This window comes from Amycolatopsis lurida, assembly GCF_900105055.1.
GTDB lineage: Bacteria > Actinomycetota > Actinomycetes > Mycobacteriales > Pseudonocardiaceae > Amycolatopsis > Amycolatopsis lurida.
Window position 1 is genome coordinate 6489490 of the sequence record NZ_FNTA01000004.1, and the last position, 57091, is coordinate 6546580.

Here is a 57091-nt window from a genome sequence, read left to right on the forward strand (position 1 = left end):
GACACGGGTGGTGAGCATCAGCTACCTCCGGAGGACGGCAGCGGCAAGGTCGGGAGCCCCGGCGGGACACCTTCGCCAGGCGGCGGGAGTTCGACACCCGGCGCCGGGATGACCGAGGCGTAGACGTTCAGGTAGTCACCCTTGATGCCGTCGCGGACGGCGTCGGTGAACGGGAACGTCGGCAGGATCTCCAGCGACTTGGGCAAGGCCTCGCCGGCGTCGGCCAGCCGCTTGAGGATCGGCGCGAGCGCGGTGAGGTCCGCGACGAGATCGGCCCGGCTCTTCTTGATCACGTCGACGCCGACCCCGGAGAGCCGGTCCAGCGCCTGCAGCATCGAGACGAGCTGGGTGCGCTGATCGGCAAGGCTCTGGAGGCCGGGGGTGAGGTCGGTCAGCGCGCCCTCGACCTGCTTCTTCCGGTTCGCCAGTGTGGTCGAGAGCTGGTTGAGCCCGTCGAGGGCGGAGGTGATGTCGGAGCGGTGCGTGTCCAGGTTGGACACCAGTTGCTCCACAGTGGACAAGAAGGAGCGGATCTCCTCCTCGTTGCCGTCCATCACCTTCGACAGCTCCCGGTTGATGGTCTGCAACTGGCCGATCCCGCCGCCGTTGAGCAGCAGGGACAGCGCGCCGAAGATCTCCTCGAACTCCGGGTTGCGGTTCGTGCTCGCGACCGGGATCACCCCGCCGTCGCCCAGCCTTCCCTCGGCCTTCGCCGCGCTCGGGGCGAGTTCGATGAACTTCTCGCCGAGCAGGCTGGACTGGCGCAGCCGCGCGATGGCGTTGGCGGGCAGGTGGACGTCGCCGTTGACCGCCAGGACGGTCTCGGCCGTCCAGCCGTCTTCGCCGAGCTTGATCGTCTCTACCCGGCCGACCGGGACGTCGCCGACCTTCACCGCGGCCTGGGGGACCAGGTCGAGGACGTCGGCGAACTGCACGGTCACCCGGTACGGATGGTCGCCGATGTCGGCGCCGCCGGGGAGCGGCAGGTCGTAGACGCCCTTGAAATCCGAGGAACAGGCGGTGAGCGCGACACAGCACGCGGCGAGCACGGCGATCTTCCGTTTCGCGGCCATCAGCGTCCCCCGGTGTAGGTGGCCCCGGCGACGGGCAACGGGAGCGGGGCGTATTCGAGCATGTCGCCGCGGCTTTGCAGCTTGCCGGTCTTCGGGTCGACTGCTTCGAGCACGTTCGTCACCGCCAGCGGGAGTGTGTCGAGGGTCTCGGCCAGCGCCGCGCGTTTGTCGACCAGCGTCCCGGTGGTCACTGCGAGCTTGTCCACATTGGACTTGATCAGCGCGCGGTTGTCCTTGATGAACTGCTGGATCTCCGCCAGCGCGCCACCGAGGCCGTTGAGCGCGCGGGCGAGTTCGTCCTTGTTCTGCGCGAGCGTCCCGGTCACCGAGGCGAGCTGCTTGTTGACCTCGCTGACGTTCCGGTCGTTGGTCGCCAGCATCGAGGTGAACCGCTGCAGTTCGTCGACGGTGGCGAACAGGTTCTGCGAATTCCCGGACAGGGTCCTGGCGAGGTCGGCGAAGTTGCGCACCGACTCGTTGAACGGCTTGCCGTTGCCCTGGAGGTTCTTCGCGCCGGTGCGCAGCAGCTCGGAAAGCGCGCCGTCGGCGTTCGCGCCCTTGGGGCCGAGCGCCTTGGCGAGCGTGTCGAGGCTGGAGTAGAGCTGGTCGAGTTCCACCGGCGTTCCGGTGCGCTCGACCGGGATCACCGCGCCGTCGTCGAGCCGGTTCCCGGCGCGGGTGAGCTTGGTGAACTGGACATAGCGGTCGGCCACCACGCTCGGCGCCACGACCAGGGCGTTCGTGTCGGCGGCGATCGGCGTCGACCCGTCGACGGTCAGCACGACCTTGACGCGTTCCCCTTCCGGGGCCACCGATTCGACCTGGCCGACGCGGACGCCGAGCACCCGCACGTCCGATCCGCTGTAGACGCCGACGGCGCGCGAGAAGTACACGGTGACACGGTCGAGCCCGCTGCCGGAGAAGATCCACCAGAGCCCGCCCACGACGGCCAGCGCGAGCACGAGCGCGAGGGTGACGAATCTGCTGATCACCGGCCACCTCCCGGGATCGGCGGGGTGCAGGGATCCCGGTTCTCCGGGATGAGCCCGCACAGGTAGCCGTCCACCCAGCGTCCGTTGCCGAGCGAGTTGTTCACCACGCGGAAGTACGGCGCGGCCAGCTCGAGGCTCTTGGCGAGATTGTCGTTCTGCCGCTGCAGGATGTCGGTCACCTCTCCGAGCTGGCTGAGCGCTCCGCCGAGCTGGTCCTTGTTGTCCTTCACCAGTCCCGAAAGCTGGGTGGCGAGTTCCTGCGAGCCGGTCAGCAGGTCGTGGATCGCCTGCCGCCGCTTGTCCAGTTCGGTCAGCAGCAGGTTGCCGTCCGCGAGGAGTTTGGCGAAGTCGTCGTTCGAGTTCGCGAGCGTCGTGGTGAGGCCGTGCGCGTTGGACAGCAGGCTGGCGAGCTCGTTGTCCCTGGAGGACACGGTCTTCGACAGCGACGTCAGCCCTTCGAGCGCCTTCTTGATATGCGCGGGCGAGTTCTTGAACGTGTCGCTGAGCGTGGTGAAGCTCTCCGCGAGCTGATCGGTGTCGATGGCGCCCGCGGTGTCCGCCAGCCCGTTGAACGCCTCGGTGACGTCGTACGGCGTCACGGTCCTGGTGCGCGGAATGAGCTGCTTCGGGTTCTGCACCGTCTCGCCGGTCGGGCGCAGGGCGAGGAACTTCCGGCCCAGCAGGGTCTTGATCTTGATCTCGGCGGCGGTCCGGTCGCCGATCCAGGCGTCTTTGACCCGGAAGCTCACCACCACGTGGTCTTCGGCGAGCCGGACGTCGCTCACCTCGCCGACCTTGATGCCGGCGATACGGACTTCGTCGTCCTCCTGCAACCCGGCCGCTTCGGAGAATTCGGCCTGGTAGGTGGTTCCGGAGCCGATGATCGGCAGGTTCTCGTAGTTGAGCGTCGCGGTCAGCAGCGCGGCCGCGACGGCGCTGCCGACGACCCCGACGACGATCGGGTTCCGCTCCTTGAAGGGTTTCACGACGTGCACCTCTCCGCCGTCGCCGGGACCCCGCGCGGAGGTTGGGTCTGCAGGACGGACGAGCACAGGTAGAAGTTCATCCACGATCCGTAGGAGCCGATCCGCCCCAGGTCGTTCAGCTTCCCCGGGAGCACGGTCAGGACGCGGTCGACTTCGGCCTTGCCCTCGTCGGTCGTCAGCTGGCCGGCCAGCAGGCCGAGCCCCTCGATGCTGTCCTTGAGCGGTTTCCTGCCTTGTTCGAGCAGGCCGGCCGTGGCGGTGGTGAGGTCCGCGAGCCCGGAGACGGCTTCCCCGATCTCGGCGCGGTCACCGGCGAGGCCGGACACCAGCTCCTTCAACGTGGAGACCAAAGTGGACAGTGCGTCGCCCTTGCCGTTGATGCTCTTCAGCACCGTGTCCAGGTTCGTGATCACGTCGCCGATCACCTTGTCGCGGCCGGCGAGCGTGGTGGTCAGCGAACCGGTGTGCGCCAGCAGGCTTTCCACCGTGCCGCCTTCGCCCTGCAGCACCTGGACGATCTCGCCGGAGAGCTGGTTGACGTCCTTGGGGGACAACGCCTGGAACAGCGGTTTGAAGCCGTTGAACAGTTCCGTGAGATCGAGCGCGGGCGTCGTGCGCTCCAGCGGGATCTCCGCGCCGGGCTCCAGGAGGTCGCGGGTGCCCTTGCCTCGTTCGAGCGCGATGTAGCGCTGGCCGACCATGTTGCGGTACTTGACCACCGCGGTCACGTCGGCAGGCAGCCTGCGCTGGGAGTCGAGGGAGAACCGGACGCGGGCCAGGCTGTGGTCGGCGATCTCGAGTTCCTCGATCTGGCCGACCCGCACCCCGGAGATCCGGACGTCGTCGCCGACGTTCAGCGACGTCGCGTCGAGGAATTTGGCGCTGTAGGTCTTGGTGTCGCCGAGGCCGGTGTTGGTGATGGACACCGCCAGCAGCACCGTCGCCAGCGTCGTGACGACGACGAAGATCAGCCCTTTGATCAGCGGGCTCACGAAGTTCCTCATCGCAGGGTCACCTCCGTGCCCCGGTAGAGCGGGCCGACGAGCACGCTGCCCCAGGCGGGCACCTGGCCCGCCGGGACCCCGATCGACGGCGCGACCAGCGTGGAGAGCAGTTCCCGTTCCTGCGGCGAGTTCGCCAGGCCGAGGTCGCCCTGCACGCCCGGGAGCGCGGCGGTTCTGTCGCCGGTCGCCACGATCCCTTGGCTCATCAGGCCGTTCGACGGGTAGCAGCGCGGTTCGCCGGTGGCGTCGTAGACCGGATCGTCCTTGCCGGGCACGTATTTGCCCCTGGGCTGAGAGATGGTGATCTCCGCGTGCAGGCCGGGTTCGTCCGTGCCTGCCCCCAGGACGTTGTCCATCTGCGGCTTCAGCTTGGCGAGCGCGTCCAGTGTGCAGGCGAAACTGGGCGAGTACTTCGCGCCGATCTCCAGCGGTGCGCGGCTGTCGGCGGCGAGCGCGATGATGTTGGCGCGGTTGTTGGCGAGGAACGTCGTGACCTGCTGGGAGGACGACGTCACCTGCTGGTACACCGACGCCAGTTCGGCACGTTTCTCCTTGACCGTGTCGAGCGTGACCGCCGAGGCGCTCAGCGCGTCGAGCAGGTCCGGCGCGATGTCGCCGTACAGCTTCGAAACCGTGGCGAGGTCACGGATGTTGTCGTTCAGCTTCGGCAGGTTCGGGTTGAAGTCCTTCAGATAGGCGGCCGCGGTGGCGAGCGTGTCGCCGATCTGGTCGCCCCGGCCTTCCAGCGCGGTGGCGACGGTGGTCAGCGTGGTCGCGAGCTTCTGCGGCTGCACGGCCTTGAGCAGGGGCAGCAGGTTGTCGAAGACCCGCTCCAGTTCGATCGCGTTGGCCGAACGATCCTGGCTGATCACGTCGCCGGGGGCGAGCGACCCCGCGGTCGAACCGTCCGGAATGGACAGTTGCACGTACCGCTCACCGAACAACGTCTTCGGCACGAGCAGCGCGGACACGTTCTTGGGCAGTTTCGAGACCTTGCCGGGCTCCATGGCCAGGTCGATCTCCGCGCCGCCCGGCGTCGCGCGGACGTCACGGATCTCGCCGACCACCACGCCACGCGCCTTGACCTGCCCGCCCTGGCGCAACTGGTTGCCGACGCGGTCCGCCTGCAGCGTCACCGGCACGGAGTCGACGAAATCCTTGCGGTAGATCTTGATCGACAGCAGCACGAGGGCGGACATCACCACGAGGAACAGCACCCCGGCCGTCCTGACCCCGGCTTTGCGCAGCCCGCGCCGGCTCATCCGGCCACCTGCACCGTCGTGGTCGCGCCCCAGATCGCGAGGCTGAGGAAGAAGTCCAGCACGCTGACCGCCACGATCGCCGTCCGCACCCCGCGGCCGACGGCGACGCCGACGCCCGCCGGGCCGCCGCTCGCGCGGAAGCCGTAGTAACAGTGGGCGAGCACGATCACGACACTGAACACCAGCACCTTGCCGAACGACCAGAGCACGTCGCCCGGTGGCAGGAACAGCAGGAAGTAGTGGTCGTAGGTACCCGCGGACTGGCCGTAGAACCAGACGGTGATCTGGCGTGACGCGAGATACGAGGTCAGCAGGCCGATCGCGTACAACGGGATGACCGCGAGGAAACCCGCGATGATCCGGGTGGTCACCAGGTACGGGACGCTGGGGATGCCCATCACTTCCAGCGCGTCGATCTCCTCGGAGATCCGCATGGCGCCCAGCTGCGCGGTGAAACCGCAGCCGACGGTGGCCGACAACGCCAGCCCGGCCACGAGCGGCGCGATCTCGCGGGTGTTGAAGTACGCGGAGACGAACCCGGCGAACGCCGACGTGCCGACCTGGTTGAGCGCCGAATACCCCTGGAGCCCGACGACCGTGCCGGTGAACACGGTCATCCCGATCATCACGCCGATCGTGCCGCCGATGACCGCGAGCGCGCCGCTGCCGAAGCTGACTTCGGCCAGCAGGCGGGTGATCTCGCGGAGATAGCGGCGCACCGCACGCGGCACCCAGGCGAGTGCCTTGAGGAAGAAGAGGATCTGGTCGCCGAGCGTGTCCAGGAATCCGAACCGGCGATCGACGGCTTCGCGGACCCGCGTCGCCCGGGTGCTTGTAGGGGGAGGTGTCGTCGTGACCATCAGCTGCCCTTCGCCGGGACGAGCTGCAGGTAAAGCGTCGTCAGCACGAGGTTCAACAGGAACAGGAGCAGGAACGTGATCACCACGGATTGGTTCACCGCGTCACCGACGCCTTTCGGGCCGCCTTTCGGATTGAGCCCGCGATAAGAGGCGACGATCGCCGCGACGAAACCGAAGATGACCGCCTTGAGCTCACTGATCCAGAGGTCCGGAAGCTGCGCGAGCGCGGAGAAACTGGCCAGATACGCACCCGGTGTCCCATTCTGCATGATGACGTTGAAGAAATAGCCGCCGAGGACGCCGACCACGCTGACCATTCCGTTGAGGAATGCGGCGACCCCCATCGCGGCGAGCACCCTCGGCACGATCAGGCGCTGGATGGGGGAGACCCCGAGCACCTCCATCGCGTCGATCTCCTCGCGGATCGTGCGGGACCCGAGGTCCGCGCACATCGCCGAGCCGCCGGCGCCCGCGATCAGCAACGCGGTCACGATGGGGCTGGCCTGCTGGATGATCGCCAGCACACTGGCCGCGCCGGTGAAGGACTGCGCGCCGATCTGCGCGGTCAGCGAACCGATGTGCAGCGCGATCACCGCGCCGAACGGGATCGCGACCAGCGCCGTCGGCAGGATCGACACACTCGCGATGAACCAGAACTGCTGGATCAGTTCGCGCGCCTGGAAGGGCCGCCGGAAGGTCAGGCGGACGACGTCGAGGCCGAGTGAGTAGAGCCTGCCGGTCTCCCGGATCGCACCCGCGCCGGGGAATGAGGGTGCGTTAGTCCGGACGCCCACGCCGACCCTCCCGTTTTCCGGGCACGGCGAATACACCCCAGCTTGCGCAATTCCTTTGCTCCGAATGGCGGAACGGAATCGTTGAACAGTATCAACGGGGCGTTACCGTGCTGTTTGCTACTGGTCGGTACGCTAATCACGCGCCTGCCTGGTGACAAGAACTTCGGTGTGATCAAGACGTCACGTCCTGGTAACCGGAGAATTCTTGTTCTTTTGTGACAAAGGCGGGCGGGGGTCTTGTCCGTTCTTTCGTGTCCGGTGGCGCGTTGGTCCATTCGGGGCGCGGGGGTGGGTGAGAGACGCCGGGAAATCCGCGAAGGCCTCCTTGAGGGACCCAGAGTCCCTCAAGGAGGCCTTCACGGAACTGCGCCGAAAGCGCGAGAAGCGCCTCAGCGGGCCAGTTCGGACACCAGGTCGTACGACCGCACCCGGTCCGCCTGGTCGTGCACCATGGTCGTGATCATCAGTTCGTTCGCGCCCGTGTCGGCCAGCAGGGTCTCGAGTCCCTTGTGGACCGTCTCGGGTGAACCGATGATGCTGCTCGCGGCGCGGTCCTCGATGAACACACGCTCGATGTCGGTGTACGGGTAGGCCGCGGCCTCTTCCGGCGTCGGCAGCGGGATGGGGCGGCCCTTGCGCAGGCTGAGGAACGTCAGGCCGCTGGGGGCGGCGAGGTACTGGGCCCGCTCGTCGGTCTCGGCGGCCACCACGGAGACGCCGAGCATCACGTACGGCTCGTCGAGGACGTCCGACGGTTTGAACGAATCGCGGTAGAGCGCCACGGCGGGAAGCGTGTTCTCGGCGCTGAAGTGGTGCGCGAACGAGAACGGCAGGCCCAGCTCGCCCGCCATCCGCGCGCTGAAACCGCTCGATCCGAGCAGCCACACCGGCGGCTTGTTGCCTTCGGCGGTCACGGCGTTGACGGCGCGCTGGTCGGAGTGCTCGAAGTAGGCCAGCAGTTCCGCGAACTGCTGCGGGAAGTTCTCCGCGGTGAGCCCGCCGGGGCCGCGCAGCGCGAGCGCGGTCCGCTGGTCGGTGCCCGGGGCACGCCCGATGCCGAGGTCGATCCGGCCGGGGTGGAACGCCTCCAGGGTGCCGAACTGCTCGGCCACCACCAGCGGCGCGTGGTTCGGCAGCATGACCCCGCCGGAGCCGACCCGGATGCGTTCGGTGGCGGCCGCGACCTGGCCGATCATCACGGCGGTCGCGGAGCTCGCGATACCGGGCATGTTGTGGTGCTCGGCGAGCCAGTACCGGTGGTAGCCGAGGGCTTCGGTCCGGCGCGCGAGATCGAGAGTGTTGCGCAGTGAATCCGCGACACCGCCTCCCGCCACGACGGGCGCGAGGTCGAGCACGGACAGCGGGATGTCAGGCAAGGAGGTCACGCGTCGGTACAACGCCTCGGGTCCCCGATCCCTTCCCGTGCCTGTCAATCGATCGAAATTAACCGGCTCGATGTACCCGGTACTCGGCGGAGTTCCCCCGTTTCCACGGTACGGTTGCCCCCTAATGCGAGCTTGGGAAAACCACTGAAAAGAAAGGATTAAAGGTGCCGCGTCCGGAACGACCGCTGGACCCCGGGGATGATCCGTTGCTGGGGTTCGCCGCCGATCTCCGGCGGCTGCGGGAGAAGGCCGGAAATCCGACGTACCGGGAGCTGGGCAGGCGCGCCCACTACTCCGCGGGCACCCTCTCCGAAGCCGCCGGCGGGAAGAAGATGCCCAGCTTGGCGGTCACGTTGGCCTATGTCCGGGCGTGCGACGGCCCCGAGGAGGAGTGGGAGGCGCGATGGCACGACGTGACCGAGCGGACGCGCGCCGGAGTCAATGATTCACCGGTTGCCCCGTCGAATGGGGAATCCGCCCCTTATATCGGTCTGACCGCATTCGGGCCGGATGACGCGAGCCGATTCTTCGGCCGCGAACAACTTGTCGGAAAACTCGTCACGAGGCTTTCGGGCCAACGATTCTTGGCCGTTCTCGGGGCTTCGGGTTCCGGTAAGTCGTCCTTGCTCCGGGCAGGCCTCCTTCCGGCACTGGCCGAGACCTCCATCACGCTCCTGATGACCCCCGGATCGAGGCCGTTGCAGGAGTGCGCCGTCCAGTTCGGCGCCGCCCTCGGGCTCGCGCCCGGCGGGCTGCTCGCGGAGTTCACCGAGCATCCGCGCAACCTCGGCCTCGCCGCCCGCCAGCTGGTCGCCGACCGCGACGGCGACGTCGTGCTGGTCGTCGACCAGTTCGAGGAGGTCTTCACGCTCTGCCAGGACACCGACGAACGGGCGGCCTTCCTGTCGGCGCTGGTCACCGCGACGACCGAGCCGGAGAGCCGGACCCGGGTCGTCCTCGGTATCCGCACCGACTTCTACACCCACTGCGCACGGCATCCCGAGCTGGTCGAGGCCATGCAGGACGCGCAGATCCTCGTCGGCCCGATGAGCACCGAGGAGCTGCGGCAGGCCATCTCGCGGCCGGCGATCGACGCCGGATACCGCGTCGAGAACGCGCTGGTCTCGCGGCTGGTCGCCGACGCGACCGGGCAGCCCGGCGTGCTGCCGCTGCTCTCGCACGCGCTGCTGGAAACCTGGCGCCGCCGTCACGGCAACACCCTCACCCTCACCGGCTACGAGTCCACCGGCGGGATCGAACGCTCGGTCGCGCAGACCTCCGAGCACACCTTCACCGCGCTGACCGAACACCAGCAGCGGCTGGCGAACCAGATCTTCCTGCGGATGACCGCGCTCGGCGAAGGCACCGAGGACACCAAACGCCGCATCACCCGCGACGAGGTGGACGCCGACGACCCGGACGTCGCCGTCGTACTGGACAGGCTGGCGTCTTCGCGGCTGGTCACGCTCGACGACAACGGCATCGAGATCGCGCACGAGGCGCTGATCCGGGGCTGGCCGCGCCTGCGCGAATGGCTCGCCGAGGACCGTGAAGGCCTGCGCGTGCACCGCCAGCTCACCGAGGCGACCGACGCCTGGGAATCCGTCGGCCGCGACGACGGTTGGCTCTACCGCGGCGCGAGGCTGGCCATCGCCAGGGAGTGGGCGGCGGAGCACGACAGCGCGCTATCCCAGCGTGAACGCAGGTTCCTCGACGCGAGCGCCGCGATCGAGAACCACGAGCAGGCCGTCGCCCGGCGCCGCACCCGAAGGCTGCGTCAGCTGGTCGCGCTCCTGGCCGTCCTGCTGGTGCTGGCGACGGCCGCGATGGCGTACGCCGTCCGTGCCGAGCAGACCGCCACCAGCCAGCGCAACAGCGCGCTCGCGCAGAAGGTCGCCGGGCAGGCCATCGAGATGCGGACGACGAATCCGGCCTTGGCCGCCCAGCTCGCGCTGGCGGCGTACCGCGTCGATCCGAGTGTGGACACCCGGGGCAGTGTGCTCGGCATGTTCGAGTCGCCGTACTCGACCCGCGTCCGCGGGCACGGCCACCGCGTCAACGCGGCCGCCCTGCGCGGCGACGGCCAGGTGATGGTCACCGGCAGCTGGGACCACACCGCCAAGCTGTGGGACGTCAGGGATCCTCATCGCCCGAACGAGCTGGCCACGCTCTCCGGGCACACCGAGAACGTCAACTCGGTGTCCTTCAGCGCCGACGGCGCCACGGTCGCGACGGCGGGCTGGGACAAGACCGCGCGACTCTGGAACGTCGCCGATCCGGCGAAACCCGGGCCGGGCGTCCTGGTCGGAGAGCATCCCAGCCGGGTCAACGCGGTGGCGTTCAGCCCGAAGGCGGCGGTGCTGGCCACCTCGGACGGCGACGGCACGGTGCGCTTGTTCGACGTCCGCGATCCCATGAAGCCGGTGCTGGCGGCCGCTCTCCCCGGGCACACCGGCAACGTCAACGGTCTCGCCTACGCCCCCGACGGGCGGACGCTCGTCTCGACCGGCGCCGACAAGACCGCGCGGTTGTGGGACGTCGCCGATCCGCTCAAGGCCAAGCCGCTCGGCGTGGTGAGCGGGCATACGGCCGGGGTCCACTCCGCGACGTTCAGCCCGGACGGCCGGACGCTCGCCACCGCGAGTATCGACCAGACCGCGCGCCTGTGGAACGTCGCCGACCCGATGGCCCCGTCGCCGCTGGGGACGACGGCCGCGCACAAGACCATCGTGCGGTCCGTGGCGTTCAGTCCGGACGGGACGACGCTGGCCACGACCGGTTTCGACCGCGCCGCACGGCTGTGGGACGTGACCGATCCGGCGAAACCGCGCGAGAAACCCGCGCTCGTCGGGCATACCGCGGCCGTGGTCTGGGCGGTGTTCTCCCCGGACGGCCGCACACTCGTGACCGCGAGCGACGACCAGACGGTGCGGATGTGGGATCTGCCGGGTCCCGCGATCAGCGGTCCGGCGAGGTCGGCCTGCCGGGCGGTCTTCAGCTCCGACGGGAAGCTGCTGGCCACCGGCAGCCAGGACGGCGCGGTGCGCCTGGTCGACGTCTCCGACACCCGGAACCCGCGTGAGGTGGGCAAGGTCGCGGGCTTCGGCCAGGGCGTCTGCGGTCTCGCGTTCAGTCCGGACGGGCGGACGCTCGCCGCCGGCTCCTGGGACCACACCATGCGGCTGATCGACGTCACCGATCCGCGCAAGCCGGTCGACGCGGGCGTCTTCTACCGCCCGGAGGACGAAATCGATCCGGTCGCGTTCAGCCCGGACGGCCGGACGCTCGCGACCGCGGGCAGCGGGCACACCGTGAAGCTGTGGGACGTCGCCGACATCCGGCGGCCGGTCGAACTCGCGACCCTCACCGGGCACGAGGACGACGTCCATTCGCTCGCGTTCGGCCCCGACGGCCGCACCCTGCTCACCGGCGGGTGGGACCACACCGCCCGGTTGTGGGACGTCTCGATGGCGAAGACGCCGAAGCCGCTGTCGGTGCTGAAGGGGCATTCCGACACGGTCTTCTCGGTCGCCTACAGCCCGGACGGCAAACTCGCCGCGACCGGCAGCGCCGATCGCACCGGCCGGCTGTGGGACGTGACCGATCCGGCGGCCCCGCGGGAGAAGGCGCTCCTGGCCGGGCACACCGACAACGTCATCTCGGTCGCCTTCAGCGGGGAGGGGAAGACTCTCGCGACCGGCAGCTACGACCGGTCCGTGCGACTATGGGACGTCTCCGATCCGGGATCGGTCCGCGAATCGGCGAACCTGACCGACGACGTCGACCGGGTCAACGCCGTGGCGTTCGCCCCGGACGGCCACACCCTCGCGGGCTCGGTCGCGGACGGCAGCGTGAGGTTGTGGGAGACCAGTCCCGAACGGGCGGCCGAACGCATCTGCGCGACGGTGTACCCGCGGATCACGGCCGGCGAGTGGGAACAACACCTGCCGGGGCTCGATTACCGGCCTCCGTGCCCGTGACCACGGCCGATTCGTTGTTCGGCGTTGTTGTTCGGTGAGATCGCCGTGACACCGAACAACGAAGAGGCGCTAGAAATACCCCTGGACGTGCGATGCGTCCCCACATCGTTCACTCACCGGGGGTCTGAAGGGCTCCTTCAGGGCATTCACCAGTGTCCTGAAGGAGCCCTTCAGCTTTTCGCGCTTCTTGTGTTCCGCGCCCGATCACGCGAGTTACGCCTCCAATCACGCGAGTCGCGCCCCCAAGCACGCGAGTGACGTCCCCAACCACGTGAGTCGCGCCCCGAATCACGCGTGTCGTCCATCCAGTCACGCGTGTCGTCCGTTCGATCACGCGTGTCGTCCATCCCGCACCGCCGAACTCGCGTGATCAGGCACGTAACTCGCGTGCTTGGGGGCGTAACTCGCGTGATCGGATGGACGACACGTGGAGTTGCCCCCGTGATGCGGACACCTTGATTCCAGACGCTGGTCTGGAGGGAGGATGTCCTGGTGTCTCGTAGGTCGAAGTATCCGGAGCAGTTCCGTCGTGACGCGATCGAGCTGGTCAACACGAGTGACAGGCCGTTGCGTCAGATCGCTCGTGAGCTGGGTGTCAATCACGAGACCCTGCGGTCGTGGGTGAACACCGCGAAACAGGCCGGGGAAGTCGGGCCGGTGGAGGATCCGGCGGTCGCCGATGAGGTGCAGCGGTTGCGGAAGCAGGTTGCTGAGCTGCAGAAAGAGAAGGAGATCCTGCGTAAAGCAGCCGCTTATTTTGCCAAAGAGATGGATCGATGATCTACCGCTACCGGTTCATCTCCGAGCATCGCGCCGAGTTCGGCGTGAAGCGGTTGTGCCAGGTCCTGGGTCTGCGCCGGCAGGGTTTCCACGAGTGGGCCGCCGCCGAGGCGGCCCGGGAGGCCGCGGCGGAACAGGAGCGGGAGCTGATAGCGGTGATCGCCTCGATCCACACGCAGCACCGGGGCGCCTATGGGCAGCCCCGGATCACCGCGGAGCTGCGCCGCCGCGGACACGTGGTGAACCACAAACGAGTCGAGCGGCTGATGCGGGAGCAGGGCCTGGCCGGGATCACCCGCCGCAAACGCCGGAGCCTGACCAAACCCGCCGCTGCTGCGGTGACACCGGTGGCGGACGTGATCCGCCGTGATTTCACCGCCGAGCATCCTGGTCGTCGGTTCGTCGGGGACATCACCTACCTGCCCACGTTCCAGGGCTGGCTTTACCTGGCCACGGTGATCGACCTGCACAACCGCGAGATCGTCGGGCACGCGATGGGCGATCACCTGCGCGCCGACCTGGTCTGCGACGCGATCACCCTGGCCACCGCACGCGGCCTGATCCACCCCGACGCGGTCTTCCACTCCGACCGCGGCGTCCAATACACCTCGGCCCAGTTCCGCGCCGCGCTCACCGAACACCGGATCCGGCCCTCGATCGGACGGACCGGATCCTGCTACGACAACGCCGTCGCCGAAGCGTTCTTCGCCACCCTCAAAACCGAGATCGGCACCACCATCTGGCCCACCCGCCACCAGGCACGACACGACCTATACCGCTACCTCCACTACTACAACCACAACCGTCTACATTCGACACTCGGCCACCGCACACCCCACGAAACCCGAACCAACTACAGTCACCAACAAGCCGCGTGAAAACCCCGTGTCCGCCATCCGGGGGCAACTCCACACGCGTGATCAGATGGACGACACGCGTGATCAGGCGGCCGGGATCCAGTCCGGGTTCGAAGCGAGCACGGTCAGCTGCTGGGTCGCGCGGGTCAGCGCGACGTACAGCACCCGGCGTCCGGTGGTCGACTCCGTGATGAGGTCGTTCGGCTCCACCAGGACGACGGCGTCGTACTCGAGGCCCTTGGAGTCGAGACTGCCGACGACCTTGAGCCGCTCGTCCGAGAGCCCGTCGAGCCAGCCTTCGACCTCGGGCACCCGGTCCATGGCGGTGATCACGCCGACGGTGCCTTCGACGACACCCAGCATTTCCTTCACCGCGGCCTGCGTCGCCGCTTCCAGCCCGGCGGCCTCGACGGGCCGGACCTCCGGCGTGACGCCGGTCTGCCGCACCGCGCGCGGAAGCTCGTCGGCTTCCGCGTGCCCGGCGACGACCTTCGCGGCCAGGTCGAAGATCTCGGCCGAGTTCCGGTAGTTGGTGCGCAGCGTGAACCGGCGGCGGGTCGTCTTGAGCCCGAAGGCCTGGTCCCGCGCCATCGCGGCCTCGGCCGGATCCGGCCACGAGCTCTGCACCGGGTCGCCGACCACGGTCCAGCTCGCGTACTTGCCGCGCCGCCCGACCATCCGCCACTGCATCGGCGAGAGGTCCTGTGACTCGTCGACGACCACGTGCGAGTACTCGTCGTAGTGCTCGGGCCGGGTCGGGGCGCCGCCGCGCTCCGGGTTGACCTCGACGCTCTGACGGGTCCGGCGGCTCTTCGGCGGCGGGCCGATCAGGACGCGCAGCTCGTCGAGGAGCGCGATGTCCGCGATGGTCCAGCCGCGCGAGCGATCGGCGAAATCGGCCGCGAGCATGCTGATCTCGCCGCGGTTGAGCAGGCCCTTCGCCGCGGACGCGAGCCGCTTCTCGGTGCCGAGCCAGCGCAGGATCTGCGCCGGGTACAGGATCGGCCACCAGACCACCAGGAACCGGTGGAACTCGATGCGCTCCCCGAGTTCGGTGATCAGCTCGGCCTTGTCGATCTGACGGCCGTCGTCCTTCGCGTGCTGCTCGGCCTTCGCGGCGAGCGCGTCGAGCAGCAGTTCGGCGGCGCGGATCCGTGATCGGTTCGGCGGCCCGCCCGCGGTGTGCACCTTGCGGCGCACCTTGTCGAGCTCGCGCGCGTTGAGTCGCAGCACCTCGCCGCGGTAGACGATCTTCATGTCCTCGGGCGCGTCTTCCGGGGTGTCCCGCAGCGCGCGCAGCAGGATCTTGCGCATCCGCAGCGATCCCTTGATCGCCGCCAGCGGCGCCGGGTCCTGACGGGTCGCTTCGAGACCGTCGAGGACCTCGCCGAGCGCGCGGAGTTCGACGTTCGTCTCACCCATCGACGGCAGCACCCGCGAGATGTAGCTGGTGAACACCCCGGACGGGCCGATCACCAGCACGCCCGCGCCGCCGAGCTGGCGGCGGTGGCGGTAGAGCAGGTACGCCGCGCGGTGCAGCGCGACCGCGGTCTTGCCGGTGCCGGGGCCGCCGGTGATCTCCGTGACCCCGCGCCACGGCGCCCGGATGACCTCGTCCTGCTCCTTCTGGATGGTGGCGACGATGTCCCGCATCTTCTCGCCACGCGACCGTCCGAGGGCGGCCATCAGCGCGCCTTCGCCGACGATCTGCATGCCGTCGGGGACCGCGTCGGCGATCAGGACGTCGTCGTCGACGTCGAGCACGGTCTGGCCCGAGCACCGGATCACCCGGCGCCGGACGACGTCCATCGGCTCCTCGGCCGTCGCCTGGTAGAACGCCGCGGCCGCGGGCGCGCGCCAGTCGGTGACGAGGTTGTCGAACTCGGCGTCGCGGATGCCGAGACGGCCCACGTAGATGTGGTCGTTGTCGAGGTGGTCGAGCCTGCCGAACACCAGCCCCTCGTACTCCGCGTCGAGGGTCTGGAGGGTCTGATTGGCGTGGTACACCATCATGTCCCGCTCGAACAGCATGGACGCCTGCTCGAAAATGGCTTCCCGCCCGGCGCCATGGCCGATCTCATAGCCCTTGGTACGCATGGCCTCAGCCTGGGCTCGCAATTCGGCGAGCCGGGTGTAGACGGTGTCCACATGGGCTTGCTCGATGGCGATCTCGGCCCGTCTGACCCGAGGTTCGGACACGCAACGCTCCTAAACGCTTCTATCGCCTCCGAGGGCGAAGGACGACTCTACGCGAGCTGGGCGGCGGCTTCACCAAGTCCCGGCCAACGTCACGATGGAGGGCGTTGAGGCACGATGCACCCATGACCAGGATCGTGGCGGGGACCGCGGGCGGCAGGCGGCTGAAGGTCCCGCCGAAGGGCACGAGGCCCACGTCGGAACGCGTGCGCGAGGCGCTGTTCAACGCGCTGGAGGTCGCCGGCGAGCTGCAGGGGGCCCAGGTCCTCGACCTTTACGCCGGTTCGGGCGCGCTCGGGCTGGAGGCTTTGTCCCGTGGCGCGTCCGGCGCGCTGTTCGTCGAGTCGGACCGGCGCGCGGTCGAAGTGCTCAAGGGGAACGTCGCCGCGCTGGGGCTCGGCGGCGCGGTCCGGGCCGGGGCCGTCGAGTCCGTCGTGGCCGCTCCGGCGCCGGAAACGTTCGACATCGTCCTCGCCGATCCGCCCTACGCTGTGGATTCCACCCGTCTGGGTGAGGTCATGGCCGCGCTCGCGGCAGGCCGATGGGTCACGGACGGCGCGCTGGTGGTGATCGAGCGGGCCGCGCGGGACGGCGAGCCGGACTGGCCGCCGGGCTTCGAGCCGATGCGGACGAAGCGCTACGGCGACACCGCGCTCTACTGGGCCGAATATCAGGTGTGACGCAGAGCGCGCAGAACGCGCAGGAGGTTCCTCGCCTTGGTAGCGTCCGCGCCATGCGGCGTGCGGTCTGTCCCGGGTCCTACGACCCGGCCACCAATGGACATCTCGACATCATCGAGCGGGCGGCCAAGCTGTTCGACGAGGTCGTCGTCGCGGTGGGGGTGAACAAGAGCAAGAAGGGCCTGTTCACCACCGAGGAGCGGATGGACATGCTTCGCGAGATCACCGCGAAGCTGCCGAACGTGCGCGTGGACTCGTGGCAAGGACTCCTGGTCGACTACTGCCGCGAGAACGACATCATCGCGGTCGCGAAGGGCCTGCGGTCGGTCAGCGACTTCGACTACGAGCTCCAGATGGCGCAGATGAACCGCGAGCTGACCGGGCTCGAAACGCTGCTGATGGCCAACAACCCGGCGTACGGGTTCGTGTCGAGCTCGCTGGTCAAAGAGGTCACCGCGCTCGGCGGCGACATCGAGCACCTGGTGCCGCCGGTAGTGTTCAAACGCCTCTCGGAGAAGTACTCCGAACGAGGTTGACCCGAACGGCCGAAGCCGTTGGTCGGACGCTGGTGGGCGGCGATGAAGAGTTCATCTCGACGCCTTCTGGTGAATACACGATCGGGTTACGGTCCGAAAATGACCAACAAACGATCGCGGATCGCCGCCGCGCTGCTCGTTCTGCTAGTCACCTTCTTCGGTGGGCTGAGTGCCGCGCAAGCCACGGCCGCCCCCGTCTCGATCCAGCAGAACCCGTGCGGGGATCTCACCGGGTTCAAGCACGTGTCGCTGTCGTCGCTGCCCGCCGAGGCCACGACGACCTACAACCTCATCCAGAAGGGTGGCCCGTTCCCGTATCCGGACAAGGACGGCACGGTCTTCTCGAACCGGGAGAACATCCTCCCGAAGTGCGCGTCGGGCTACTACCGCGAGTACACGGTCCCGACGCCGGGCTCGCCCGATCGCGGTGCGCGCCGCATCGTCACCGGTAACGCCGGCGAGCACTTCTACACCGCCGACCACTACAAGACCTTCTCCGTGATCGACGCCGACGGCGCCCCGGCACCGTCCTGCGGCGACACCTCGAAGCTCGCGAAGGTCGGCTACTCGACGCTGTCCTCCGCGGCGAAGTCCGTGGTGGACAAGGCCCGCGGCGGTGCGACCGGCACGGTCTACGAGAACCGCGAAGGTGTGCTGCCGTCGTGCGCCGCCGGTTACTACCAGCTGTTCCCGGTGGGCACGAGCGACCGCGTGATCTCCGGCAAGGGCGGCGAGATCGTCTACACGCCGGACCGCTACGCGACCTTCAAGCTGGTGAACCTCGCCGGCTGATCCGTCCGTGCAACATTTCGTGCCTCCTCATCCGTGAGATACATCGGGAACACGGACGAGGAGGCACGATGCGGTCTGGGGACGATGCGAGCTTCAGGGAGTTCGCCAGGGACAAGGCGCTACCGCTCCGGCGGACGGCGTATCTGCTCTGCGGCGACTGGCATCTCGCGGAGGATCTGGTCCAAACCGCGCTCGTACGCCTGTACCGGGTCTGGCCGAAGGTCCGCCGGAAAGGGCCCGTAGACAACTACACGAGGCAGATCCTGATGCGCTGCTGGCTCGACGAGCGGCGACGACCATGGCGGAGCAGAGAGAACCGCGACGGCGTCGTCCCCGAAGAGCCCGTGGCCCCGGCCGATGCCGGCATCTCGGATTCGCTGCTTCGCGCCCTCGCCGAAGTTCCCCCGAAACAGCGCGCCGCCGTCGTGCTGCGCTACTGCGCCGATCTCCCGGTCGCGGAGGTCGCCGTCGCGCTGCGCTGTTCGGAAGGGACGGTCAGGAGTCAGGCCGCGCGAGGACTCGACGTCCTCCGCGCGGCCCTTCAGAGACAGCACGACGAGGCTGTCTCCGGGAGGAGCGAGTGATGGACGAACTCGAGAACAGGCTGCGCGGGATCACACTGGCCGAGCCCCCGCTCGGGTTCGACCCGGACGAGGTCGCCGAGACGGCGGCGAAGAAGGCGCGGAACCGGCGGGCTATGGGACTGTCCGGGGCGGCCACGCTGGCGGTGATCGCGGCCGCGGTGGTGTTCGTGGCGCCGGGAGACGATCCTTTGGTGCCACCGGCCGTGCCGACGTCCTCGGTGGCCGTTCCAGCGAAGCCACCGGTATCGCCGAAGGTGAATCTGACGGCTCAGAAAGCGCGGATCACCGGGCATCTGACGGCCACGCTGCCCGCCGTGCTCACCGGGGCCAGAGACATCCAGGTCCGCTCCATCCATCAGTTGCGGACCGAGAACGACTGGGACGTCCTCGTCGCCACGGCCGGGTATCGGGACGCCGGCGGCTTCACCCGCGCCCTCGTCATCACGATCAGCGGTACCGAGGCCGCCAAGCTGGGCTTCTCCCTCGAAGACAGCTGTAAGCCGGGACGAAAGGCCCTCGCCGGGCTCGACGCGGACATCTCCGGCGTGACGAGCGGGGAACCGGTGGACTGCGTGAAGCTGCCCCAAGCCGACGGAAGCACCGTTGTCCTCTCCGGGATCGTCCCGTCACTGCCTCCCGGTGAATTCGAGGCCACGCGCGGAGCGGTCGTGTACCGGGCCGACGGCACGTCCGTGACCGTGACCGACAGCGCGGTCGACGGTGGCTCGCCACTGTCCGACGGCCAGCTGAGCAGACTGGTCACGGATCCCGGGCTCACCCTGCGGTAGGTGGCGCGCGGTACCGGCGGGGACACGCCCGGTACCGCGCGCTTTCACCCCTTACGGCGGCGATGAGGGCAAACTGATCTCAGGGAATGTGGGGATCGCTGTAGCAGTAGGTAGGGAGTGGGCCGTGTACCGGGTTTTCGAGGCGCTCGACGAGCTCGTCACCATCGTGGAGGAAGCCCGCGGCGTGCCGATGACCTCCAGTTGTGTCGTCCCGCGGGGGGACACCCTGGAACTGCTCGACGACATCCGCGACGCGCTGCCGGGCGAGGTGGACGACGCCCAGGACGTCCTGGACAAACGTGATCAGCTGATCCAGACCGCCCGCACCGAAGCGGCGGAGACGATCACCACGGCGAACACCGAGGCCGACCGCACGGTCGCCGACGCGCAGGCCGAGGCCGAGCGCATCCTCGCCGACGCCCGCGCCCGCGCCGAGCAGATGATGAGCGACGCGCACGCCGAGGCCGAGCGCATGGTCGCCGCCGGGCAGGCCGAGTTCCAGAACCTCACCGACCGCTCCCGCGCCGAGTCGGAGCGGATGATCCAGGCCGGCCGCGACGCCTACGAGCGCGCCATCGAGGACGGCCGCGCCGAACAGGCCCGGCTCGTCGCCCAGACCGAGGTCGTCCAGGCCGCGCACGGCGAGGCGGCCCGCATCGTCGACGAGGCGCACGTCGAGGCCGACAAGCAGCGCGGCGACTGCGACGCCTACGTCGACGGGAAGCTGGCCGAGTTCTCGGAACTGCTGGCGACCACGCTGCGGACGGTCGACTCCGGGCGCAACCACCTGCGGTCCCCGGTCAATCTGCCGGGCAACAGCCGGACGTCGCTGTACGACTACCAGTCCTGATCGCTCGAGCACGTCCCGGGAGCGCGGAGAGCAAGGGACCTTTGCTATCACTCCGCAGGTCAGCCCCTGATTTCGCGGGCGCGCCGTAGGCGGCTTCCGATGTTCCCCATGTCGCATTTGGGTCGCTCAGAGTCCCCCATGCGCCGGTCATCCGGCAACGGAGGTGGTGAAGGCCTCCATCGCCACCTTGAGGGTAGGCAAGGTCTTCACGGACTTCACCGACCGCGCCCGAAAGTGAGTGGCGGGGCCTGCGTACCCTGGTGACCGATGTCTGAGAACAAGTCGCCGCAGGCCAGGCCTGCGCAACTGGACGACCGGAGCCCGTGGGTGCTCGACACCCGCGAACTCGGCCGTCACGCCGGCCTGAGCAAGGCCGTCCAACGCTCGATCCCGGTCGAGACCGCGCTCGGTGTGCCCGACGTCATCACCATCGACGCCGGTTCCACCCTCGAACTCGACCTGTTGCTCGAGTCCGTCGTCGAGGGCGTGCTCGTCAGCGGCACGGCGTCCGCCGTCGCGACGGGGCACTGCTCGCGGTGCCTCGACCCGATCACCGAGGACGTCGAGGTCGACCTGACCGAGCTCTTCGCCTACCCCGGTTCCGCGACCGAGGAGACCACCGACGAGGACGAGATCCCCCGCCTGGTGGACGACCGGATCGACCTCGAGCCGACGGTCCGTGACGCGGTGGTGCTGGCGCTGCCGCTGGCCCCGCTGTGCGCCGAGGACTGCCGGGGACTGTGCATCGAATGCGGTGTCAAGTGGGCCGATCTCGAGCCCGGTCACGGGCATGAGAAGATAGACCCTCGGTGGGCCGCGCTGGTCGATCGTTTCGATGACGAAACGGGCGATGACCAGGCCGATGGCCCCGGAAAGCAAGCCTGACGAGCACCAGCTCGTTCCGGAGAAGCAAGTTCGCTCGCGACCGCGGGCAGACCGTCTGAAGGAGATCTACTCGTGGCCGTCCCGAAGCGGAAGATGTCGCGATCCAACACCCGCGCGCGCCGCAGCCAGTGGAAGGCGGCTCCGGTTCAGCTGGTGCCCTGCTCCAACCGCGCCTGCAAGCAGCCGAAGCTCCAGCACATCGCGTGCCCGGCCTGCGGCCAGCACAACGGTCGCCAGGTCGTCGAGCCCGCCTGATCGGCAGCCGACGACATGGGGGGCAAATCTGCCGGTGGACCACCCGCGGACCCCGCACCACTGCTCGAAGCTCTCGGGATCACGATCGAACCCGAGCTGCTGACGCTGTCGCTGACCCACCGTTCTTATGCCTATGAGAACGGTGGGTTGCCGCCGAACGAGCGTTTGGAGTTCCTCGGCGACGCGGTGCTGGGCCTGGTCGTCACCGACCACCTCTACAACACCCATCCCGAACTTGCCGAGGGACAGCTCGCGAAGCTCCGGGCCAGCGTGGTCAACATGCACGCGCTGGCCAGGGTCGCGCGCGGCCTCGGTGAGGGCGGGCTGGGCAAGCACCTGTTGCTGGGCAAGGGCGAAGAGCTCACCGGCGGCCGGGACAAGGCGAGCATCCTCGCCGACGGGCTCGAAGCCGTCATCGGCGCCGCGTACCAGCAGCACGGCATCGACGTCGCGCGCAAGCTCGTGCACCACCTGTTCGACGACCTGCTCGCCGAGGCGCCGCTGCGTGGCGCCGGCCTGGACTGGAAGACCAGCCTCCAGGAGCTGACGGCGTCGGCAGGGCTCGGCGTGCCCGAGTACAAGGTCGAGGACACCGGGCCCGATCACCGCAAGGAGTTCTCCGCCACCGTCCTCGTCGGCGGGCGTGAACTCGGCTATGGCTCGGGAACGACCAAGAAGGAAGCCGAGCAGAAGGCCGCCGAGACGGCCTGGCGACAGCTTTCGGCCGAGCTCGACGTGGACCAGCCGCCGAAGACGACCTGAGTCCTCTTCGACGGGACGGTTCGTTGACACCCGAGCAGGCGAATGAATAACGCCATCGCAGTCCGCCGCCACTGACGCGACCGTTCAGGTCGTTGTCGAGGGTCGGCGGATGCGTGCTTTTTGCCTTGCCGGTACCGATTCCTGGCCGTCCTCACCACTCACGAGTGCCGGTGGGAGAATCGACGGTATGCCCGAACTCCCCGAGGTCGAGGTGGTCCGTGCCGGGCTCGAGGCGCATGTCTCGGGCCGGACGATCACCGAGGTCGAAGTTCTCCACGCCCGCGCGATCCGCCGCCACGAACTCGGTGCCGAGGACTTCAGCGGACGGCTTTCCGGGGTGAAGATCACCGCCGCCCGCCGCCGCGGCAAGTATCTGTGGCTGGAGCTCTCCGACGGTCAGGCCATGCTCGCGCATCTCGGCATGAGCGGCCAGATGCTCGTCCAGCCCGATGACGCACCCGACGAGAAGCACCTTCGCGTGCGCTTCCGCTTCGCCGACAACGGACCGGAGTTGCGCTTCGTCGACCAGCGGACCTTCGGCGGGCTGGCACTCGCGGAACTCACGGAGGTCGACGGGATGGCGTTGCCGGGCACCATCGCGCATATCGCCCGAGACCCGATGGATCCGCGGTTCGACCTCGACCAGGCCGTCCGCGCGCTGCGGTCGAGGCGGACCGAGCTCAAACGCGCCCTGCTCGACCAGACCCTCGTCTCCGGGATCGGCAACATCTACGCCGATGAAGCGCTCTGGCGGTCCAAGCTCCACTGGGCCCGTCCGACCGACCGGCTCACGACGGCCCACGGCCGCGCCGTGCTCACCGCCGCCAGCGACGTGATGGCCGAGGCGCTGGTCGCCGGCGGGACGTCGTTCGATGCGCTCTACGTCAACATCAACGGCGAGTCCGGCTACTTCGACAGGTCGCTCGACGCCTACGGCCAGGAAGGGCTGCCCTGCGGCCGGTGCGGGACGGCCATCCGGCGCGACCCCTTCATGAACCGTTCGTCGTTCTCCTGCCCGCGGTGCCAGCCGAAGCCGCGCGTGAGGTGAAAACTGTCGTGTACGCCGTGGGCACCGCGTCAACTAGCATGAACGCGCACGACATGTAGGGAGTGGGATGGTGGCCGCGACCGAGCCCGGTAAGACGACGCTCGCCGAGAAGATCGACAAGCTGTTCCAGATCGTGCTGAGACCCGATCGCGAGCCGTACAGCCACGAGGAGGTCGCCAAGGCCTGCCGCGAGGCGACCGGCGAAAGCTTCTCGACGACGTACCTGTGGCAGTTGCGCACGGGGCGCCGGGACAATCCGACGAAACGCCACCTCGAGGCGCTCGCGCAGTTCTTCGGCGTCTCGCCCGCGTACTTCTTCGACGACGAGCAGAGCGCCAAGATCGCCGAGGAACTCGCGCTCCTCGGCGCCCTTCGCGACGCTGGTGTCCGCGACGTCGCTCTGCGGGCCGTAACACTTTCCCCCGACGGACTCGACACCATCAGCGACATGATCGACGCGATCGCCCGCAGGGAATCCGGACGGGGCGGCCCGAAGAAGGAGTCGTGAGTGGACCGTCGTCGTAAGGAGTTGTGGCGCCGCTGCCGGAGTCTCGCCGACGGCGTCCGCCTTCCCGAACCCTTCGACGCCGAGTGCTTCGTCGCGGAACTGGCGGCCGAACGCGGCCGTCCCATCGAATTGATGCAGGTCAGCGTCCCTTCCAGTGGCCCGTGCGGGCTGCTGATGAGCACGGAGCGCGCGGACTACATTCTCTATCCGACCAACACCACCGCCCTGCACCGGCGGCATATCCTGCTGCACGAGGTCGGCCATCTGCTGTGCGGCCACGTCGGTTCGGACGCCGGGGCCGACGGGATCGTGCTCGACGCCGCCGCGGGAAAGACCCTCATGCCGAACCTGTCGCCCGAACTCGTCCGCCGTGTCCTCGGCCGCACGAGTTACAGCGCCGTCGAGGAGCAGGAGGCCGAATTGCTCGCCAGCCTTCTCGCGCGCCGTGTCGCGCGGACGACGGTGCGCGGCGCCCCGCGTCCCGACGAGAGCGGGAGCGATCTCGCCGGAGGGATGGCCAGGGTCGACGACCTCTTCGGCAGCCGGAAACGGCGCCTGCCGTGACCGAAACCATCGCGTACTTCTGCTGCGTGGTGGCCTTCGCGGGCTTCGGCTACAAGCTGATCCAGGCCCGCCACACCCAGCCGTCGCGGCGGATGTGGTTCCTCAGCGGTTTCGGAATGTGCATCGCGGGCGGCATCATGCTGCTCACCCCGGCCATGGAGAACGCCGTCGGTGTCGAAGAACCCGTCGGCAGCCTCCTGAACCTGGCGGCCGACCTGCTCAAGATCGGCGCGATGGCCTTCGCGGTCGCGTTCGCGCGTTCACTGAAACTGGGGGAGGGCAAGCGGATCGGGTGGCACGCGCGGCTGTCCTGGGCCGTCGTGGCCGCCGAGATCGTGCTCTTCGTCCTCTCCGGCAGCCATCGTGTCGGCGAGCACACGGCCGCCGGGCCGGGCAGGCTCGGCTGGTTCGTCGCGTACAACGTCCTTTTCCTCGTCTACGGTCTGATCAGCCTGCTGACCTTCTCGATCATCTTCGCCCGCTTCGCGCGTCATGCCGATCCCGGTCCGCTTCGCATCGGGTTGTGGCTGCTCGTCGGTGGCGGGGTTTCCGCGCTGGGCTGGACTTTCTGGGACGTCGACGACATCTACATCCTCGCCACCACCGGTGCGGTCGACGCCGGGGAGGACACCTTCTCGGCGATCCTGGCGGCGTTGAGCGTCGGGCTCGCCGGGGCGGGCGCGACGCTCAGTGTGTGGGGACCCGCGCTGGCCACGCCGTTCCGGCTGATCGGCGCGTACCGGACGTACCGCCGGATCGAACCGTTGTGGGCCGCGCTGCGCGAAGCCGTCCCGGGAATCGCGCTGGATCCGGGACCCGGTATGCCGGGCGGCGTCGAATTCGCCTTGTACCGCAGGGTCATCGAGATCCGGGACGGCCATCTCGCGCTACGGCCCTACTTCGATCCGGAGGTCCCGCCGGTCGCGGAAGCCGAAGCACGCAAGGCGAAGATCCCCGAAGCCCGGATCGCCGCGACGATCGAGGCCGCGGCCTTGGCCGCCGCGCTCGTGGCCTTCGAGGCGGGCCGCCGGTACGCCCCCGACGACGTTCCGGCGACCTACCTCGACGAGCCGGACATCGCCACCGAAGCGGCATGGCTGGCAGAGGTCACGCGAGCCTGGCGGCGTTCCCTTGTAGTCGGACGTATCCGGGACCACGCCCGCGAATCCGCAACTCGCGTGCTTTGAGCCGTAACTCGCGTGCTTGAAGGCGTAACTGGTGTATGACGCCTTCAAGCACGCGAGTTACGCGTTCAAGCACGCGAGTTCCGCCTAGACGATCGCGGTGACGGCGGCCGCCGCCGAGACCAGCGCGAGCCAGACCGGCGGGACGACGTCCTTGATCCCGTCGCCCGCCCGCAGATGGGAGACCGCCGCCCCGATGAGCAGGGCCACCAGGCCGATCGCCGCCGCGACTCCGAGCGGCCGCCAGAAGAACCCGGCCACCAGGCCCGCCGCCCCCGCGAGTTCGAGCGCGCCGATTCCCTGGATCGCCTGGACCGAGAAGCCGAGCCTCTCGGTCCGGGAGACCAACGCCGGCTGACGCAGGATCTTCGCCACCCCCAGCGCGGCGAAGATCGCGGCCAGCAGCACCGACAGCACCACATGAGCTACGGCCATAACGGAACTCCTTGGTGTGGAAGGGTTTCAGACCGTGACGCGGCGCATCGTGGCGAATCCGCCGGCCCCCGCGACACAGACCAGCAGGGCGAGCACGCCGGTCACGCCGCCGACGGTCAGTGTGCTGAAGAACGTGCCGAGTTTCGGCCAGGAATCGGTCCAGCTGAGCAGCAGCACCCCGCCCAGCAGCACCAGAACCTGCGCGGCGCCGAACAGGACGACACCCACCACCGCGGCGCGCCGGTAGATCAGGCCGTACCACATGCCGTACACGAACATCAGCGTCAGGAACACGAACGACGTGAGCAGGGTCAGGTACCAGGGGCCGTCGAGCAGCCAGGGCACCCGGAAGTAGTTGAGCCCGAGCCCCCAGCCGCCGGTCGCGTTCTCGATCGCCTGGAACACGACGATCCCCACCGCGTACAGCGCGGACAGCCCGGCGACCAGCAGGATCGTGCCCAGGTAGTACGACCGCCTCGACACGCCCAGCGCGAGCCCGAACGGCAGCGACTTCGTCATGCTCAAGGCGCCGCAGACGAGCATGAACACATACAGCGTGAACAGGCCGCCGGAGTAGTTCTCGTTCGGTGTTTCGGGGAGCAGCGAGAAGATCGCGAGGTTCACCCCGAAGGCGAAGAATGTGATGCCGACCGGGAGGACGACGTATTGGAGGCGGTCCACCAGGTGGTAGCGCGCGACGTTGATCAGGGTGTTCATGCGGACGCCTCCTCTGCGGTCTGTCCGTTGGAGGTGTGCACCATCAGTTGCTGTAGTGACAACGGCTCGAGCTTCAGGTGCAGGGCCTTCGCCTTCGCCTTCGAAGCGGCGTCGATCGCGTCGGCGACGGTGACCGAAGCCCGCGAACCGATCTTGCGGCGATGCAGCACCCGGCGCCCGGTGACGAAGTCGTCCACCGCGAGGGCGGGGCCCGAGACCGTCACGGCCGAGCCGCGCAGTTCGTCGGCCGCCGCGTCGAGGACGACGCGGCCCTTGTCGATCATCACCACGTGCTCCAGCAGATCGGCCACTTCGTCGATCAGGTGCGTGGAGAGCAGGATCGTGCGCGGATGGGTCGAATAGTCGTCGAGCAACCGGTCGTAGAACAGTTGGCGTGCGACGGCGTCGAGGCCCGCGTACGGCTCGTCGAGCAGCGTGAGTTCCGCTCGCGCCGCGAGCCCGATCGTGATGGACAGCGCCGAGCGCATCCCTCGCGAGAGCTTTTTGATCGGGCGCTTCGTCGGCAGGTCGAAATCGCGGAGCAGCGTGTCGGCGAGTTCGGAGTCCCAGTTCGGATAGAACCACGACGCGGCCGAAAGCGCGTGCCGCACCTTGAAATCCGGGAACTGCTGGTCTTCGCGGACGAGCACCAGGCGCTTCAGCACACGCTCGTTCTCGACCGGGTTCTCGCCGAACACGCGGACCGAGCCCGCGCTGGCGAACTCCTGCGCGGTGACGATGCGCAGGAAGGTGCTCTTGCCCGCGCCGTTGCGGCCGAGCAGGCCGGTGATCTTGCCTTCTTCGATGTCGACCGAGACATCGCCGAGCGCGAGATGGTCGCCGTAGCGCCGGGTCAGGCCGGTGGTCGAAATGGTCGGCGTCATGCGGCGGGCCCTCCGTTCCGGTGTCCGTTCCCGCGGATGAGCGAGATCAGGGTTTCGTCGTCGATGCCGAGGCGTCGCGCTTCGCTGAGCATCGGGTCGAGGTATTGCTCGGCGAACCGTTGCCGCCGGTCGGTGAGCAGCTTCTGCCGCGCGCCGGCGGCGACGAACATGCCGATGCCTCGCCGCTTCTCGAGCAGGCCGTCATCGGCGAGCACGTTGATCCCCTTGGCCGCCGTCGCCGGATTGATCCGGTAGAAGGCGGCGAGTTCGTTGGTTGACGGCACGCGTTCCCCCTCGGCCAGGCTTCCCTCGGCGATGTCGTCGGCGATCTGTTCGGCGATCTGCACGAACAGGGGTGTTCCTTCGTCGAGCACGACACCTCCGTCCCCAGTCTTCGTGCACCCGTGCTGGGTGCGGTGGTTCATTACTGGACTAAGTAACCCATGAACCACCCGTGGGACGCAAGTCGCTTCCGCCGTGCGCACTACTGTGCAATGCGTGGTACCTTCTGTTGCGTAAGACTGGGAGGGACGCGACTGTGGAGATCAGTCAGCTACTTAAAGGCGTGCTGGACCTCGCCGTTCTCGCGGTGCTTCGCGGAGAGGACGGCTACGGCTACGACGTGCTTCGAAGACTTCGCATCGCGGGGTTGCAGGAAGTGGGCGACGCTTCGGTGTACGGGACGCTTCGGCGCCTGTACAAGGCAGGCCTGCTGACGTCCTATGTGGTGCCGAGCGAAGAAGGCCCGCACCGCAAGTACTACAGCCTCAACGAGCCGGGTCGCCAGCGGCTCGAAGAGTCGGGGCAGACCTGGCGGACTTTCGCCACGACGATGAACAGCCTGTTGGGAGAGGCAGCATGAGCACGCAGAATCCGACCGCCGTGCGGGTGTATCTGGCGAGGGTCAGGAGCGCGCTCGCCGACCTGCCCGAGAGCGAAGTCGAGGAAATCCTCGAAGACGTCCGGCCCCATCTCGCCGAGATGGAGGCGGAACTGGGGGACAACCCGAAGGTCGACGCCCTGATCGAGCGGCTGGGCAGCCCCGAAAGCTACGCCGCCGAACTGCGGGCGTCCGGTGGTTATCCGCCGCGTCCGGCCGACGCGGGCGACAAGACCACCGTACTGAAGGTGAAGACCGGGATCGGCGGAGCGCGGTTCGCGTTCTGGGGCCTGGTGTTCTCGGTCGGGGGCTTCGCGCTGTTCGGCTTCGCCGCCGCGGTGTGGGTCCGGGTGGAACCGTTGCTGGGCCTGCTTTTCGTCGCGCCCGTGCTCGCGATCAGCGTCGCCTACGTGGTCCGGAAGGGAGTCGCCCCGATCGCGGAACTGCCCGAGGTGGTCAAACTCCGCGAGATCGCGACCTCGTTCCAGAAGGACCGGAACAGCAAGGGGCTGAACTACTTCCGCACGCTCAAACCGGCGTGGTGGGTGCTGTGCGCGGCGGTGCTGGTCGTCTTCGGCCTCCTGCTCGTGCTCCGCGACACCGAAGCCGTGCTGCTCCTGCCGCTGATGCTGCTGGCGGCCGTGGCCGTCGTCTGGGCGGGCCCGAAGCTGAAGGCCGACCGGCGGCTGCTGTGGCTGGCCGTGCCGATCTCGGCGTTCGTCATCGGCAGCATGCTCGGTGGTGCGGGCGCGGCGGTCGACCTGATCGCGAAGCGGTCCTACGGCGGCGGTTCCTACAACAGCGGCTACACGCCGAACTACAACGACAACTACGGCAACCCGCAGTTGATGTACGGAAGCCAGGACGTGGAGAACATCTACGCGTTCGACGCCGAGGGCAAACCGCTGACCGAGATCTACCTCTACGACGAGAACGGCCGCCCGCTCAGCACGACGAGGTACGCCTGTGAGCGGAGCACGGGTGAGAAGCGGAGGATCGGCGACGACAACCGCTATCCGCGTCCGCGTCTCGAACGGGGAGTCCAGGACCACGACGGAAACCTCAACGGTTACAACGGTTACCGCAGCTACTGTCTGGAAAGGACGGACGTGCCGTTCAGCGCGGCGATCCCGAAGATCACCCCGGCGCCGCCTTCCACGACCGCCCAGGCGCCGCCGTCTTCCCAGGCGCCGCCGTCGAACTCCACCCAGCCGACGCGCTAGGTGGCCCGGGTGGAGGCGGACGTCGGGGGCCGCCTCCACCCGATTTCGTGGGTGATTCGGGACGAGTGAGGCGGCACCCTCTCGCTGTCCTCGATAGGGCAAAGGTGGCGGGTTGCGAAAGCCACTTTCGCAACCTTCAACGTTGCGAAAGTGGCTTTCGCAACGTCGGGTGCAGGGTGCGGTAGCGAAGTGCGGTCGGGCCCACGAACCACCGCATGCAGAGGACGAAATGCGGATGCGGGGTCGCCCCGAGGGGACGTACCCTCCGGGGCAACGCGTTGACGGAGACGAGTAGCCAAGGATCACGCGAGCCCAGAGAGCCGCCGGTAGCTGGGAAGGCGGCCTCGCGCCCTTCGGTGAAGACCCTCCCGAGTGCGGGGAGGAACGGCGTCCGCGCCCCATGCCCCGCCGTCCGGCCCTCGTCACGGGCCATCGAGGCCGCCGTTCCCTGGCGGCGGCGAAAGTGCGGTGGTACCGCGAGTTCCCTTCTCGCCCGCACTCCCAAGGGGTCGCGCACATCCGTACAGGAGTTGTGATGATCTCGCGTGTCCTCGCCGCCGACCTGCCCCGGCACGTCGGCGGCCGTGTCCGCATCGCCGGCTGGGTGCATCGCCGGCGCCGCCTGAAAACCGTCACCTTCCTGGTGATCCGGGACCGTTCGGGACTCGCCCAGGTGGTCCTCGCCGAACCTGGTGGCCCACCCGAAGAAACCGTCGTCGAGGTCGAGGGCCTCGTCACCGCCAATCCGCAGGCGCCGGGCGGGCTCGAACTCACGGAGCCGTCCGTCGGGCTGCTTTCCGAGCCCGCCGAACCACCGCCGTTCGACCTCTACCGGCCGTCGGTTCCGGCGGCGTTGCCCACGGTGCTGGACAACGCCGCCGTCGCACTACGGCATCCGCGGCTGAAAGAGGTCTTCGAGGTCGCGGCGGCGAGCGTCGCCGGCTTCAGGTCGGTCCTGGACGGGCTCGGGTTCACGGAGATCCATACGCCCAAGATCGTTTCGTCCGCCACGGAATCCGGTGCGAACGTCTTCGGCATCGACTACTTCGGCAGGCGGGCCTTCCTCGCGCAATCCCCGCAGTTCTCCAAACAAGCATTGGTCGGGGTTTTCGAGCGGGTGTACGAGGTCGGCCCGGTCTTCCGCGCCGAACCGCACGACACCGCGCGGCATCTGGCGCAGTACACCAGCCTCGACGCCGAACTGGGTTTCATCGACGGCCACCACGACGTCATGGCGGTGCTGCGGGAGGCCATCGCCGGGATGGCCGCCGCGGTTCCGCAGGCGGAAGTCGGGGTTCCCGAGGAGATTCCGGAGATCCACTTCGCGGAAGCCCAGGGGCTGATCGCACGGCTCTCGGAAGAGGACCCGCGTGGCGAACCCGACCTCGCGCCCGCGCACGAACGGCTGCTTTCGGAGTGGGCGCTGCGCGAACACGGATCGGAGTTCCTGTTCGTCACCGGCTATCCGATGGTGAAGCGGCCGTTCTACACGCATCCGGACCCGGAGCGTCCCGCGTACTCCAACAGTTTCGACCTGCTCTTCCGTGGGCTGGAACTGGTGACCGGGGGACAGCGACTGCACCGGCACACGGACTACATCGCCGCGCTGGCGGAGCGCGGTGAGCCCGCTGAGCCGTACCGGGACTACCTTGCGGCCTTCGCGCACGGGATGCCGCCGCACGGCGGTTTCGCGCTCGGTCTCGAACGCTGGACGGCCCGGTTGCTCGGGCTGCCCAACGTGCGTCAGGCGACGCTCTTCCCCCGCGACCTGCACCGCCTGACCCCGTAAAACCGCGAGCCGGCACCTCGTGCTGAGGTGCCGGCTCGCGTGGGATGAAGCTCAGTGGTTGAACGCGCTCCTGGCGGCCAGGTCGGCCAGCAGGGCGCGGCCCTTCTCGGCGTTGCGCGGCTGGGCCAGGACGTCGTAACGCCGGGCGACCAGCTGGCTCTGCGAGATGAACCCGCGCTTGTTCTTCGAAGCCGCGTACCCCAGCGCGCCGAACAGCAGGTTGAACCCGATACCGCCAACGAGGCCGACGAGGATCGGCACCAGTCCGGCGCCCGGGTTCAGCAGGCTCAGCACGAGGCCGAGGAACATACCGAACATCGCGCCCGACAGCGCCGAGCTGGTCAGCACCTTGCTCCAGCCCATCCGTCCGGCGATCCGCTCGACCAGGACCGGCTCGACCCCGACGATGGTGACGTCCGTGATCGGGAAATCCGTTCCCGCGAGGTGGTCGACGGCACGCTGCGCTTCGGAGTACGACTCGTACGAGCCGATCGGCCACCCACTGGGCATCGTCGGGAGCTGAGCCCGCCCCTGGGGCTCGGTGAACGTGGTCTGCTGCGTGAATGCCTGTGTCATTCCTTCTCACCTCTCTTGATCCGTACAACGTCCCGGATGCGCGGATCTCCTCCCGGTGCGGCGGGATTCACAGCATCTTCTCAGCCGGGCATCGCAGACAATCCGCCCAGGGATCAACTACGGTGAGCAATGGGTAACCAAGCAGACCATTAGCCGAGTTGACCGCGCTCGGTCGACCCGGTAGGAAGAAGCCGCAAAGGTACCGCATCGAACCTTTAGGTGAGGCTGATGGCGAACAGGCGCGGCATGCTCACGCTGGATCGGCTCCGGGAACTGGTCGAGGACGGCACCGTCGACACGGTGCTGGTGGCGATCACCGACATGCAGGGCAGGCTGCAGGGCAAACGCTGCGCCGCCGAATACTTCCTCAACGAGGTCGTCGAGCACGCCACCGAAGCGTGCAACTACCTGCTCGCGGTCGACGTGGACATGAACACCGTCGACGGCTACGCGATGTCGTCCTGGGAAACCGGCTACGGCGACTTCGTCATGCGCCCGGACTTCGGCACGCTGCGCCTGCTCCCGTGGCAGGAGGGCACCGCACTCGTTCTCGCCGACCTCGAACGGGTGGAAGGCGGCGCCGTGGCCCCGTCGCCCCGCCAGATCCTGCGCGGTCAGCTCGACCGGCTCGCCGCACGCGGTCTCGCCGCGTACGTCGGGACCGAACTGGAGTTCATCGTCTTCGACGACACCTTCGAGTCGGCATGGGACAAGCGGTACCAGGACCTGCGCCCGGCCAATCAGTACAACGTCGACTACTCGATGCTCGGCACCGCGCGGATCGAGCCGCTGCTGCGCCGTATCCGCAACGACATGGGCGGTGCGGGCCTGTACGTCGAGTCCGCCAAGGGCGAGTGCAACCCCGGCCAGCATGAGATCGCGTTCCGCTACGCCGACGCGCTGACCACCTGCGACAACCACAGCGTCTACAAGACCGGCTCCAAGGAGATCGCCGCGCAGGAGGGCAAGAGCCTCACGTTCATGGCGAAGTACAACGAACGCGAGGGCAACTCGTGCCACATCCACATCAGCCTGCGCTCCGCCGAGGGCGAACCCGTCCTGGCGGGTGACGGCCCCGGCGGGTTCTCGCCGCTGATGGAGCACTTCCTCGCCGGTCAGCTCGCCGGGCTGCGTGAGCTGACCTACTTCTTCGCGCCGAACATCAACTCCTACAAGCGGTTCGTCCCCGGCAGCTTCGCGCCGACGGCCGTCGCGTGGGGCACCGACAACCGCACCTGCGCGCTCCGCGTCGTCGGGCACGGAGACTCGCTGCGCACCGAGAACCGGGTCCCCGGCGGCGACGTGAACCCGTACCTGGCGGTGGCCGCGCTGATCGCGGCCGGGTTGCACGGCATCGAGAACGAACTGGAGCTGGAGCCGGAGTTCCAGGGCAACGCCTACGGTTCCGGCAAGCCGACCGTGCCGGCGACCCTGCGGGAAGCCGCGGCGCTGCTGGACGGGAGCGAGCTCGCGAGGTCCGCCTTCGGGGACGAGGTCGTCGATCATTACCTGAACGCGGCGAAGGTCGAACTGACCGCGTACGACGCCGCCGTCACCGACTGGGAGAGGATCCGTGGCTTCGAACGGCTCTGAGCCCCTGATCGGGCTCACCTCCTATCTGGAGCCCGCGAAGTTCCTCGTCTGGGAGACCGAAGCCGCGCTGCTGCACCGGGTCTACGTCGACGGGGTCGTCGCGGCGGGCGGCGTCCCGGTCCTGCTGCCGCCGGTGAGCGGGGCCCACGATCGGCTGATGTCGGCCGTGGACGCTCTCGTGCTGGTCGGCGGCGCCGACGTCGACCCGGCACGCTACGGCCAGGGGCAGCACGCGACGACGTACACGAGGCCGAACCGGGACGCCTTCGAGTTCGGCCTGTTGCGGTCCGCTTTGGACAGTGGAAAACCGGTGCTGGGCGTGTGCCGCGGGCTGCAGGTGCTCAGCGTCGCGCTGGGTGGCACGCTCGCGCAGCACCTGCCGGACACTTTGAACAGTGGGGATCACCAGCCCGCGCCGGGGGTCTTCGGCACCACTACGGTGACGCTGGCCGAGGGCAGCCGCGTCGCGTCGATCCTCGGCGCCGAGACCAAGGTGCCGTGCTACCACCATCAGGCGATCGACAGGCTCGGTGATGGGCTGGTCCCGGTCGGCTGGGCCGCCGACGGGACCATCGAGGCGGCCGAACTGCCCGGCGACGGGTTCGTCCTCGGCGTCCAGTGGCATCCCGAACAGAATCCCGACGACATCAGGCTTTTCGAGGCACTCGTAGAAGCAGCTAAGGAGCGCGCATGACCACGTTCGAGGTGATCAACCCCGCCACCGAAGAGGTGGTGAGGTCGGTCGAACTGACCTCGGCCGAGGAGACCGACGCGGCGATCGCCCGCGCGCACGCGGCGTTCCCCGCCTGGCGCGCGGTGGCCCCCGGCGACCGGGCGCGGCTGCTGCGCCGGTTCGCCGACGCCGTCGACGCCGACATCGAGAACCTCGCCCGGCTGGAGGTCGCCAACGCCGGCCACACGATCGGCAACGCGCGCTGGGAGGCGGGCAACGTCCGCGACGTGCTGACGTACTACTCGGCTTCGCCCGAACGGCTGAGCGGCAACCAGATCCCGGTGCCCGGTGGCGTGAACATGACGTTCCACGAGCCGCTCGGCGTGGTCGGGGTGATCGTGCCGTGGAACTTCCCGATGCCCATCGCGGGCTGGGGGTTCGCGCCCGCGCTCGCCGCCGGGAACACCGTCGTGCTCAAACCCGCCGAGCTCACGCCGCTGACCGCGATCCGCCTCGGCGAACTCGCCCGTGAGGCGGGGATCCCCGAAGACGTCTTCCAGGTGCTTCCCGGCAAGGGCTCCGTGGTGGGGCAGCGCTTCGTGGACCACCCGGCGGTGCGGAAGGTGGTGTTCACCGGCTCCACCGAGGTCGGCAAGCGGATCATGGCGGGCTGCGCCGCGCAGGTGAAGCGGGTGACTCTGGAGCTCGGCGGCAAGAACGCGAACATCGTCTTCGCCGACGCCGACCTGGAGAAGGCCGCGGCCACCGCGCCGTACGGCGTGTTCGACAACGCCGGGCAGGACTGCTGCGCGCGGTCGCTGATCCTGGTGCAGTCGAGCGTGTACGAGAAGTTCATGGAACTGCTGGAACCCGCGGTGAACGGCGTCGTCGTGGGGGATCCGCGGCTGGAAGTGACCGAGATGGGCCCGCTGATCTCGGCGGGGCACCACGCGAAGGTCTCGTCCTATGTGGACGATTCCGCGCCGGTCGCCTTCCGCGGCAACGCGCCCGTCGGCCCCGGATACTGGTTCGCGCCGACCGTCGTCACCCCGTCCGACCTGCGGCATCCGCTGGCGTCGGACGAGATCTTCGGTCCGGTCGTCGCCGTGGTCCCGTTCGACGGCGAGGCGGACGCGGTGACCATGGCCAACCAGACCGAGTACGGCCTGTCCGGCTCGATCTGGACCCGCGACGTCGGCCGCGCCTTCCGCGTCGCGCGCGGCGTCGAGGCCGGGAACCTGTCGGTCAACTCGCATTCGTCCGTCCGGTACTGGACGCCGTTCGGCGGATTCAAGCAGTCGGGACTGGGCCGGGAACTCGGCCCTGACGCCGTCGACGCTTTCACCGAGACCAAAAACGTCTTCATCAGCACGGAGGAATAGCAATGGTTCAGCGTTTCGAGGGCCGGGTCGCGGTCATCACCGGCGGCAGCAGCGGCATCGGTCTCGCCACCGCGCGGCGGCTGGCGAGCGAGGGCGCGAAGGTCGTCATCGGTGACATCTCCGCCGAGGCGGGCAAGGCCGCGGCCGACGAGGTCGGCGGGCTGTTCGTGCAGGCCGACGTCACCGACGCCGAGCAGGTCGAGGCCCTGTTCCAGACCACTGTGGACACCTTCGGCTCGGTCGACGTCGCGTTCAACAACGCGGGCATCTCCCCGCCCGAGGACGACTCGATCCTCACGACGGGCATCGACGCGTGGGAGAAGGTGCAAAAGGTCAACCTGACCTCGGTGTACCTGTGCTGCAAGGCCGCGCTGCCGCATATGCAACGGCAGGGCAAGGGCTCGATCGTCAACACGGCGTCGTTCGTCGCGGTGATGGGCGCGGCGACGTCGCAGATCTCCTACACCGCGTCCAAGGGCGGAGTGCTGGCGATGAGCCGGGAACTGGGCGTGCAGTTCGCGCGGGAGAACATCCGGGTGAACGCGCTGTGCCCGGGTCCGGTGAACACGCCGCTGCTGAAGGAACTGTTCGCGAAGGACCCCGAGCGGGCGGCGCGGCGGCTGGTGCACGTGCCGGTCGGGCGGTTCGCGGAGCCGGAGGAGATCGCGGCGGCCGTCGCGTTCCTGGCGAGCGACGACGCCTCGTTCATCACGGCTTCGCAGTTCCTGGTGGACGGCGGGATCTCGGGCGCCTACGTCACCCCGCTCTGATCTGCTCTGAAGTACATGAAGGCCCCCTTCCTTGCGCCTAGGTACAGGAAGGGGGCCTTCATGTACTCGGGCGGGCCGTCGCGCTCGGTCCGGGAGCCGAAGGACGCTTTCCCCGCGTCCCATGGGTGAAGGGCCCTTTCGCCCCGGCGCCCGTCCCGGTGGCTGGGGTGGCGGTCCGCTGATCTGCGCGAACATGATGATGCGCATGTGCGCGAAGATGTGCGGTCTCGCCTCCCAGGTGATGATGGAGAACGCGTAACTCGCGTGATCAGAGCCGTCACTCGCGTGCTTGAAGGCGTAACTCACGAGTTACGGCTCCGAGCACGCTAGTGACGTGCTCGGCTGGAAGTAGACGCGCGTCGAACAGGCCAGGTACGGTGTGCGCACAACTTCAGACAGGGCCGTCGAGCTGGAGCGGGAGAGCCCCCACGAACGTGGTGGGGCACCGAAGGAGCAAACTCCCCGGAATCTCTCAGGTACCCACTACCGCTTCACGCGAGGCCACTCTGGAAAGCAGGCGCGCAAGTGCGTCTCACCCAAGGTGAAAGCCACCCTCAACGGTGGTGAAACTCTCAGGTGCCATGACAGAGGGGGAGTTCCCAGCGCACCGGTCTATCCGGCGCCTGACCCAAGGAGCTCCCTTGACCAGTACGTCCTTCGACGACCGGCACATCGGCCCCTCGGAGTCCGAGCAGGCCAAGATGCTCGCCGAGGTCGGCTACGGCAGTCTCGATGCCCTGGTGCAGGCCGCCGTGCCGTCCGCGATCCGGGTCACCCGCGACCTCGAACTTCCCCCCGCCGCGTCCGAAGAGGACGCCATCGCCGAGCTTCGCGCGCTCGCCGCGCTCAACAAGCCGATGACCCAGATGATCGGCCTCGGCTTCCACGACACGGTCACCCCGGCGGTCATCCGCCGCAACGTGCTGGAGAACCCGGCCTGGTACACGGCGTACACGCCGTATCAGCCGGAGATCTCGCAGGGCCGTCTCGAAGCCCTCCTCAACTTCCAGACCATGGTCTCCGAGCTGGCCGGGCTCGCCACCGCGAACGCCTCCCTGCTCGACGAGTCCACCGCGGTCGCCGAGGCCGTCATGCTGATGCGCCGCGCGTCCAAGGCGAAGTCGAACAAGGTCGTCCTCGACGCCGAGTGCCTGCCGCAGACCATCGCCGTCGTCCGCACCCGCGCCGAGGCGATGGGCGTCGAGGTCGAGGTCCGTGACCTGCTCACCGGCCTGCCGGAGGAGTTCTTCGGCGTCGTCGTCCAGTACCCGGGCGCTTCCGGTGTGCTGCGCGGCGCGGGCTTCTACTCCGCCATCTCCGAGACCGCGAAGGCCGCCGGCGCGCTGTACACCGTCGCCGCCGACCTGCTCGCCCTCACCCTCATCACCGCGCCGGGTGAGTTCGGCGCCGACATCGCCGCCGGTTCCACCCAGCGCTTCGGCGTCCCGCTCGGTTACGGCGGCCCGCACGCCGGGTACATGGCCGTCCGCGCCGGGCTCGAGCGGTCGCTGCCGGGCCGCCTGGTCGGAGTCTCGGTCGACGCCGACGGCAACCCCGCGTACCGCCTCGCCCTGCAGACGCGTGAGCAGCACATCCGCCGTGAGAAGGCGACCTCCAACATCTGCACCGCGCAGGTGCTGCCCGCCGTACTCGCCGCGATGTACGCGGTCTACCACGGTCCGGACGGTCTCAAGCGCATCGCGACCCGCGTCCACGGACTCGCCGCGGGCCTGGCGGACGCCCTCCGCGCGGCGGGTGTCGAGGTCGTCCACGAGGGCTTCTTCGACACCGTCCTCGCCCGCATGCCCGGGCAGGCCGAAGCGGTCGTCGCGGTCGCGCGCGAGAACGGGATCAACCTCGGCCCGGTCGACGCCGACCACGTCCGCGTCGCCGTCGACGAGGTCACCACGCCCGCGATCATCGCCAAGGTGCTCAACGCGTTCGGTATCGACACCCCCGCCGCCGATGCCAGCGCGCTGCCCGCCGGCCTCGGCCGCGAGAGCGACTACCTGACTCATGAGGTCTTCCACTCGCACCGCTCCGAGACCGCGATGCTGCGCTACCTGCGCAGCCTGTCCGACCTCGACTACGCGCTCGACCGCGGCATGATCCCGCTCGGCTCCTGCACGATGAAGCTCAACGCCACCACCGAGATGGAGCCGATCAGCTGGCGGGAGTTCGCGGGGATCCACCCGTTCGCCCCCGCCGACCAGGCCGAGGGCTACCACACGCTGGTCGAGCAGCTGTCCGGCTGGCTGGCCGAGGTCACCGGCTACGACAAGGTGTCGCTGCAGCCGAACGCGGGCAGCCAGGGAGAGCTCGCCGGCCTACTCGCGATCCGCGCGTACCACCACGCGAACGGGCAGAAGGAGCGCGAGGTCTGCCTGATCCCGTCGTCCGCCCACGGCACGAACGCCGCCTCCGCGGTCATGGCCGGGATGCGCGTCGTCGTGGTGAAGTGCACCGCCGAGGGCAACGTCGACCTCGACGACCTGCGCGCCAAGGTCGAGGCCCACCGCGACACGCTGTCCGCGATCATGGTCACGTACCCGTCCACGCACGGCGTGTACGAGCACGGCATCGACGAGCTGGCCAAGATCGTCCACGACGCGGGCGGCCAGGTCTACGTGGACGGCGCGAACCTCAACGCCCTGCTGGGGCTCGCCAAGCCGGGTGAGTTCGGCGGCGACGTCTCGCACCTGAACCTGCACAAGACCTTCTGCATCCCGCACGGTGGCGGTGGCCCCGGCGTCGGCCCGGTCGCGGTCCGCGCGCACCTCGCGCCGTACCTGCCGAACCACCCGATGCTGGAGAAGGCCGGTCCCGAAACCGGTGTCGGCCCGATCAGCGCCGCACCGTACGGCTCGGCATCGATCCTGCCGATCTCCTGGGCGTACGTCCGCATGATGGGCGCGGGCGGGCTCACCGCCGCGACGCAGGTCGCCGTTCTCGCGGCGAACTACGTGGCCAAGCGGCTCAACCAGCACTATCCGGTGCTCTACACCGGCCAGGACGGCCTGGTCGCGCACGAGTGCATCCTCGACCTGCGCGGGCTCACCAAGGAGACCGGCGTCAGCGTCGACGACGTCGCGAAGCGCCTGATCGACTACGGTTTCCACGCCCCGACCATGTCGTTCCCGGTCGCGGGCACGCTGATGGTCGAGCCGACCGAATCCGAGGACCTCGGCGAGATCGACCGCTTCATCGCCGCGATGATCGCCATCCGCGCGGAGATCGACGCCGTCGCGCAGGGCAAGTGGGCCGCGGACAACAGCCCGCTGCGCAACGCCCCGCACACCGCCGAGACCCTCGTCGGCGAGTGGGACCTGCCGTACGACCGCGAACTGGCGGTGTACCCCGCCGGAGTGAATCGCAAGGCCAAGTACTGGCCTCCGGTGCGCCGCATCGACGGAGCGCGCGGGGACCGTAACCTCGTCTGCTCCTGCCCGCCGCTCAACGCCTACGAGAACTGAGGCACTTGATGTCGAAAGAGACGTCCCTGCACGGAGTCCACAAAGGACTGGGTGCGCTGTTCACCGATTTCGCGGGCTGGTCGATGCCGATCCGCTATTCCAGCGAGCTGGCGGAGCACAAGGCGGTCCGCGAGGCCGCGGGCCTGTTCGACCTCTCCCACATGGCCGAGATCGAGGTGACCGGCCCGCAGGCCGCCGACACCCTCGACTTCGCGCTGGTCGGCAACCTGTCGGGCGTCAAGCCGGGCCGGGCGCGCTACACGATGATCTGCGACGAGAACGGCGGCGTGCTGGACGACCTGGTCGTCTACCGCCTCGCCGACGAGAAGTTCCTGGTCGTGGCCAACGCGGGCAACGCCGACGTGGTCGCGGCGGCGCTGGCCGAGCGGGTCTCCGGGTTCGACGCGGTCGTCGAGAACAAGTCCGAGGACGTCGCGCTGATCGCCGTCCAGGGCCCGAAGGCCGTCGAGATCCTCGGCGCCGTCACCGACGCCGACCTGGGTGCGCTCAAGTACTACGCGAGCGTTCCGGCCGTCGTGAAGGGGCACGACGTCCTGCTCGCCCGCACCGGCTACACCGGCGAGGACGGTTTCGAGCTGTACGTCCCGGCCGGTGAGGCTCCCGCCGTCTGGCGCATCCTGACCGACGCGGGCGAGCCGCACGGCCTGCTCCCGGCCGGCCTCGCCTGCCGCGACACCCTCCGTCTCGAAGCGGGAATGCCGTTGTACGGCAACGAACTCAGCCTTCAGCTGAGCCCGTTCGAAGCCGGTCTCGGCCGGGTGGTCAAGTTCGAGAAGCCGGGCGACTTCGTCGGCAAGGCCGCGCTCGAAGAGCTGTCCAAGAAGGACGTTCCCCGCGTGCGTGTCGGGCTCAAGGGCTCCGGCCGCCGCGCCCCGCGCCATGGCTACACCGTCCTGGCGGGCGAGACCGAGATCGGCGAGGTCACCAGTGGTGCCCTTTCGCCGACGCTGGGTTACCCGATCGCCATGGCCTATGTGGACCGGGAGCACTCCGAGCCCGGCACCGAGCTTTCCGTCGACATCCGGGGCCGTATCGAGCCCGTCGAGGTCGTCGCCCTGCCCTTCTACTCCCGCGCCTGAAAGGCCACTGAACCATCATGAGCATCCCCCAGGACCTGAAGTACACGAAGGAACACGAGTGGCTGAGCGTCGACGACGGCGTCGCCACCGTGGGCATCACCGCCTTCGCCGCCGAGTCGCTCGGTGACATCGTGTTCGTCCAGCTTCCCTCGGTCGGCGACACCGTCACCGCGGGCGAGGTGTTCGGCGAGGTCGAGTCGACCAAATCGGTCAGCGAGCTCTACGCACCGGTGGACGGCGAGGTCGTCGAGGTGAACGAGGCCACAACGGACACCCCCGAGCTCATCAACTCGGACCCGTACGCCGAAGGATGGCTCCTGAAGGTGCGTCTGTCCGGCGACGTGCCCGCCCTGCTCGACGCCCAGGCGTACGCCGTCTTGACCCAGGAGAACTGACATGTTCAACGCTGCCCTGTCCGATGTGGACCCTGAGGTCGCCGCGGCCGTCGCCGCCGAACTCGACCGGCAGCAGTCGACCCTGGAGATGATCGCCTCGGAGAACTTCGCCCCGGTGGGCGTGCTCGAGGCGCAGGGTTCGGTGCTGACCAACAAGTACGCCGAGGGCTACCCCGGCCGCCGCTACTACGGCGGTTGCGAGCACGTCGACGTCATCGAGCAGCTGGCGATCGACCGCGCGAAGGCCCTGTTCGGCGCCGAGCACGCCAACGTCCAGCCGCATTCGGGCGCGCAGGCCAACGCCGCCGCCATGGTCGCGGTGCTCAACCCCGGCGACACCATCCTCGGTCTCGACCTCGCCCACGGCGGGCACCTGACCCACGGGATGAAGATCAACTTCTCCGGCAAGCTGTACAACGTCGTCGCCTATCACGTCGACAAGGAGACGGGGATCGTCGACGTCGAGGAGATCGAGCGCCTCGCCAAGGAGCACAAGCCGAAGCTGATCATCGCCGGGTGGTCGGCGTACCCGCGTCAGCTCGACTTCGCCGAGTTCCGCCGCATCGCCGACGAGGTCGGCGCGAAGGTCATGGTCGACATGGCGCACTTCGCCGGTCTCGTCGCCGCGGGCCTGCACCCGAGCCCGGTGCCGTACGCGGACATCGTCACCACGACCACGCACAAGACCCTCGGTGGCCCGCGCGGCGGCATCATCCTGTGCCGTCAGGAACTCGCCAAGAAGATCAACTCGGCGGTGTTCCCCGGCCAGCAGGGCGGTCCGCTGGAGCACGTCATCGCCGCCAAGGCCGTCGCGCTCAAGATCGCCGCGAGCGAGGAGTTCCGCGAGCGTCAGCAGCGCGTGCTCGAAGGCGCGAAGATCCTGGCCGACCGCCTTTCGCGCACCGACTGCACCGAAGCCGGTGTCCGCGTGCTGACCGGCGGGACCGACGTGCATCTGGTGCTCGTCGATCTGGTCAACTCCACTTTGGACGGTCAACAGGCCGAGGACCGGCTGCACTCGGTCGGTATCACGGTCAACCGCAACGCCGTCCCGTTCGACCCGCGGCCGCCGATGGTCACCTCCGGCCTGCGGATCGGCACCCCGGCGCTGGCGACCCGCGGCTTCGGCGCCGAGGACTTCGCCGAGGTGGCCGACGTCATCGCCGAGGCGCTGCGTCCGGACTTCGACGAGGCCCTGCGCCAGTCGCTGTCCGCCCGGGTCGAACTCCTGGCCAAGAAGCACCCGCTGTACGCGGACCTCAACCGATGAGCGCGCTCCCCGAGGGGCGCAAACTTCTCCGGCTCGAGGTCCGCAACGCGCAGACCCCGATCGAGAAGAAGCCGCCGTGGATCAAGACCCGCGCGCGGATGGGTCCGGAGTTCACCGAGCTCAAGGGACTGGTCAAGCGTGAAGGCCTCCACACCGTGTGTGAGGAGGCCGGTTGTCCCAACATCTACGAGTGCTGGGAAGACCGCGAGGCGACGTTCCTGATCGGTGGTGACCAATGCACGCGGCGCTGTGACTTCTGCCAGATCGACACCGGCAAGCCGGCGGCGCTGGATCGCACCGAGCCGCGCAAGGTGGCGGAGTCGGTGCAGGCCATGGGCTTGCGCTACTCGACGGTGACCGGTGTCGCGCGTGACGACCTGGAAGACGGCGGCGCGTGGTTGTACGCGGAGACCGTGCGCCAGATCCACGCGCTGAACCCGGGAACCGGTGTCGAGCTGCTGATCCCGGACTTCAACGCGGATCCGGACCAGCTGGCCGAGGTGTTCGGGTCGCGGCCTGAGGTGCTGGCGCACAACGTGGAGACGGTGCCGCGGATTTTCAAGCGGATCCGGCCGGGTTTCCGGTACGCGCGGTCGCTGGAGGTCATCACGAAGGCTCGTGAGGCCGGTCTGGTGACGAAGTCGAACCTGATCCTGGGAATGGGCGAGACGCCGGAGGAGGTGGCTCCGGCGATGAAGGACCTGGTCGACGCGGGCTGCGAGATCCTCACCATCACCCAGTACCTGCGGCCGTCGCCGAGGCATCATCCGGTGGACCGGTGGGTCAAACCGGAGGAGTTCGTCGAGCATTCGAAGGCCGCCGAAGCGATGGGCTTCGCTGGTGTGATGGCCGGGCCGCTCGTACGCTCGTCTTATCGGGCCGGGCGTCTGTTCGCGCAGACGAAGGCTCACCGCGGCGAAGCGCTGTCGGAGAACTTGGCCCATCTAGCCGCCGAAGGGCCCGCGGCCCAAGAAGCCAGCTCACTGCTGGCCAGATAGGAAGGAGGGCAGATCAATGGCGATCAGCGTCTTCGACCTGTTTTCGATCGGCATCGGCCCCTCCAGCTCCCATACGGTGGGCCCGATGCGCGCCGCGCTGACCTTTGTGGACGGTCTGGCCGCCGACGGCGACCTGACGGCCACGACGCGGGTCCAGAGCGAGCTTTTCGGTTCGCTGGGCGCGACCGGGTTCGGGCACGGCAGCGACAAGGCCGTGCTGCTCGGGCTGTCGGGGGAGCGTCCGGAGGAGATCGACACCGACACCGTGCCGGGCAAGATCGCGGAGATCCGCGAATCCTGCCGGTTGAAGGTGCGTGGTGAGCACGAGATCGTGTTCACCGAGGACACCGACCTCACCATGCACCGGCGGAAGTCGTTGCCGGCGCATCCGAACGGCATGATCTTCCGCGCGTTCGACGCCGACGGGAAGGTGCTGCGCGAGCGGACCTACTACTCCGTCGGCGGCGGGTTCGTGCGGGACGAGTCCTACGAGACCGACACTGTCGTCGTCGAGGACTCGACTCGGCTGGAGTTCCCGTTCCGTACCGGCGCGGATCTGCTGAAGCACTGCGAGGACACCGGGCTGCCGATCAGCGAGATCATGCTGCGCAACGAGCTTTCGTGGCGCACGCGTGAGGAAGTCCGCGAGGGCCTGCTGGAGATCTGGCAGGTCATGGCGGAATGCGTGCGCAACGGGTGCGAGCACGAGGGCGTCCTGCCGGGCGGGCTGAAGGTGCCGCGCCGTGCGAAGGCGTTGCACGAAAAGCTGCTCGCCGAGGACGGCGTCGGCGACCCGCTGTACGCGATGGACTGGGTGAGCCTGTACGCGCTGGCGGTCAACGAGGAGAACGCCGCGGGCGGTCGTGTCGTGACCGCGCCGACCAACGGCGCCGCGGGGATCATCCCGGCCGTTCTGCACTACTACCAGCGGTTCATCCGGGGCTCGTCGGACGACGGCATCGTGACGTTCATGCTCACCGCGGGCGCGATCGGCTCGATCCTCAAGCAGACGGGCTCGATCTCTGGTGCCGAGGTCGGCTGTCAGGGTGAGGTCGGTTCGGCCAGCGCCATGGCCGCCGCCGGGCTCACGGAGGTCCTCGGTGGCTCGCCCGCTCAGGTGGAGAACGCCGCCGAGATCGGTGTCGAACACCACCTGGGGCTGACCTGCGACCCGGTCGGCGGGCTCGTGCAGATCCCGTGCATCGAGCGCAACGCCGTCGGCGCGTCGAAGGCGATCCACGCCGCGCGGATGGCGATGCGCGGCGACGGTTCGCACGTCGTGACGCTGGACAAGGCGATCAAGACGATGCGCGAGACCGGCGCCGACATGAGTGTGAAGTACAAGGAAACCGCGCGCGGCGGCCTCGCCGTGAACGTCATCGAGTGCTGACCCGTCCCGCAATTCGTCACCTGGTTGCGATAGATGCGTACGCAAGTACCGCAACCCGGTGCCGAATTGCGGGCGGCCTAAACTCGAAGGGTGGAGTCGAGCACGGTCGCGAACGCGGGTGACGCGCTGTTCCGCCCGGTGCGCGCGGGCAACGCCTTCGAGGAGACCGTCGAAAGGCTGCTCCAGACGATCAAGCTGGGTGTGGTGGGCGCGGGCGAGCGGCTGCCCTCGGAGCGTGAGCTCGCCGAGCGGCTCGGGGTCAGCCGGGTGACGCTGCGCGAGGCCATCCGCGCGCTGTCCGACGCGGGTTACGTCGAGTCGCGGCGCGGGCGGTACGGCGGCACGTTCGTCAACGACGTCCTGCCCGACCCGCCCGCCGCCGAAGGGCGGAAGGTCGACAACGCCGCCCTGGAGGACGCACTCGGCCTGCGGCACGTCCTGGAGACCGGCGCCGCCGAGATGGCGGCGTCCCGTTCGCTCAGCCCGGCCGACCGGCAGCATCTGACCAGCACGCTCGCCGAGGCGGCCGCGGCCGACGTCGGCGACTACCGGCGCAAGGATTCGCGGCTGCACCTGGCGATCGCCGAGGTCACCGCGTCCGGCTCACTGACCACGGCGATGGCCGACGCGCGGATGCGGGTCAACCAGCTGCTCGACATGATCCCGCTGCTCGAACCGAACCTGGAGCACTCCAACGCCCAGCATGAGGCCATCGTCGACGCGATCCTCGCCGGAGACGCCGAGGCGGCCCGCAGAGCGATGGCGGAGCACGTCGAAGGGACGGCTTCACTGCTCCGCGCCTTTCTCGCCTGACTGCCTCTTCCGCAATTCGGCACCTGGTTGCGGTAGTCCGCGATACGAACCACCGCAACCAGGTGCCGAATTGCGGAGGGGCCGCGACTCGATTCGGTGATTTTCCCACAACCTTTTCACTCGTTCGGGCGTCTAACCTGGCGTGGAGAACCCGGATGAGGCCGTCGCACCCGAGTCGGAGACCACGGCCGTACCCGAACCGAAAGGGAAGAAGCGCAGGTGGCGCAAGATCGCCGCTTGGACGCTCGGCCTGCTGATCGGCATCCCCGTCGTCGCGTTCGGGCTCGCGTACGTCCTGCTCGACGTCCGCAGCCCGCAAGAGGTCCTCGCCGACCTCGACAAGACCGTCGTCCTGCAGAACGCCGACGGTTCCGAACTGCTCAAGGTGGTCCCGCCCGGCGGCGACCGGTTGTTCGTGCCGTACGACGCCGTCCCCGCGAAACTGCGCGACGCGATCGTCGCGACCGAGGACCCGACCTTCTGGGACAACGAGGGCTTCGACCTCACCGGGCTCGGCCGCGCGCTGGTGACCGGCGTCGGCGGCGGTTCGGGGATCACGCAGCAGTACATCAAGAAATCCACCGGCAACGAGGACGCCACCCTCACGCGCAAGTTCTCCGAGCTGGTGCTCGCCACGAAGATCACCCAGCAGCAGACCAAGAAGGAGATCTTCGCGAGCTACGTCAACATCATCTCGTTCGGCCGCGGCACCTACGGCCCGGCGTCGGCGATGAACGCCTACTTCGGCCGCAAGCTCGACGACTCGATGACCTGGAGCGAGGCGGCGTTCCTCGCGGGCATGATCCAGTCGCCGTCGGTGCACGACCCGTACGCCTCCAGCCACGAGCACGCGATGAAACGCTGGTCGTACGTGGTGAACAAGCTCGTCTCGCGCGGCTACGTCAATCAGGCCGAGGCGGTCGCCATGACTTATCCGGAGGACGCGATCCAGGCGCCGTCGGAGACCCGGGCCGGTCGCGTGACCTACGAGCAGTACCACATCAAACAGCGGGTCCTCGCGGAACTGGAACAGGTCGGCTACCCGCTCGACCGGCTCCGCGGCGGCGCGATGAAGGTCGAGACGACCATCGATCCGCGAGCGCAGGCCGAAGCCGAGAAGACGGTCAAGGAGCGGTTGCGGGGACAGCCGGAGCACTTCCGGGCGTCGCTGGTCGCCGTCGAACCCGGGACCGGCGCCATCCGCGCCTACAACGGCGGTGGCTGGAGCGTGCACGACTACGCCGGCACCCCGTACGGCACCGGCTCCGCCTTCCAGCCGTTCATCCTCGCCGCCGGCCTCGAACGGGGCATCGGCGTGGACGAACCGCTCAAGGCGCCCGCGGCGGTCGACTTCCTCGGCGAGACCTTCGAGTTCCAGGACCACTGCGGCGAAGCCGCGAAGTGCACGCTGCGCGAGGCGATGGGGCGGGGCGCCCGGGGCCCGTTCGTCGACCTGGCGAAGAAACTCGGCGCGGAAGCGGTCCGCGAAGGTGCCCGTGCGGCCGGGATCCCCGAGACCGTCGACGGCGCGGTGACGTTGCGGGAGAAGGACGGTTTCCTGATCGGCCCGGGGATCGCGGTCGGCCGGTATCCCTTGCGCCCCAGTGACATGGCCGGCGCCTACGCGACCTTCGCCGCCGACGGCCTGCGCGCGACCCCGCATCTGGTGTCGAAGATCCGGGACGAGAACGGCGAAATCGTGTGGGAACGGCCGTCGGATCGGACACCCGCGTTCAAGGGCGACGAGGCGCTGAGCCGCCGGATCGCGGGCACGATGAACCAGGTGCTGGCCACCGGCCTGAAGGACCGCCCGGCGGCGCTGAAGACCGGCGACTTCCAGTACAACGAGACGGACGACAACGCCGGCGGCTGGGCGGTCGGGTACACGCCGCAGCTCGCGACCGCGGTCTGGGTCGGCTCCGACGAGCCGCGCCGGCTGCGGGACGCCGCCGGGGAGAAACTGACCGGGCGGACGATCCCGGCCGAGATGTGGCAGCGCTTCATGAACGGTGTGCATCAGGGGATGCCGGTGCGGTGGCCGGAGGGCTCCGGCCCGCGGCCCGCGACGACGGCGCCGCGGTGAGGCATCGGTCCAGCTGGTCGTGAGTGGTAAGTCGCGTTCTAACGACACTTACCACTCACGACCCAGCCGGCCGAGCGGTTCCGTCAGGGCTTCACGAGCACGACGGTGAGCCCGTCATAGCCCTTGCTGCCGACCGTCTGGATGGCCGTCGCGTCGACGCGGGGTTCGGCGGCGATCATCTCGTGCAGCCGCCTGATCCCTTGGATGTTCGGGTCTTCGCTGGCCGCGTCGGTCACCGCGCCACCTCGGACGACGTTGTCGACCACGATCACGCCGCCGGGCCGGACGAGTTTCAGCGACGCCTCGAAGTAGGCCGGGTTGTTGACCTTGTCGGCGTCGATGAACGCCAGATCGATCGGACCCTCGACCGACGGCAGCAGGTCGAGCGCCTTGCCGACGCGGACGTCGACCAGCCCGCCGAGCCCGGCCGCTTCGATGTTGCCGCGCGCGACCTCGGCGTGCTTCGGGTCGAATTCGAGGGTGACGAGCCTGCCCTGCGGCGGCAGGGCGCGGGCGAGCCAGATCGTGCTGTACCCGCCGAGTGTGCCGATCTCCAGAATGGAACGGGCGCCGATCATCCTCGCCATCAGGTTGAGCAGTTTGCCCTGATTCGGCGCGACGGCGATCGACGGCAGCCCGGCCTCGTCCGACGCCTGCCGCGCGCCTTCGAGGGCGAGATCGGACGGGATGAGCACCCCGGACAAGTAGTCGTCCACTTCGGACCACAGTTGCTGTGTCATGGCACCTCCGCCGCCAACCTACTCCGAGATGATCACGCGGCGCGGCGCCCGGCCTTCGGGATCACCAGCGGCGTCCCGGTTTCGGGGCACGGCATCACCCGGCAGGGCAGCTCGAAGATCTTTTCGACATTGGCCGCGGTCACCACCTCTTCGGGCGAGCCCGTCGCTAGGACCTCTCCGCCGCGCATCGCGATCATGTGCGTCGCGTAGCGGGCGGCGTGGTTGAGGTCGTGCAGCACCGCGACCAGTGTCCGGCCCTGTTCCCGGTGCAGTTGCGCGCACAGGTCGAGGATGTCCATCTGGTGCGCGATGTCCAGGTAGGTCGTCGGCTCGTCGAGCAACAGGAGATCGGTCTCCTGCGCGAGCGCCATCGCCATCCACACGCGCTGCCGCTGACCGCCCGACAGTTCGTCGACCAGCCGCTCGGCCAGGTCGTCGACCCCGGTGGCGCGCATGGACTCCGCGACCACGGTGGCGTCCTCGCGCGACCACTGGCGCAGCAGGCGCTGGTGCGGGTACCGGCCGCGCGCGACGAGGTCCGCGACGGTGATGCCGTCGGGCGCGATCGAGCTCTGCGGAAGCAGGCCGAGCCGCCGGGCGACCTCCTTGGCGGGGAAGGAGCTGATCACCTGTCCGTCGAGGAACACCGAACCCTGGCGGGGTTTGAGCATCCGCGCGAGCGCGCGCAGCAGCGTCGTCTTGCCGCAGGCGTTCGGGCCGACGATGACGGTGAACGACCGGTCGGGGATGACCACCCCGAGGTCTTCGGCCACGGTCCGGCCGTCGTAGGCGAGCGTCAGCGCGTCCGCGTGCAGGCGGGACGTCGTGCTCTGCGCGGTGAGGGTTTCCACGGTCTCCACGCAGGTTAGGCTAACCTAGGAGTCCGCCGTTGTGGTGGTCCGTAGGTCGCAGTCGGCTCACGACGCTCGTCGATGGCATCATCCGCAGTGCACTATCGCAGTGCAATCCCACGAGCGGTCTCGGTGCGATCGAAGGAACCTGTATGGAGGACTACCGGATAGTCGCGGACGAGATCTCCGCCGACGTCGAGGCGGGAAGGCTTCGTCCTGGCGACCGGCTGCCCCCGCAGCGGCGGTTCGCCCGCGAACGCGGGATCGCCAACTCGACCGCCGCCAGGGTCTACGGCGAACTCGTCCGGAGAGGTGTCGTGGTCGGCGAGGTCGGCCGGGGCACGTTCGTCCGCGCCGGAAGGCCGCCGCTGGAGACCGCGCTCGCCGAACCCGGTGGCGCGACGGTCGACCTCGAGCTCAACTTCGCCGTCCTCCCCGAACAGTCGGCGCTGGTCGGGAAGGCGCTGGAGCCGTTGCTGCGCGACGACGTCCTGACGGCGGCGCTGCGGCCGGGAAGCGTCTCCGGCTCGAAGCAGGCGCGTGACGCCGTCGCCGGGCTGCTCGCGAAGGACGGCTGGACGCCGGAAATCCTCTTCGCCGGAAGCGGCCGTCAGGCCATCGCGGCCGCCATCGCCGCCTTCGTGCCGATGGGGGAACGCCTGGCCGTCGAAGCCGTCACCTATCCCGTGGTCAAGGCGCTCGCCGGACGGCTCGGTGTCCAGCTGGTGCCCATCGAGACCGACGACAGAGGTCTCATTCCCGAGGCGCTCGAAGCCGCGTCCGTCCGCGCGCTGTACGTCCAGCCGACGCTGCACAACCCGCTCGGGTCCACAATGGACGAAGCGCGGCGCGTCGAGCTGGCCGAAACGGTGCGCCGGATGGACATCCCGGTGATCGAGGACGGTATCTACACCTTCCTCCGGCCCGAGGTCCGCCCGTTCGCGGCGTACGCGCCGGAACGCACGGTGTTCACCGACAGCATGTCCAAACGGCTCGCCCCGGGGCTGACCACCGGATTCCTCGCCGTCCCGGCGGAATCGAAGGAACGGCTGGCCGCGGCCGTGCGCTCGGGCGGCTGGGTCGCGCCCCGGTTCGCCGTCGAAGCCGCCACCCGGTGGATCACCGGCGGGACCCTGGAAACCGTCGAACGGGCGAAACGGCTCGACGCCGCGGAACGCCAGCGGGTGACGGCGGCGCGGCTGGCCGGGTTCACCCTGCGTGCCGATCCGCAGGCGTACCACTGCTGGTGGGAACTCCCCGAACACTGGCGCGCGGAGACCTTCGTCGCCGCGGCCGCGCGGCGCGGGATCGCGGTCACCCCGGCGGCCGCGTTCGCCGTCGTCCCCGGCCACGCGCCGAACGCGGTCCGCCTCGCCGTCTCGTCGCCCCCGCTCGAAACCCTCGCGGCCGCTTTGGACGTCCTCGCCGGCCTCGCTTCCGGCCGCCCCGAGGACGCCGGCATCGACTGACCGTCAGGGGCGCGGTGCCCACTTGCCGATGAAGCTGCCGCAGGTGACGGTCTGCCCGGTGAGCCGCGACCGCAACGCGTTCTCCAGCCCCAGGTAGTCGAAGATCGGCGCGTCCCCGGCGACCTCGGCGGGCACCGGGCCGCCCTTGGCCAGCACGGGCATGCTCACGGTCTGGAACAGCACCAGGTAGTCGCCTTCGCGGTTGAGTTCGTCGGCCGTGGAGAGCATGCGTTCCGGAGCGTCGGCGACGATCTCCAACGGCAGCGGCCATTCCAGCGGGAACGGGTTGCGCAGGCCGAAGGCGGGATAGGCGAACGGGTTGTCCGGCAGGACGGCCGTGCGGCCCGCGGGGAACCTCGTGACACAGTCCTGGATCTGGGAGATGTAGGTGAAGGTGCCCGGGTTGGTCCGGATCCCGCGCATCGACGGCGTCACCTCGCCGAGGTCGCCGGTCAGCTTCTCGTGCGCCATGTCGAGGTACGCCGCCTCGTCGTGGTGCGCGACCACGGCCCAGCCCGACGCCAGGACCGCGACCAGGCCCATCGCCGTGGCACCGGCCAGCCCGACCCGGCGCGGCGGCTCCGGCAGGGGCGGCAGCGCGTCCGACAGCAGCAGGATCGCCGTCAGCGCCAGTGTTCCGGTGAACAGCGTCGGCGTGTCGTTCCCCCAGGACAGGCTGGTCATGAAGCCGGTCGCGAAGACCAGAGCGCCCATTCTCGGGAAGCGCCGCGTCGCGACCCAGTTCACCAGGAGCGCGACACCGAGGATCCACCAGAGGACGTCCGCCCAGCGCGACGCGCCGGTGAAGTGCCCGTCGACGACGGTGCCCACCACGATCGCCACGCCGGCCAGGAGCAACAGCCGAGCGAGGACCGCCCCGGCGAAACCCGTGCGGTCGCGGAAGATCCCGAGCAGGGCAAGGAACACTCCGGCGATCGCGAAGAAGGTCAAGCCCCGCACCGGTGGCCGCATCAGGGACGCGGGATCTTCCAGCCACAGCCCGAGAAGGCGCTGGCCGTACGCGGGCAGGCCACCGGTGAGCTGCTCGGCCATCGCGCCGAGCCCGCCGTCGAGGGTGACGATTCCGATGTAGAACACCAGGAAAGCGCCGAGCGCCAGCAGGTCCCAGGCCCGCCGCGCCCACCAGTGGCCGGTGCGGAACGCGCCTTCCCTGAGCGACGGGTGCAGCAGCAGCCAGCACAGCGCGATCAGCGGCACCGGCGCGAAACTCTGCTTGACGAACACCGCGGTGCCCAGCAGCGCCAGGCCGAGCCGCCGCGGCCACGCCTTGCCGTTGCGAAGTCCCGAATCCAGTGCCCAGGCACCGCAGGCGGTCAGGAAGATCCCGTCGATCGTGTGCCAGGCCATCAGCGGGAAGGCGTTGAGGTTCAGCAGTGACGCGGCCGCCGTCAGCCCGGTGAGCCCCGGACCCCAGTCACGGACGCGGCGCCGGGTGACCAGTACGGCGAACGCGATGGTCGCCAGGATGATCTCCAGCATGCTGAGCACGCTGGAGACGAAGAACAGTGGCCCCGGCAGCGCGAAGTCGACGATGTGCAGGTACGCCGAACCCAGCGGCCGCGCGGAGATGATGTCGGAATGCGGGACCTCTCCGTGCAGTACCCGCCATGCCTGGGCGAGGATGAATCCCTGGTCCGACGGGTGGAAACCGAAGCGCCCCACCCGGAGCTCGGTGGTGACGGCGAGCGCGAGCACCCAAAACGCGTGCAGGGAAAGCCGCAGCACTGTCCTGGACGGACGTACCACCGCTGTGTCCGGTCCGGTCGACAGCGGGGGACTGGCGACGTCCACACTGCCCCTTCCCGCCTCGTCCTGCCTCGGCCCGTGCCCGCCGACCCCCCGGCGTATCGGAAACCGATGGTAGCGGCCGGGCGCGTCCCCCGATCGAGCCCCGGCGGCGGGACGTCAGGGACGACGGCGCCAGACCAGCCGGGTGACCGCGCCCGCCACCGAGGCGAGCGGAGCCTTCCGGGGCAGGCCACGGGATTCCGGCGCGGACTCGGGCATGGCGCGGTAGACGAGATGGGCGAAGAATCGTGCCGTCTTGGGTGCGACGAGCGTCACGAGTTCGGCGGCGGTGCCTTCGGGCAGATTCAGGATCTCGGGCCGTTTCTCGAGTGCCTTCACCACCAGCGCGGCGGCGCGTTCGGGGGAGCTCGACGGCATGCCTCGGTAGGAGCCGGTCGGGGCGATCATGTCGGTGCGCACCAGCGGCATCCGGACCGAGGTGAAGGTGACGCCGTCGGAAAGCGTTTCCCGTCCCGCGGTCAGGCCGAACTCCTCCAGCGCGGCCTTCGAGGCCAGGTAAGCGGAAAACCTCGGTGTGTCCGTTTGCAGCCCTTGGGTGGTCACGTTGACGACGTGCCCGAATCCGCGCGCGGTCATCGACGGCAGCAAGCCGAGCGTCAGCCGCACGGGACCGAAGTAGTTGATCGCCATCGTGCGCTCGAAGTCGTGGAACCGTTCGGTGGACAGCGAAAGCGACCGCCGGATCGACCGGCCCGCGTTGTTGACCAGCATGTCGACGGCGCCGTGCGCGGCGAGCACGTCCTTGACCAGAGCGTCGACGGCGCCACCGTCGGTGAGGTCACACGGATACGCCGACGCCTTCCCGCCCGCCGCGACGATCTGCTCGCGGACTTGTTCGAGTTCGTCGGCGCGCCTGGCCACGAGGATCACTTCGCCGCCCTTCGCGGCGACGGCCAGCGCGGACGCGCGACCGATGCCCGAGGACGCGCCGGTGATCAGCACCTTGCGGCCGTCGAGGGGTTCCGGACCCGGACGGCGGCGACCGCGGTCGGGATCGAGGTGCTCCAGCCAGTACCGGTAGAGCGGGCCGGCGTACTCCTTCAGCGGGGGCAAGGTGATCCCGCTGCCTTCGAGGGCGGCCGTGGTCGCGCTCGTGTCGAAGTCGACCTCCATGCTCAGATGTGGCAGGACTTCGAGCGGGATGCCGAGTTCGGCCAGCACCGCCGCGCGGGCCGAACGCCCGCCGGGGACGCGATCGAATCCGGCGGCCGCGGATTTCACCAGCCGGGTTCCGGCGCGCTTCAGCGCTCCGGACGGTCCGGGAGGCAGGACCGCGGAGATCTTCGGCCCGCCCGCGGCCCGCGCGAAGGCGTTGTAGACCTCGTGAAGCGGCTGTGGCCGGGGCGACGCGAGGTGGTACGTGCTGCCGGAGGGCGCGTCGACGTGCATGAGGTGCTCCATCGCTTCGACGACGTAGTCGACCGGAACGATGTTCGTGGCGCCCAGATCCGGGGCGGCCAGCGGGACGCGGCGGGGCAACGCGGCGAGCCGTGAGATGGCCGGGAGGAAGTAGTACGGACCGTCGACCTTGTCCATCTCGCCGGTGCGCGAATCCCCGGCCACGGCGGACGGCCGGTACACGCGGAACGGCGTTTTCCCGTGCTGTCGCACGAGTTTCTCCGCTTCGAACTTCGTCGCGTGGTACGGCGACGCGAAGCTTTGGCCGAGGTCGAAATCGGCTTCGGTGAACCGCCCGGCGTACTGCCCGGCGACCGCGATCGACGAGACGTGGTGGAAGAGCCCGGCCTTCGCGGCGGCCGCGAACTCCAGGACGTTGCGGGTGCCGTCGACGTTGGCCGCGCGGTTGGCCGCTTCGTCCGCGGTGAGGTCGTAGATCGCGCCGAGATGCACGACGTGGTCAAGGGGCGCCGGCTGGGCGGGATCGATGCCCAGCAACGGTTCGGTCAGGTCGCCGGTGACGGGAACGAGCTTCTCGTGGCTCGGGAGCTTCCCGCGTGAGGTCTCCCTCACGAGAACATGGACGGCTACGGTCTCAGGTCGCCGTAGTAGGCGCGCGACCAGGCGTTTTCCCAGAAAACCCGTCGCGCCCGTCACGAAGTAGGTGGTCATGGCCGGCTCCTTCCGAACGGAGCCGACTCTACCTACTCAGAAGTAGGAACGGTAGTTGTCATTCACTGTGGTCCGGATGTTCGGCCACCGCGACCACGGCGTCGCGGAGCGCGGCGCGCAGGCGCCCCACGTCCAGCGGCCCGAGTACGGCGGCCTCTCCGGGCGGGGCCACGAGCACGATCTTGTCGCTGCTCACGAACACCGTCACGTCCCTGCGCCTGCCCGCGAGATCCCGGCAGCCGACCGACCATTCGTCCCGGGGTGCCAACGTCCTCATCCTCCCGTATCCCATGATCTCCCTTTCTCGTCCGAGGCTGGGACGAGGCGGTTCTGGGGCCGTGACGCGGGTTACCCGACATTCCTACTGATGGGTTAACCGGCCCTTCATTCTGTGATCGGACACAGTGTGATCGACTTCCGCCTTCACCGAGCCGGACGAGGAGGAACCGGAGTAGCGTCCGGGGGAGGACTGCTTGGGAGGTCATCGATGTCCGAACCCAGGAAGATCGTCATCATCGGAGCCGGCCTCGCCGGAGCGTCGGCGGCCGGGGCGCTGCGAGAACGCGGCTACGCGGGGGAAATCCTGCTGCTCGGCACGGACACGCATCGCCCGTACGAATTACCGCCCTTGTCCAAAGGGCTGCTGGTGGGCAAGACCGATGAACCCGACTGGGTGCACGACGAGGGTTTCTACGCGGAGAAGGACATCGCGTTCAAGAGCGGTGCGACCGCGACCAAGGTCGAACTCGGTGCCCGGCTCGTGCACGACGACGCGGGCGGTGAACACCGGTTCGACCGGCTCGTGCTCGCGACCGGCTCGCGGCCGCGTGCGCTGCAGGTGCCTGGCGGGGGCCTGCCCGGACTGCGCACCCTGCGCACCCTCGACGACGCGTTGGCGCTGCGTTCGGCGTTCAAGGACGCCGGGCGGGTGGTGATCGTCGGCGCGGGCTGGATCGGGACCGAGGCCGCGGCGGCCGCCAGGGAACACGGCGCCGAGGTGACCGTGGTCGACCAGGTCGGCTCACCGCTGCTCGCGGTACTGGGAGAGCAGGTGTCCGGAGTTTTCAAGGACCTGCACGCCGAGCACGGCGTCAACTGGCGTCTGGGTGAAGGCGTCGCGGGATTCACCGGCGGCCCGGACGGGGTGACGGGCGTTCGCCTGCGGAGTGGTGATGAGCTCGCCGCGGACGTCGTGCTGGTGGCCGTCGGCGCCGCGCCCCGGGGCGACCTCGCGCACGCCGCCGGGCTGGAACTGTCCGACGACGGCGGTGTCTGCGCCGACGCCGGCCTGCGGACGGCGGCGCCCGACGTCTACGCCATCGGCGACATCGCCGCGCATTTCCATCCCCGCTACGGAAAACGGGTCCGCGTCGAGCACTGGTCGAACGCGAAGTGGCAGGGCGAGCACGTCGCCGGGAACCTGGTCGGCGAGAACGAGCCGTACCTGCGGAGCCCTTACTTCTTCTCGGACCAGTACGACCTGGGCTGCGAATACCGGGGTCTCGCCGACCCCGAAAGCGACGAGCTCGTGGTGCGGGGCGACCTCGCGTCGCGCGACTTCACGGCGTTCTGGCTGCGGGACGGTCAGGTGACCGCCGCGATGAACGTCAACCAGTGGGACGACGGGGACGCCTTGAAGGCCCTGGTCGAGGGACGCGCGGCGGTGACGGCGGAGCAGTTGAAGACCGCTGAACTCAAGGGACTCGTGAGTGGTTAGGACGGTTAGAACCGTCCTGACCACTCACGAGTACCTACGCCTGCGAGAGCGCCAGGGCTTCCGGTGCCGTTGCCGTGGCGGGCCGCGTCATGGTCCCGAAGGCCAGCAGAGCGAGAACGCCGAAGGCCGCCATCACGATCCCCATCGGGACCGCGGTGCCCGCGCCGCCCAGCCCGACCAGCGGCGTCGCCAGCCCGCCGACGACGAACTGCAGCACGCCCAGCAGCGCCGACGCAGAACCGGCGGACCGCGCCTGCTCGGCGAGAGCCAGCGAACTCGCGTTCGGCGCGACCATGCCGATGCTCGACACCAGGATGAACAGCGGGATCAGCAGCCCGATCAGGCCGAGGTCCAGTACCGCCGCG

At 68.8% G+C, this 57091-nt stretch carries 55 protein-coding genes and 1 riboswitch (2 of these 56 running past the window's edge); of the genes, 34 read left to right on the forward strand and 21 right to left on the reverse strand.

The genetic code is table 11. The features are described 5' to 3' along the window. The 9 genes from BLW75_RS35775 to BLW75_RS35815 form a co-directional block, all read right to left on the reverse strand. Positions 1-18, reverse strand: the beginning of a protein-coding gene (locus tag BLW75_RS35775) for an MCE family protein (RefSeq protein WP_034320439.1). The gene continues 1176 nt to the left of window position 1, outside the view; the window shows 18 of its 1194 coding nt (coding positions 1-18); its start codon is at positions 16-18; the stop codon falls past the left edge of the window. Next, the gene (locus BLW75_RS35780; RefSeq protein ID WP_034320442.1) at positions 18-1073 is read right to left on the reverse strand and encodes an MCE family protein; all 1056 of its coding nucleotides are present in this window, start codon (positions 1071-1073) and stop codon (positions 18-20) included. Before BLW75_RS35780 ends, BLW75_RS35775 begins: the two co-directional genes overlap by 1 nt. Next, positions 1073-2065 (reverse strand): MCE family protein, encoded by a 993-nt coding sequence (locus BLW75_RS35785; RefSeq protein WP_034320445.1) that lies wholly within the window; start codon positions 2063-2065, stop codon positions 1073-1075. Before BLW75_RS35785 ends, BLW75_RS35780 begins: the two co-directional genes overlap by 1 nt. Beyond that, positions 2062-3051 (reverse strand): MCE family protein, encoded by a 990-nt coding sequence (locus BLW75_RS35790; protein ID WP_034320487.1) that lies wholly within the window; start codon positions 3049-3051, stop codon positions 2062-2064. Before BLW75_RS35790 ends, BLW75_RS35785 begins: the two co-directional genes overlap by 4 nt. Continuing rightward, positions 3048-4055 carry an MCE family protein gene (locus BLW75_RS35795; RefSeq protein WP_034320447.1) on the reverse strand — a complete coding sequence of 336 codons (1008 nt, stop codon included), beginning with the start codon at positions 4053-4055 and terminating at the stop codon, positions 3048-3050. The genes BLW75_RS35790 and BLW75_RS35795 overlap by 4 nt, the downstream gene beginning before the upstream one ends. Then, positions 4052-5317, reverse strand: coding sequence for an MCE family protein (locus BLW75_RS35800; RefSeq protein ID WP_034320449.1), 1266 nt, complete (start codon positions 5315-5317; stop codon positions 4052-4054). The genes BLW75_RS35795 and BLW75_RS35800 overlap by 4 nt, the downstream gene beginning before the upstream one ends. After that, entirely contained in the window at positions 5314-6177 is an 864-nt protein-coding gene (locus BLW75_RS35805; RefSeq protein ID WP_034320451.1) for an MlaE family ABC transporter permease, read from the reverse strand. Before BLW75_RS35805 ends, BLW75_RS35800 begins: the two co-directional genes overlap by 4 nt. Then, a complete protein-coding gene (locus BLW75_RS35810) occupies positions 6177-6971 on the reverse strand; it encodes an MlaE family ABC transporter permease (protein ID WP_034320454.1) in 795 nt (264 codons plus the stop codon). The genes BLW75_RS35805 and BLW75_RS35810 overlap by 1 nt, the downstream gene beginning before the upstream one ends. Positions 6972-7360: 389 nt before the next feature. Beyond that, positions 7361-8356, reverse strand: coding sequence for an LLM class flavin-dependent oxidoreductase (locus BLW75_RS35815; protein WP_198935819.1), 996 nt, complete (start codon positions 8354-8356; stop codon positions 7361-7363). Positions 8357-8520: 164 nt separating this feature from the next. Here BLW75_RS35815 and BLW75_RS35820 point away from each other — a divergent pair, with 164 nt between their 5' ends. The 3 genes from BLW75_RS35820 (at position 8521) to BLW75_RS35830 (ending at position 13994) form a co-directional block, all read left to right on the forward strand. Further along, on the forward strand, positions 8521-12336 hold the full coding sequence (locus tag BLW75_RS35820) for an nSTAND1 domain-containing NTPase (protein WP_449500957.1): 3816 nt from the start codon (positions 8521-8523) through the stop codon (positions 12334-12336). 492 nt (positions 12337-12828) lie between these two features. Continuing rightward, positions 12829-13116 (forward strand): transposase, encoded by a 288-nt coding sequence (locus BLW75_RS35825; protein WP_167373559.1) that lies wholly within the window; start codon positions 12829-12831, stop codon positions 13114-13116. After that, complete coding sequence (locus tag BLW75_RS35830; protein ID WP_091599097.1) at positions 13113-13994, forward strand: IS3 family transposase; 882 nt, start codon at positions 13113-13115, stop codon at positions 13992-13994. The genes BLW75_RS35825 and BLW75_RS35830 overlap by 4 nt, the downstream gene beginning before the upstream one ends. Before the next feature lie 63 nt (positions 13995-14057). Here the strand turns inward: BLW75_RS35830 and BLW75_RS35835 are convergent, their stop codons facing one another. Next, positions 14058-16172: a HelD family protein gene (locus BLW75_RS35835; RefSeq protein ID WP_034323504.1), complete on the reverse strand. Its 2115-nt coding sequence runs from the start codon at positions 16170-16172 to the stop codon at positions 14058-14060. Positions 16173-16294: 122 nt separating this feature from the next. Here BLW75_RS35835 and rsmD point away from each other — a divergent pair, with 122 nt between their 5' ends. The 13 genes from rsmD (at position 16295) to BLW75_RS35900 (ending at position 25608) form a co-directional block, all read left to right on the forward strand. Further along, complete coding sequence (rsmD, locus tag BLW75_RS35840; protein ID WP_034323500.1) at positions 16295-16849, forward strand: 16S rRNA (guanine(966)-N(2))-methyltransferase RsmD; 555 nt, start codon at positions 16295-16297, stop codon at positions 16847-16849. A gap of 53 nt (positions 16850-16902) precedes the next feature. Continuing rightward, positions 16903-17385 (forward strand): pantetheine-phosphate adenylyltransferase, encoded by a 483-nt coding sequence (coaD, locus tag BLW75_RS35845; RefSeq protein ID WP_034323497.1) that lies wholly within the window; start codon positions 16903-16905, stop codon positions 17383-17385. Between the two features lie 99 nt (positions 17386-17484). Then, the gene (locus BLW75_RS35850; protein WP_034323494.1) at positions 17485-18177 is read left to right on the forward strand and encodes a ribonuclease domain-containing protein; all 693 of its coding nucleotides are present in this window, start codon (positions 17485-17487) and stop codon (positions 18175-18177) included. Between the two features lie 68 nt (positions 18178-18245). After that, entirely contained in the window at positions 18246-18761 is a 516-nt protein-coding gene (locus BLW75_RS35855) for a SigE family RNA polymerase sigma factor (protein WP_034323492.1), read from the forward strand. Then, entirely contained in the window at positions 18761-19549 is a 789-nt protein-coding gene (locus BLW75_RS35860; RefSeq protein WP_034323490.1) for a hypothetical protein, read from the forward strand. The genes BLW75_RS35855 and BLW75_RS35860 overlap by 1 nt, the downstream gene beginning before the upstream one ends. Before the next feature lie 124 nt (positions 19550-19673). Next, complete coding sequence (locus BLW75_RS35865; protein WP_034323487.1) at positions 19674-20399, forward strand: DivIVA domain-containing protein; 726 nt, start codon at positions 19674-19676, stop codon at positions 20397-20399. A 267-nt stretch (positions 20400-20666) separates the two neighbouring features. Further along, the gene (locus tag BLW75_RS35870; RefSeq protein ID WP_034323485.1) at positions 20667-21284 is read left to right on the forward strand and encodes a YceD family protein; all 618 of its coding nucleotides are present in this window, start codon (positions 20667-20669) and stop codon (positions 21282-21284) included. Between the two features lie 72 nt (positions 21285-21356). Further along, entirely contained in the window at positions 21357-21539 is a 183-nt protein-coding gene (gene rpmF / locus BLW75_RS35875; RefSeq protein ID WP_005160412.1) for a 50S ribosomal protein L32, read from the forward strand. Positions 21540-21554: 15 nt separating this feature from the next. Then, positions 21555-22301, forward strand: coding sequence for a ribonuclease III (rnc, locus tag BLW75_RS35880; protein ID WP_034323482.1), 747 nt, complete (start codon positions 21555-21557; stop codon positions 22299-22301). A gap of 187 nt (positions 22302-22488) precedes the next feature. Further along, positions 22489-23349: a bifunctional DNA-formamidopyrimidine glycosylase/DNA-(apurinic or apyrimidinic site) lyase gene (mutM, locus tag BLW75_RS35885; RefSeq protein WP_034323479.1), complete on the forward strand. Its 861-nt coding sequence runs from the start codon at positions 22489-22491 to the stop codon at positions 23347-23349. A 67-nt stretch (positions 23350-23416) separates the two neighbouring features. Next, positions 23417-23857, forward strand: coding sequence for a helix-turn-helix domain-containing protein (locus tag BLW75_RS35890; RefSeq protein WP_034323476.1), 441 nt, complete (start codon positions 23417-23419; stop codon positions 23855-23857). Continuing rightward, positions 23858-24421, forward strand: a complete 564-nt coding sequence (locus tag BLW75_RS35895) for a hypothetical protein (protein WP_034323473.1) — start codon at positions 23858-23860, stop codon at positions 24419-24421. Then, on the forward strand, positions 24418-25608 hold the full coding sequence (locus BLW75_RS35900; RefSeq protein WP_034323470.1) for an MAB_1171c family putative transporter: 1191 nt from the start codon (positions 24418-24420) through the stop codon (positions 25606-25608). Before BLW75_RS35895 ends, BLW75_RS35900 begins: the two co-directional genes overlap by 4 nt. Before the next feature lie 84 nt (positions 25609-25692). On the opposite strand, the gene BLW75_RS35905 is transcribed toward BLW75_RS35900, so the two are convergent. The 4 genes from BLW75_RS35905 to BLW75_RS35920 are packed head-to-tail and all read right to left on the reverse strand — an operon-like array spanning position 25693 to position 28015. Next, the gene (locus BLW75_RS35905; protein WP_034323468.1) at positions 25693-26040 is read right to left on the reverse strand and encodes a DoxX family protein; all 348 of its coding nucleotides are present in this window, start codon (positions 26038-26040) and stop codon (positions 25693-25695) included. 27 nt (positions 26041-26067) lie between these two features. Further along, the gene (locus BLW75_RS35910) at positions 26068-26757 is read right to left on the reverse strand and encodes a hypothetical protein (RefSeq protein WP_034323465.1); all 690 of its coding nucleotides are present in this window, start codon (positions 26755-26757) and stop codon (positions 26068-26070) included. Then, complete coding sequence (locus BLW75_RS35915; RefSeq protein ID WP_034323463.1) at positions 26754-27641, reverse strand: ABC transporter ATP-binding protein; 888 nt, start codon at positions 27639-27641, stop codon at positions 26754-26756. Before BLW75_RS35915 ends, BLW75_RS35910 begins: the two co-directional genes overlap by 4 nt. Then, entirely contained in the window at positions 27638-28015 is a 378-nt protein-coding gene (locus tag BLW75_RS35920; RefSeq protein ID WP_034323460.1) for a GntR family transcriptional regulator, read from the reverse strand. Before BLW75_RS35920 ends, BLW75_RS35915 begins: the two co-directional genes overlap by 4 nt. A gap of 164 nt (positions 28016-28179) precedes the next feature. Here BLW75_RS35920 and BLW75_RS35925 point away from each other — a divergent pair, with 164 nt between their 5' ends. The 3 genes from BLW75_RS35925 to aspS all read left to right on the forward strand — a co-directional run bounded on the left by BLW75_RS35925 (position 28180) and on the right by aspS (position 31533). Beyond that, positions 28180-28503, forward strand: coding sequence for a PadR family transcriptional regulator (locus BLW75_RS35925; protein WP_034323457.1), 324 nt, complete (start codon positions 28180-28182; stop codon positions 28501-28503). Then, complete coding sequence (locus BLW75_RS35930) at positions 28500-29744, forward strand: DUF1700 domain-containing protein (RefSeq protein ID WP_034323450.1); 1245 nt, start codon at positions 28500-28502, stop codon at positions 29742-29744. Before BLW75_RS35925 ends, BLW75_RS35930 begins: the two co-directional genes overlap by 4 nt. Positions 29745-30279: 535 nt before the next feature. After that, a complete protein-coding gene (gene aspS, locus BLW75_RS35935; RefSeq protein ID WP_034323447.1) occupies positions 30280-31533 on the forward strand; it encodes an aspartate--tRNA(Asn) ligase in 1254 nt (417 codons plus the stop codon). Between the two features lie 51 nt (positions 31534-31584). Here the strand turns inward: aspS and BLW75_RS35940 are convergent, their stop codons facing one another. Then, positions 31585-32109, reverse strand: a complete 525-nt coding sequence (locus tag BLW75_RS35940; protein WP_034323444.1) for a YflT domain-containing protein — start codon at positions 32107-32109, stop codon at positions 31585-31587. A 228-nt stretch (positions 32110-32337) separates the two neighbouring features. Here BLW75_RS35940 and BLW75_RS35945 point away from each other — a divergent pair, with 228 nt between their 5' ends. The 13 genes from BLW75_RS35945 (at position 32338) to BLW75_RS36000 (ending at position 48049) form a co-directional block, all read left to right on the forward strand. Further along, positions 32338-33702 carry a glutamine synthetase family protein gene (locus BLW75_RS35945; RefSeq protein ID WP_198935857.1) on the forward strand — a complete coding sequence of 455 codons (1365 nt, stop codon included), beginning with the start codon at positions 32338-32340 and terminating at the stop codon, positions 33700-33702. Further along, positions 33683-34396: a gamma-glutamyl-gamma-aminobutyrate hydrolase family protein gene (locus BLW75_RS35950; RefSeq protein WP_034323442.1), complete on the forward strand. Its 714-nt coding sequence runs from the start codon at positions 33683-33685 to the stop codon at positions 34394-34396. The genes BLW75_RS35945 and BLW75_RS35950 overlap by 20 nt, the downstream gene beginning before the upstream one ends. Next, complete coding sequence (locus tag BLW75_RS35955) at positions 34393-35757, forward strand: aldehyde dehydrogenase family protein (protein ID WP_034323439.1); 1365 nt, start codon at positions 34393-34395, stop codon at positions 35755-35757. The genes BLW75_RS35950 and BLW75_RS35955 overlap by 4 nt, the downstream gene beginning before the upstream one ends. Positions 35758-35759: 2 nt before the next feature. Beyond that, a complete protein-coding gene (locus tag BLW75_RS35960; protein ID WP_034323437.1) occupies positions 35760-36527 on the forward strand; it encodes a 3-oxoacyl-ACP reductase in 768 nt (255 codons plus the stop codon). A 121-nt stretch (positions 36528-36648) separates the two neighbouring features. Beyond that, positions 36649-36786: a hypothetical protein gene (locus tag BLW75_RS43040; RefSeq protein ID WP_158005443.1), complete on the forward strand. Its 138-nt coding sequence runs from the start codon at positions 36649-36651 to the stop codon at positions 36784-36786. A gap of 146 nt (positions 36787-36932) precedes the next feature. After that, positions 36933-37026, forward strand: a riboswitch (glycine riboswitch). A 142-nt stretch (positions 37027-37168) separates the two neighbouring features. Further along, positions 37169-40000: an aminomethyl-transferring glycine dehydrogenase gene (gcvP, locus tag BLW75_RS35965; RefSeq protein WP_034323434.1), complete on the forward strand. Its 2832-nt coding sequence runs from the start codon at positions 37169-37171 to the stop codon at positions 39998-40000. An 8-nt stretch (positions 40001-40008) separates the two neighbouring features. Then, positions 40009-41100 carry a glycine cleavage system aminomethyltransferase GcvT gene (gene gcvT, locus BLW75_RS35970; RefSeq protein ID WP_034323432.1) on the forward strand — a complete coding sequence of 364 codons (1092 nt, stop codon included), beginning with the start codon at positions 40009-40011 and terminating at the stop codon, positions 41098-41100. A gap of 17 nt (positions 41101-41117) precedes the next feature. Then, positions 41118-41495 (forward strand): glycine cleavage system protein GcvH, encoded by a 378-nt coding sequence (gcvH, locus tag BLW75_RS35975; protein WP_034323430.1) that lies wholly within the window; start codon positions 41118-41120, stop codon positions 41493-41495. Between the two features lies 1 nt (position 41496). Next, the gene (gene glyA, locus BLW75_RS35980; protein ID WP_034323427.1) at positions 41497-42765 is read left to right on the forward strand and encodes a serine hydroxymethyltransferase; all 1269 of its coding nucleotides are present in this window, start codon (positions 41497-41499) and stop codon (positions 42763-42765) included. Then, on the forward strand, positions 42762-43763 hold the full coding sequence (gene lipA, locus BLW75_RS35985; RefSeq protein WP_034323424.1) for a lipoyl synthase: 1002 nt from the start codon (positions 42762-42764) through the stop codon (positions 43761-43763). The genes glyA and lipA overlap by 4 nt, the downstream gene beginning before the upstream one ends. A 16-nt stretch (positions 43764-43779) precedes the next feature. Next, positions 43780-45153 (forward strand): L-serine ammonia-lyase, encoded by a 1374-nt coding sequence (locus BLW75_RS35990; RefSeq protein ID WP_034323423.1) that lies wholly within the window; start codon positions 43780-43782, stop codon positions 45151-45153. A 90-nt stretch (positions 45154-45243) separates the two neighbouring features. After that, a complete protein-coding gene (locus BLW75_RS35995) occupies positions 45244-45966 on the forward strand; it encodes a FadR/GntR family transcriptional regulator (RefSeq protein ID WP_034323422.1) in 723 nt (240 codons plus the stop codon). Positions 45967-46108: 142 nt separating this feature from the next. After that, entirely contained in the window at positions 46109-48049 is a 1941-nt protein-coding gene (locus BLW75_RS36000) for a transglycosylase domain-containing protein (protein WP_034323420.1), read from the forward strand. Positions 48050-48132: 83 nt separating this feature from the next. On the opposite strand, the gene BLW75_RS36005 is transcribed toward BLW75_RS36000, so the two are convergent. After that, the gene (locus BLW75_RS36005) at positions 48133-48789 is read right to left on the reverse strand and encodes an O-methyltransferase (protein ID WP_034323416.1); all 657 of its coding nucleotides are present in this window, start codon (positions 48787-48789) and stop codon (positions 48133-48135) included. Between the two features lie 32 nt (positions 48790-48821). Then, entirely contained in the window at positions 48822-49649 is an 828-nt protein-coding gene (locus tag BLW75_RS36010; protein ID WP_034323413.1) for an ABC transporter ATP-binding protein, read from the reverse strand. Positions 49650-49792: 143 nt separating this feature from the next. Here BLW75_RS36010 and BLW75_RS36015 point away from each other — a divergent pair, with 143 nt between their 5' ends. Further along, positions 49793-51109, forward strand: coding sequence for an aminotransferase-like domain-containing protein (locus BLW75_RS36015; RefSeq protein WP_034323411.1), 1317 nt, complete (start codon positions 49793-49795; stop codon positions 51107-51109). 3 nt (positions 51110-51112) lie between these two features. On the opposite strand, the gene BLW75_RS36020 is transcribed toward BLW75_RS36015, so the two are convergent. From BLW75_RS36020 to BLW75_RS36030, 3 genes are all read right to left on the reverse strand, one after another. Beyond that, entirely contained in the window at positions 51113-52921 is a 1809-nt protein-coding gene (locus tag BLW75_RS36020) for a hypothetical protein (RefSeq protein ID WP_034323409.1), read from the reverse strand. A gap of 114 nt (positions 52922-53035) precedes the next feature. Continuing rightward, positions 53036-55009 (reverse strand): SDR family oxidoreductase, encoded by a 1974-nt coding sequence (locus BLW75_RS36025; protein ID WP_034323406.1) that lies wholly within the window; start codon positions 55007-55009, stop codon positions 53036-53038. Between the two features lie 58 nt (positions 55010-55067). After that, positions 55068-55286: a hypothetical protein gene (locus BLW75_RS36030; protein WP_039922712.1), complete on the reverse strand. Its 219-nt coding sequence runs from the start codon at positions 55284-55286 to the stop codon at positions 55068-55070. Between the two features lie 210 nt (positions 55287-55496). On the opposite strand from BLW75_RS36030, the gene BLW75_RS36035 reads away from it, so the two are divergent. Further along, positions 55497-56726, forward strand: a complete 1230-nt coding sequence (locus BLW75_RS36035) for an NAD(P)/FAD-dependent oxidoreductase (protein WP_034323403.1) — start codon at positions 55497-55499, stop codon at positions 56724-56726. Positions 56727-56760: 34 nt separating this feature from the next. On the opposite strand, the gene BLW75_RS36040 is transcribed toward BLW75_RS36035, so the two are convergent. Continuing rightward, a protein-coding gene (locus BLW75_RS36040; RefSeq protein WP_091599103.1) for a Bcr/CflA family multidrug efflux MFS transporter crosses the window boundary here: on the reverse strand, positions 56761-57091 show its final stretch. It continues 929 nt past the right edge of the window; the window shows 331 of its 1260 coding nt (coding positions 930-1260); the start codon falls outside the window, past its right edge; the stop codon is at positions 56761-56763.

Bases quoted from the DNA above. Each gene is read 5' to 3' on its own strand.
- BLW75_RS35780 (WP_034320442.1), bottom strand. From the start codon at position 1,073: ATGGCCGCGAAACGGAAGATCGCCGTGCTCGCCGCGTGCTGTGTCGCG.
- BLW75_RS35795 (WP_034320447.1), bottom strand. From the start codon at position 4,055: ATGAGGAACTTCGTGAGCCCGCTGATCAAAGGGCTGATCTTCGTCGTC.
- BLW75_RS35800 (WP_034320449.1), bottom strand. From the start codon at position 5,317: ATGAGCCGGCGCGGGCTGCGCAAAGCCGGGGTCAGGACGGCCGGGGTG.
- BLW75_RS35805 (WP_034320451.1), bottom strand. From the start codon at position 6,177: ATGGTCACGACGACACCTCCCCCTACAAGCACCCGGGCGACGCGGGTC.
- BLW75_RS35830 (WP_091599097.1), top strand. From the start codon at position 13,113: ATGATCTACCGCTACCGGTTCATCTCCGAGCATCGCGCCGAGTTCGGC.
- rsmD (WP_034323500.1), top strand. From the start codon at position 16,295: ATGACCAGGATCGTGGCGGGGACCGCGGGCGGCAGGCGGCTGAAGGTC.
- coaD (WP_034323497.1), top strand. From the start codon at position 16,903: ATGCGGCGTGCGGTCTGTCCCGGGTCCTACGACCCGGCCACCAATGGA.
- BLW75_RS35850 (WP_034323494.1), top strand. From the start codon at position 17,485: ATGACCAACAAACGATCGCGGATCGCCGCCGCGCTGCTCGTTCTGCTA.
- BLW75_RS35855 (WP_034323492.1), top strand. From the start codon at position 18,246: ATGCGGTCTGGGGACGATGCGAGCTTCAGGGAGTTCGCCAGGGACAAG.
- BLW75_RS35860 (WP_034323490.1), top strand. From the start codon at position 18,761: ATGGACGAACTCGAGAACAGGCTGCGCGGGATCACACTGGCCGAGCCC.
- BLW75_RS35870 (WP_034323485.1), top strand. From the start codon at position 20,667: ATGTCTGAGAACAAGTCGCCGCAGGCCAGGCCTGCGCAACTGGACGAC.
- rnc (WP_034323482.1), top strand. From the start codon at position 21,555: ATGGGGGGCAAATCTGCCGGTGGACCACCCGCGGACCCCGCACCACTG.
- mutM (WP_034323479.1), top strand. From the start codon at position 22,489: ATGCCCGAACTCCCCGAGGTCGAGGTGGTCCGTGCCGGGCTCGAGGCG.
- BLW75_RS35890 (WP_034323476.1), top strand. From the start codon at position 23,417: ATGGTGGCCGCGACCGAGCCCGGTAAGACGACGCTCGCCGAGAAGATC.
- BLW75_RS35905 (WP_034323468.1), bottom strand. From the start codon at position 26,040: ATGGCCGTAGCTCATGTGGTGCTGTCGGTGCTGCTGGCCGCGATCTTC.
- BLW75_RS35910 (WP_034323465.1), bottom strand. From the start codon at position 26,757: ATGAACACCCTGATCAACGTCGCGCGCTACCACCTGGTGGACCGCCTC.
- BLW75_RS35915 (WP_034323463.1), bottom strand. From the start codon at position 27,641: ATGACGCCGACCATTTCGACCACCGGCCTGACCCGGCGCTACGGCGAC.
- BLW75_RS35930 (WP_034323450.1), top strand. From the start codon at position 28,500: ATGAGCACGCAGAATCCGACCGCCGTGCGGGTGTATCTGGCGAGGGTC.
- aspS (WP_034323447.1), top strand. From the start codon at position 30,280: ATGATCTCGCGTGTCCTCGCCGCCGACCTGCCCCGGCACGTCGGCGGC.
- BLW75_RS35940 (WP_034323444.1), bottom strand. From the start codon at position 32,109: ATGACACAGGCATTCACGCAGCAGACCACGTTCACCGAGCCCCAGGGG.
- BLW75_RS35945 (WP_198935857.1), top strand. From the start codon at position 32,338: ATGGCGAACAGGCGCGGCATGCTCACGCTGGATCGGCTCCGGGAACTG.
- BLW75_RS35955 (WP_034323439.1), top strand. From the start codon at position 34,393: ATGACCACGTTCGAGGTGATCAACCCCGCCACCGAAGAGGTGGTGAGG.
- BLW75_RS35960 (WP_034323437.1), top strand. From the start codon at position 35,760: ATGGTTCAGCGTTTCGAGGGCCGGGTCGCGGTCATCACCGGCGGCAGC.
- BLW75_RS43040 (WP_158005443.1), top strand. From the start codon at position 36,649: ATGGGTGAAGGGCCCTTTCGCCCCGGCGCCCGTCCCGGTGGCTGGGGT.
- gcvT (WP_034323432.1), top strand. From the start codon at position 40,009: ATGTCGAAAGAGACGTCCCTGCACGGAGTCCACAAAGGACTGGGTGCG.
- gcvH (WP_034323430.1), top strand. From the start codon at position 41,118: ATGAGCATCCCCCAGGACCTGAAGTACACGAAGGAACACGAGTGGCTG.
- glyA (WP_034323427.1), top strand. From the start codon at position 41,497: ATGTTCAACGCTGCCCTGTCCGATGTGGACCCTGAGGTCGCCGCGGCC.
- lipA (WP_034323424.1), top strand. From the start codon at position 42,762: ATGAGCGCGCTCCCCGAGGGGCGCAAACTTCTCCGGCTCGAGGTCCGC.
- BLW75_RS35990 (WP_034323423.1), top strand. From the start codon at position 43,780: ATGGCGATCAGCGTCTTCGACCTGTTTTCGATCGGCATCGGCCCCTCC.
- BLW75_RS36005 (WP_034323416.1), bottom strand. From the start codon at position 48,789: ATGACACAGCAACTGTGGTCCGAAGTGGACGACTACTTGTCCGGGGTG.
- BLW75_RS36015 (WP_034323411.1), top strand. From the start codon at position 49,793: ATGGAGGACTACCGGATAGTCGCGGACGAGATCTCCGCCGACGTCGAG.
- BLW75_RS36025 (WP_034323406.1), bottom strand. From the start codon at position 55,009: ATGACCACCTACTTCGTGACGGGCGCGACGGGTTTTCTGGGAAAACGC.
- BLW75_RS36030 (WP_039922712.1), bottom strand. From the start codon at position 55,286: ATGAGGACGTTGGCACCCCGGGACGAATGGTCGGTCGGCTGCCGGGAT.
- BLW75_RS36035 (WP_034323403.1), top strand. From the start codon at position 55,497: ATGTCCGAACCCAGGAAGATCGTCATCATCGGAGCCGGCCTCGCCGGA.